Below are 56,105 nucleotides of genomic sequence, written 5' to 3'. Positions count from 1 at the left end.
TTCCAGATTGGGCGACACGATCAGCCGCCCGCCGGCGGCGGCCACCTCGCGCACCTGCTGTGCGCTGAGCACGGTGCCGGCGCCTACCAGCATGCGTTCGCCAAAGTGGCGGGCCAGCAGCGCGATGCTGTCCAGTGGGGTAGGCGAGTTCAGCGGTACTTCCACCATGCGCCAGCCGGCGTCGTACAGTACCGCGGCGATGGAGAGCACTTCGTCTGGGCGGACCCCGCGCAGGATGGCGACCAGCGGCAGCTGCGCCATGGCGCGGTCCAGTTCTAGCGGCGGGGTGAGGGTTTGCTGCTGCATGTCAGGGCTCCAGGAGAAGGTTGGCCGCCAGCGGCCGGCACAGGCCGGCCTGACTGGCGATGTGCCACAGGCCGGCGCTGGCGGCGCGCTCGCCGTCCAGGCAGACGGCGACGACGCCCAGGTGGCGCAGGGCGGTGGCGTAGCGGCGGGTCAGCGCCGGGCTGCCGATCAGCCCGCAGCGCGCCACGCTGCCGCCGGCGGCCAGCGTGCCGTGGATTTCGTAGCCGATCAGCAGGCCGGACAGCCAGTCGTTGAGCGCGGCGGGCGGCAGTTGCTGCTGCACGCCGCGGGCGCGCACGCCGAACAGCTGGTGCAGCCAGTCGCCCTTGTCGCGGGCGGCATTCACACCGGCGAGGAAGCTGTCGCTATCGAACGCCCCATCCGCCAGCAACGGCGCCAGCAGGCTGTGTTCGCGTAGCAGCGCGTACAGCTCGCCGGTCATGCAGGTGGACAGCGACAGCAGCTGCCCAGCCTGCAGCCGCAGCCATTTGTTGTGGGTGCCGGGGGTGAGGATAAGCTCCGGCGCCACCAGCTCCGGGTAGGCGGCAGCCAGGCCGGCGAGCTGGGTTTCTTCGCCGCGCATCACGTCGCGGAAGCCGTCGCCGGCGCTGTCATGGCAGACGCCGGGCACCAGGTAGACTGCGCGGCCCCAGGCATCCAGCCGGGTAAGGTGTTGCCCCAGCGCCGTTAGCGGCAGCGGGGTGGGCAGGTAGGGCACTGCCTGCCAGCCGTGCTGGCTGCCGACCATGCCGCAGGCCAGCAGTGGTATGCCGGGATAGGCCTGCAGCCATGCGGCCAACCAGGCTGCCACCGCGGCCACGCCGGCGGCGCCGGGGTGGTGGCTGACGCCCAGCGGCGCCTGCATGCTGTGCAGCAGCTCGCCATCCTGGCCGAACAGGAAGGCGCGCACCTGGGTGGAGCCCCAGTCCAGGCCGATCAGGGCCGGGGCGGTTACGGGTAGGGGGTGGGACATGATGGCTGCCTCGCGCAGTGGCGGGGTTGGCCGCACCGGGGCGCGGCCGCCCGGCGCCTTATTTGTTCTTGTAGTAAACGTCCACCCATACCGCGGCCAGCAGCACCAGGCCCTTGATCACCTGCTGGTAATCGATGCCGATGCCGAGGATGGACATGCCGTTGTTCATCACCCCCATGATGAAGGCACCGATCACCGCCCCCATCACCTTGCCGACACCGCCGGAGGCGGAGGCCCCGCCGATGAAGCAGGCGGCGATCACGTCCAGCTCGAAGCCGAGGCCGGCTTTCGGCGTGGCGGTGTTCAGCCGCGCGGCAAACACCAGGCCGGCCAAGGCCGCCAGCACCCCCATGTTGACGAAGGTGTAGAAGGTCAGCCGCTGGGTGTTGATGCCGGACAGGCGGGTGGCCTTCTCGTTGCCGCCCAGGGCGTAGATGCGGCGGCCGACGGTGGTGCGGTTGGTGACGAACTGGTACAGCGCCACCAGCAGGCACATGATGATCAGCACATTGGGCAGGCCCTTGTAGGCGGCCAGCTTGTAGCTGAAGAACACGATGATGGCGGCAATCAACAGCTGCTTGGCCCAGAAGAAGTGGGTGGGCTCTTCTTCCATGCCGTGGCGGGTATGGGCGGCGCGCTGTTTCACCGCCAGCAGCAGCAGCGCCACCGCGGCGGCGCAGCCCAGCAGCAGCGAGCTGACATGCAGGCCGTCGCTTTCCAGCGCCTCCGGGATGAAGCCGGAGCTGAGTTTCTGGAAGATTTCCGGGAACGGGCCGATGGACTGGCCGTCCAGCAGGGTCAGCGCCAGGCCCTTGAACACCAGCATGCCGGCCAGGGTGACGATGAAGGACGGGATGCGGTGGTAGGCCACGAAATAGCCCTGTGCCGCGCCGATGATGGCGCCGGCCAGCAGGCAGACGGCGGTGGCGACAAACACCGGCACCTCGTGCTGCACCATCAGCACCGCCGCCAGCGCGCCGATGAAGCCTGCCACCGAGCCCACCGACAGGTCGATGTGCCCGGCCACGATCACCAGCAGCATGGCCAGCGCCATGATCACGATGTAGCTGTTCTGCAGCACCAGGTTGGTTAGATTGAGCGGCATCAGCAGCGTGCCGTCGGTCTGGATCTGGAAGAACAGCATGATCACGAACAGCGACAGGAACATCGCGTATTCGCGGAAGTTGCGGCGCAGGAAGCCGCTGTATTTCTTGTCTGCCGCCGCTGGCGGTAGGGTCACGGTGTGGTCGTTCATTTCTCGCTCCCGGCGCGTACGATCGCGCTCATGATCTTTTCCTGTGAGGCTTCGGCGGCGGGGAACTCCGCCACCATGCTGCCTTCGTTCATCACGTAGATGCGGTCGCACATGCCCAGCAGCTCCGGCATTTCCGACGAGATCATCAGCACGCACTTACCCTCGGCGGCCAGCTGGCTGATGATGGTGTAGATCTCGTACTTGGCGCCCACGTCCACGCCGCGGGTGGGTTCGTCCAGGATCAGCACCTCGGGCTGCGAGAACAGCCACTTGCTCAGCACCACCTTCTGCTGGTTGCCGCCGGACAGGTTCACCACCTGCTGCGTCACGCCGGAACAGCGGATGCGCAGTTTCTCGCGGAACTCACGCGCTACGGTCACCTCGCGCGCCTGGTCTATCACCCCGCCGCGTGCCACCCGCGACAGGTTGGGCAGGCTGATGTTGCGGGCGATGTCGTCGTGCAGCACCAGCCCCAGCCCCTTGCGGTCCTCGGTGACATAGGCGATGCCGTGGCGTATCGCCTTGCGGATGGTGCTGACATCCACTGCCTGGCCGTGCAGGTAGACATCGCCCTGGATGCGCTGGCCGTAGCTGCGGCCGAAGATGCTCATCGCCAGCTCGGTGCGGCCGGCGCCCATCAGGCCGGCAATGCCGACGATCTCGCCCTTGCGCACATGCAGGTTGATGTCCTTCAGCAGTTGCCGCTCCGGGTGCTGCGGGTGGCTGGCGCGCCAGTTACGCACCTCGAACACCGTGCCGCCGATCTGCGGCTGGCGGCGCGGGTAACGGTCCGACATCTCGCGGCCAACCATGCGCTGGATCACGCGGTTTTCCGGGATCGGCGCATCGGCGCAGTCCATGGTCTCGATGGCCATGCCATCGCGGATCACCGTGATGCGGTCGGCCACCTTGGCAATCTCGTTGAGCTTGTGCGAGATCAGGATCGAGGTGATGCCCTCGCGCTGCAGCTCCAGCAGCAGCTCCAGCAGCGCGTCGCTGTCGGTTTCGTTCAGGCTGGCGGTAGGCTCGTCCAGGATCAGCAGCCGCACGTTCTTCGACAGCGCCTTGGCGATCTCCACCAGTTGCTGCTTGCCCACCCCCAGCTCGCTGATGCGGGTGGTGGGTGCCTCTTTCAGCCCCACTTTCTGCAGCAGCGCGCTGGTGCGGGCATACACCTGGTGCCAGTCGATGACGCCGTGGCGGCCCGGCTCGTTGCCGAGGAAGATGTTTTCCGCAATCGACAGCTGCGGCACCAGCGCCAGCTCCTGGTGGATGATGATGATGCCCAGTCGCTCCGAATCGCGGATGTCGCGGAAGGCCTGCACCTGGCCGGCAAAGGCGATCTCGCCGCTGTAGCTGTGGTGCGGGTAGACACCGCTCAGCACCTTCATCAGCGTGGACTTGCCGGCGCCGTTCTCGCCGACAATGGCGTGGATTTCGCCCGCCCGCACCGAGAGATTGACTTGGTTCAGCGCCACCACCCCGGGGAATTCCTTGGTGATGCTGCGCATTTCCAGAATTGTTTCCACTGCTTCGTCCCGTCGTGTAGCCCCGGTCGCCGGCGTGCGGCGGGCAGGGCGGTACCGTCGAATCCGCACCGGCCGGCATGCGGCCAACCTTCAGCCCGCATGCCGCGCCGGCACCGGCGGGGGGCCCGCCAGCGTGGCCGGATCAGTTAGAACATGCCCTTGGAGTAGTAGCCGGTATCCACCAGCACCTGCTTCCAGTTGCCGATGTCGACGCTGAGCGGCTTGAGTAGGTAGGACGGCACGATCTTCACGCCGTTGTTGTAGGTCTTGGTGTCGTTCACCGGTACCGGCTTGCCCGCCAGCATGGCGTCGATCATGTCGCTGGTGACCTTGGCCAGCTCGCGGGTGTCCTTGAACACGGTCTGCGACTGCTCGCGCGCCAGGATGGATTTCACCGACGGCAGTTCGGCATCCTGGCCGGTGACCACCGGCATCGGCAGCTTGGGCGTGCCGTAGCCCACGCCCTTGAGCGAGGAGATGATGCCGATGCTCAGGCCGTCATACGGCGACAGCACCGCATCCACCTTGGCGCTGCTGTAGTTCGCGCTGAGCAGGTTGTCCATGCGCGCCTGGGCCACCGCACCGTCCCAGCGCAGGGTGGACACCTTGTCCATACCCAGCTGCTTGCTGCGCACCACCAGCTTGCCCTTGTCGATGTAAGGCTTCAGCACCGACATGGCGCCGTTGTAGAAGAAGAAGGCGTTGTTGTCGTCCGGCGAACCGCCGAACAGTTCGATGTTGTACGGGCCCTTGCCTTCCTTCAGGTGCAGCGCCTTCTCGATGTAGCCGCCCTGGATCACCCCCACCTGGAAGTTGTCGAAGGTGGCGTAGTAGTCCACGTTCTTGGAGCCCTTGATCAGACGGTCATAGGCAATCACCTTGATGCCCTTGCTGGCGGCCTTGGACAGCGCATCGGATAGCGTGGTGCCGTCGATGGCGGCGATCACCAGCACCTTCGGCCCCTTGGTGATCATGTTCTCGATCTGTGCCAGCTGGTTGGGGATGTCATCCTCGGCGTACTGCAGGTCGGTCTTATAGCCCTTGGACTGCAGGTACTTGACCATATTGCTGCCATCGGCGATCCAGCGTGCCGACGACTTGGTCGGCATCGAAATGGCAACCATCCCCTTGTCGGCGGCGTGGGCGGCCAGTGGTGCCAGGCCGGCCAGGCCAAGCAGAATCGCCAGTGTGTGTTGTTTCATGACCATCTCCTCTTTGTCTCTCTGTATATGACCGGTCACTGCCTGGCTCGAACGACCAGTGGTGGGTGACACGATGGGCTCTGCGGCATTATCCGGCAGCAGATCGGAATCCAAACAATTGTTTACGCTCAGGGCGCCGTATAGGCGGTCTTGACCGTGGTGTAGAACTCGATGGCGTGACGACCCTGTTCGCGCGAGCCATAGCTGGAGGCGCGGCGGCCGCCAAACGGCACGTGGTAGTCCACGCCGGCGGTGGGCAGGTTCACCATCACCATGCCACTTCGGCTGCGGCGCTTGAATTCGCTGGCGTGGCGCAACGAGCGGGTGCAGATGCCGGCGCACAGGCCGAACTCGGTGTCGTTGGCCAGCTGCAGTGCGTGCTCGAACGACTCCGCCGGCATGGCCACCGCCACCGGGCCGAACACCTCCTCGCGGGCGATGCGCATCTGCGGCGTGCCGGCCAGCAGTGCCGGCTGCAGGTAGTGGCCGCGGCTGGCGCGGCTTACCAGCTCGCCGCCGAACAGCCGTCGCGCGCCTTCGGCCTCGGCAATGCGCAGGTAGTCCAGGTCGGTGGCCAGCTGTTTTTCGTCCACCACCGGGCCGATGTCGCAGCCCTGGGCGGTGGCGTTGTCCACGCGCAGGCCGGCCAGCCGCTGCTGCAGGCGCGCCAGGAACGGCTCATACACGCCCTGTTCGATGATCAGCCGGCTGGACGCGGTGCAGCGCTGGCCGGTGGAAAAGTAGGCGCCGTTGACGGCGGCCTGCACCGCCACGTCCAGGTCGGCGTCGTTCAGCACCACAAGCGGGTTCTTGCCGCCCATCTCCAGCTGCACCTTGGCGCCGCGCTTGCTGGCGGTATCCAGGATCTGCTGGCCGACACCGGCCGAACCGGTAAAGCTGATGGCGGTGACTTCCGGGTGCTGCACCAGGGTCTGTCCCACCAGGCGGCCGCTGCCCATCACCATGTTGAACACCCCGGCCGGGATACCGGCGCGATGCAGGATGTCGGCCAGCACCCAGGCGCAGCCCGGCACCAGCTCGGCCGGCTTGAACACCACGGTATTGCCATAGGCCAGAGCCGGCGCGATCTTCCACGCCGGAATGGCGATGGGGAAGTTCCACGGCGTGATGATGCCCACCACGCCTACCGGCTCGCGGCTCACTTCCACGCTGACGCCGGGGCGTACCGATGCCAGCTGCTCGCCGCTGATGCGCAGTGCCTCGCCGGCGTAAAAGCGGAAGATCTGGCCGGCGCGGCCAACCTCGGCCACCGCTTCGGGCAGGGTCTTGCCTTCCTCGCGTGCCAGTAGCAGGCCGATTTCGTCCTGGCGGGCCAGCAGCTCGTTGCCTACCGTCTGCAGGATGTCGGCGCGGCGCTGGATGCTGCTCAGCGACCAGTCGGCAAAGGCGGCGCTGGCGGCCTCGATGGCCTCGCTGGTGTCGGCGGCGCTGCCGCGCACGTATTCGCCCACCGGGTTGTCCAGATCGGACGGGTTTTCGTTGAGCCCGGTGGTGGAACCGTTCACCCAGCGGCCGTTGATGTAGTTGCGGAATACCGGCAGTTTCATAGTGCGCGCACTCCCTCGATGGCAAAGCCCGCCGCGGTGGCGGCCACCGGGTTGCGCAGCGCCGGGCCGAATTCCGGGATGTGGATCACGAACGCGTCGCCCTGCTGTACCGCGATACCATCGGCAAAGCTCAGGGTGGCAGTACCGAAGAAGTGCAGGTGCACATCGCCCGGGCGCAGGAACTGGCGGTACTTGAAGTGGTGGTATTCCAGGTTGGCCAGGCTGTGGCACATATTGGCCTCGCCGGTCAGGAACGGCTTTTGCCACACGATGGCGCCGTCACGCTCGATACGGCTTTCGCCGGTAAGCGCCGCCGGCAGCGCGCCGATGCGCAGCGCCGGCCCCAGTGCGCAGGGGCGCAGCTTGGAATGCGCCAGGTAGAGATAATTCTGCCGCTCGGTGACGTGGTCGGAGAACTCGTTGCCCACCGCAAAGCCCAGCCGGCAAGGTTGGCCGTGCGGGTCGATGACATACAGCCCCACCAGTTCCGGCTCCTCGCCGTAATCCAGCGCAAAATCCGGTGCCGGCAGCGGCTGCCCCGGGGCGGCCACGATGCTGCCATCGCCCTTGTAGAACCATTCCGGCTGTACGCCAGGCTGGCCGTTCTGGTGACGGCCGCCTTCCAGCCCCAGGCGGAAGATCTTCATGCTGTCGGTCAGCTCGGCGCTGTCGTGCTGGTGCAGCTTCTGGTGCATCTGGTCGCGGGTGGCGGCACTGCCCATGTGGGTGAGGCCGGTGCCGGTAACGTAGCAGTGGGCCGGGTCGGGGTGGGTCAGCGGCGGCAGCAGCGCACCGCGTTCTACCAGTCCGGCGTAGGGGGCCGGCTCGCCCTGCGGGTAGTCCTGCAGGCTGGTGGCCAGGTCGCGGCCGCTGGCAATGGCGGCCTGCGCCAGTGCATAGGTGGAGGTCAGGCCGCGCAGTGGGCGGTACTGCTCGCCATCGTCGGAAAGCACGCCGACGGCAGGCTGGCCATCGGTGTCGAGATACTGGATCAACAACATGAAGCGGACTCCTGGCTGGGTGTTGAATCCATACTATCGCCAGAAGTGATGCACAACTAATGAAAAAAATGCCAGTATTGATACTGTTTTCCATATCAATTTGGTGGCAGGCATGGCAGGCAATTACGGCAACTGGTTCATCCGCTCACGCTTGAAGACCCGGCAGCTGCTGCTGCTGGTGGCGCTGGACGAGGAGCGCAACATCCACCGCACCGCCGAGGCGCTGATGATGACGCAGCCGGCGGTGTCCAAGCTGCTGAAGGAGCTGGAGGACATGCTGGAGGTGCCGCTGTTCGAGCGGCTGCCGCGCGGCATGCGGCCAACCTGGTACGGCGAGATCATGATCCGCCACGCGCGCATGGTGCTGTCCAGTCTCAACCAGGCGCACGAGGAGATTCATGCGCTGAAGGCCGGGCAGATGGGCCAGGTGCGCATCGGCGCGATTACCGACCCGGGCACCCGGCTGGTGCCGCTGGCCATCGCCCGCATCAAGCAGCAGTACCCGCTGCTGGACATCAACGTCACCATCGACACCAGTGACATGCTGCAGCCGCGTCTGATGGCGGGCAAGCTGGACATCATGATCGGCCGCATCCTGCAGCAGCAGGACAAGAGCAGCCTGGTATACGAGGCGATAGCCGAGGAGCCGATCAGCATCGTCTGCCGCCCCGGCCACCCGCTGCTGAACGTGGCGGGGTTGGGGCTGCGCGATGTGTTTTCCGCCGGCTGGATTCTTACGCCCGCCGGCAGCGTGCTGCGCCACCGTATCGACATGGGCTTTCGCCAGCAGAACATCGACCCGCCCAGCAATGTGGTGGAAACCGTGTCGCAGCTGGTAACCACCACGCTGCTGGAATCCACCGACATGCTGACCGCCATCGCCACCCGGGTGGCGGAGCACTACAGCCGCTACGGCATGCTGCGCATTCTGCCGATCAACTTCCCGTGCAAGATGGATGAATTCGGCTTCATCACCCTGCGCGACCAGCAGCTGTCGCCGGGGGCGGTGCTGATGATGCGCACGCTGCGCGAGGTGGCCAACGAGCTGTACGGCACCAGCTTCCAGCTGTGATTGATAATTTTTTTGGTATCAATTTTGCTATTTTTTTCATTGGTTTGGCATCGTTATGTGTTGCTAGGATGTTTCCATCACGCACGTCACAGTGCAGTAGCCACGGGAACACATCATGAGCAATGCCAACAAGACACTACGCAGTCAGGGCTGGTTCGGTAAGCAGGACCGGGACGGATTCATGCATCGCAGCTGGGTGAAGAACCAGGGCTACCCGGATGACCTGTTCGATGGCCGGCCGGTGATCGGCATCTGCAACACCTGGTCCGAACTGACGCCGTGCAACGGTCACTTTCGCGAACTGGCCGAGTTCGTCAAACGCGGGGTATACGAAGCCGGTGGTTTTCCGCTGGAGTTTCCGGTGATGTCGCTGGGGGAAACCCAGCTGCGGCCAACCGCCATGCTGTTCCGCAACCTGGCCAGCATGGATGTGGAAGAGTCCATCCGCGGTAATCCCATCGATGGTGTGGTGCTGCTGATGGGCTGCGACAAGACCACCCCCTCGCTGCTGATGGGCGCCGCCAGCTGTAACCTGCCCACCATCGGCCTGTCCGGCGGGCCGATGCTCAACGGCAAGTTCCGTGGCAAGGACGTGGGCTCCGGCACCGGGGTGTGGATGATGTCGGAGATGGTGCGTGGCGGGAAGATGAGCATGGAAGAGTTCGTGGCCTCCGAATCCTGCATGCATCGCTCCAAGGGCAGCTGCATGACCATGGGCACCGCCTCTACCATGGCCAGCATGGTGGAAGCGCTGGGCATGTCGCTGCCGGAAAACGCCGCCATCCCGGCGGTGGATTCGCGCCGCAACCGCCTGGCGCAGCTGACCGGGCGCCGCATCGTGGACATGGTGAAGGAAGATCTCACCATGTCCAAGATCCTCACCCGCGAGGCGTTCGAGAACGCCATTCGCGTCAACGCGGCGATCGGCGGCAGCACCAACGCGGTGATCCACCTGCTGGCGCTGGCCGGCCGCATCGGCGTGCCGCTGACGCTGGACGACTGGGACCGCCTGGGCCGCGAGATGGACTGTCTGGTCAACCTGCAGCCGTCCGGCCAGTACCTGATGGAAGACTTCTACTACGCCGGCGGCCTGCCGGCGGTGATCCGCGAAATCTCCGGCGTGCTGCACGCCAACACCGTCAGCGCCAACGGCAAGAGCATCGTGGAAAACTCGGCAAATGCGCCATGCTACAACCGCGAGGTGATTCGCCCGCATGCCGAGCCGTTCAAGCCGGATGCCGGCATCGCGGTGCTGAAGGGCAACCTGGCGCCGGACGGCGCGGTGATCAAGCCGTCCGCCGCCACGCCGGCACTGATGACCCACACCGGCCGCGCCGTGGTGTTCGAGGACATCGACGACTACCACGCGCGCATCGACGACCCGGAACTGGACGTGGACGAACACTGCGTGCTGGTGCTGAAAAACTGCGGCCCGCGCGGCTACCCCGGCATGGCCGAGGTGGGCAATATGCAGCTGCCGCCCAAGGTGCTGCAGAAGGGCATTACCGACATGGTGCGCATCTCCGATGCGCGCATGAGCGGCACCGCCTACGGCACCGTGGTGCTGCACACCTCGCCGGAGGCGGCCATCGGCGGTCCGCTGGCGCTGGTGCGAAACGGTGACATGATCGAGCTGGACGTGCCGGGCCGCCGCCTGCACCTGCACGTCAGCGATGCCGAGCTGGCCCGCCGTCGCGAGCAGTGGGTGGCGCCGGAACAGCCGTCGCGCGGCTGGTACCATCTGTACGTCAAGCACGTGCAGCAGGCACACCTGGGTGCCGACCTGGATTTCCTGGTGGGCAGCAGCGGCGCTGCAGTGCCGCGCGAATCGCACTAGCGGGGCCTAAGGTTGGCCGCAAGCACAACAGACCGCGAACAACAGCGGTCGGACACTACCTACAAAGAGAGAGACATGAGCCAGTACGCACACTATCCCAGCCTGGCCGGCAAGGTGGTCTTCATCACCGGCGGCAGCTCCGGCATCGGCGCCGACATGGTTACCGCCTTCGCGGCACAGGGCGCACGCGTCGCCTTTACCGGCCGCAACCGCGAGGCAGCGCAGCAGGTGCTGCAGGCTGCCGCCGCACTGGGGCCGCAGCCCTTGTTCCTGCCCTGCGACATGGGCCGGGTGGAGGACATCGCCAGCGCCTTTGCCGCCACCCGCGAAGCGCTGGGCCGGGTGCAGGTGCTGATCAACAACGCGGCCAACGATGATCGCCACCAGCTGGCCACGGTCAGCCCGGAATACTTCGACCAGATGGTGGCCATCAACTTGCGCGCCGGCTTCTTTGCCGCGCAGCAGGCTGCGGCCGACATGGTGGCCGCCGGCAGTGGCGCCATCGTCAACCTCAGCTCCATCAGTTGGAAGATCAAGGGTGCCGGCTACCCGGTGTATGAAACCTGCAAGGCCGCCACCATCGGCATGACCCGCGCGCTGGCGCGCGACCTGGGCAAGCAGGGCGTGCGGGTGAACACGCTCACCCCCGGCTGGGTGATGACCGAGAAACAGCTGCGGCTGTGGGTGGATGCCGCCGGCGAACAGCTGATCGATGCCAACCAGTGCCTGGACGGGCGCCTGCACGGCGACGACATCGCGCGCATGGCACTGTTCCTGGCCGCGGACGACAGCCGCATGATCACCGCGCAGGAATTCGTGGTGGATGCCGGGTGGACCTGATGGCCACGGGGGAGTTGATGACCGGGGTGCGCCTGCTGCATGAAGCCCGCGCGGTGCTGGGCGAGGGGCTGTACTGGCTGGCGGCGGAGGCGCGGCTGTACTTTGTCGACATCCGCCAGCGCACGGTGCAGGCATTGCAGCCGGATGGTGGCGACTGCCGGCAGTGGCAGCTGCCCGACCTGGTGGGCTGGGTGATTCCCCGCCGCCAGGGCGGCTGGGTGGCCGGCATGCGCGATGGTTTCGCCCTGCTGCAGCTGGGGGACGAGGCCAGCCTGCAGCCCATCGCCAACCCGCATCCGGGGCAGCCCGGCATGCGGCTGAACGATGCCTGCGCCTGGCGCGACGGCAGCATCTTCGCCGGCTCGATGAGCGACAGAGACCCCGCCGGCGCCCACGGCCGGCTGTACCGGCTGCAGCCGGATTTGCGCTGGCAGGTGGTGGATAGCGGCTACCACATCTGCAACGGCCCCTGCTTTTCGCCGGACGGGCAGCTGATGTACCACACCGATTCCTTCCTGCGCACCATCTACCGCTACCGGCTGGCGGCAGACGGCACGCCGGCCGGGCGCGAGGTGTGGAAGGTGTTCACCCCGCAGGAAGGTTACCCCGACGGCATGACGGTGGATGCCGAAGGCTGCCTGTGGGTGGCGCACTGGGAAGGTGGCTGCGTATCGCGCTTTGCTCCGGATGGCAGCCTGCTGCGCCGCATCCGTCTGCCGGTATCGCTGGTGACCAATGTGACCTTCTTTGGCGCGCAGCTGGAGCGGCTGGCGGTGACCACCGCACGCGACGGTCTGGATGCCGCAACGCTGGCCGCACAGCCACTGGCCGGGGCGCTGTTCGAGATCGACACCCTCGGTGTGCGCGGCCTGCCGCCGGCGCAGTTTGGCGGCTGACATGGCGCTGCTGTCACTGCGGCATGGGCCGCTGCATGTGGAACTGCTGCCGCAGGCGGGTGGCAGCATTGCCCGCTGCTACCTGCAGCACGACGCCCGGCGGCAGCATGTGCTGCGGCCAGCTTCCGACGCCGCCATCGCGCAGCACGCGGTGGAAGGCATGGCCTGCTTCCCGATGCTGCCGCTGTGCGGCCGACTGCGTGATGGCAGCTTCCCCCTGCCGGATGGTAGCCGGGTCAGCCTGCCGCCAGCCTGGCGGGATAACCATTTTCTGCACGGCGTCGGCTGGCGTCTTCCCTGGCAGGTGCTGGCGCAGGGGCCGGATCACGCCAGCCTGCAACTGCGGGTGGAGCAGGGCGCCGGGCCGTACCGCTTTACCGCCACCCAGCACATCGCGCTGCATGATGGCGGGCTGCAGCACACGCTGACGCTGCGCAACGAGGCGGCGCAGGCATTGCCCTATGGCATCGGCCTGCATCCCTATTTTCCCCGCTATGCCGATACCACACTGCAGACGCGCATCGCCGGCCTGTGGCAGGCCGATGCCGCCATCCTGCCGCTGTTGCCGCAAGCGGCGGCAGCGCTGGCCAGCGCGCTGGCAGCCGGTCTGCATCCGGACGACTGGCCGCTGGACAACACCGCTTACGGCTGGGCAGGGGCGTTGCACATCCGTCACGCCGGTCTGCAGCTGCAACTGAGCGCCGGCCCCCCGGCCGGGCTGCTTACCGTGTACACCCCGCCGGGGCAGGACTTCTTCTGTCTGGAGCCCTGCACCCAGGTGCCGGACTTCCCCAATCTGACCGCCCACCCTGCCACGCAGACCGGCGGCCACTGGCTGGCGCCCGGCCAGCGCCTGGCCATCAGCATGCAGCTGGCGCTGTTGCCGGCATAGCGCGGTACGGGCGGTGGGTGTGTGAGCGCGCCTGTCGTGTCCGGCTTGATCCCGGGGGGCGGCGATAAGATAATTCCCGGTTTGTTTTCAATTGCTTACTGAATGTTGCCGAGCCGGCTGCATTTTCATCGCATCACCGTTGCGCGACATGCTGTTGGCCAGGCGCACACGGGCAAATACTCGCTTAGATGAACCGTTAAGAAACTCCCCCTGTTGTCGCCGCAGACTAAGCCGCCCTGGGCGATTCAATCGTAGGGCAGGAATACCGACTGAAGCAGGGGCATTCCAGCGCAGCATTTGCCATAAAAAAAGCCAGCAGAAAGCTGGCTAAAGTCTTGCTCAGAGGAAATGTGAATCAGGGGGTAGCGGCCGCCTGCTCGCCACCGATGGTGGAAACGACTTCCCACTTCCCGCTTTTGACTTGATAAACGGTCACCGCGCCATTTCGGATGTCACCTTTGTCATCAAAGGCAATCTTGCCAGTGACACCGGTGTAGTGCGTCTTGCCGACTTCGGGCAGGTATTTCTTCGGGTCGGCCGAGTCCGCACGCTTCATGGCATCAACCAAAACACGGACGGCATCGTATTCATACGGTGCATAGACCTGGACCTCGGCGTTGAATTTTGCCTTGAACTTCTTATCGAACGCGGCAAAGCCTGGCATCTTGTCGCGCGATACGCCGCAGCTGGATGCGTACTGCCCTTCTGCGGCATCACCAGCCAGCTTGATGAATTCCGGTGACTGCCAGCCATCACCCCCCATCAGCTTTGCCTTAATGCCAAGGCGCTTCATCTGCTTGGCTAGCGGACCTGCCTGAGCATCCATGCCGCCATAGAACACCACGTCAGGTTGCGTAGCCTTGATGGAGGTGAGAATGGCATTGAAATCTGTGGCCGTATTGGTAGTGAATTCGCGCTTAACCACACTGGCGCCTTTACCTTTAACCGCTTTCTCAAATTCATCGGCCAGACCCTGGCCGTAAGCAGTACGGTCGTCAATGATGGCGACTTTCTTCGCTTTCAGCCACTCCACCGCAAACTGTCCAAGGGCGGTGCCTTGCTGCACATCATTGGCGATCACACGGAACGTGGTCTTGAAGCCCTGCTTGGTGTAGTCGGCGTTAGTCGCCGATGGGGAAATCTGCGGCAGGCTGGCATCGGCGTAAATCTTGGATGCCGGAATTGTGGTTCCAGAATTCAAGTGACCAACAACACCAACAACACCTGCATCCACCAGGCGCTGTGCAACTTGCGTACCGATTTTCGGGTCGCCCTGGTCGTCTTCCGAAACCAGCTCGAAAGTCACCTTCTTGCCTCCGATTTCGACACCTTCCGCGTTCAGGTCTTCAATCGCCAGTTTGGCGCCATATTCGTTGTCCTTGCCCAAATGGGCGATCGGCCCCGTCATCGGCGAGACCTGGCCGATTTTGATTACGGTTTCTTGTGCAGTGGCAGTGGCAGCGGAAGCGGACTCGCCAGCCGCTGGTTCTCCCCCTGTCGGCGGTTTGGGACCACAGGCAGCCAATGCCAATGCCACAGCAGTGCAGGCACCTAGTTTTACAAAGTTTTCCATGAACTTACTCCTATGTAGCGTGGCTATGTTTTTGTGCTGTTACGGATGACTTGCGGCAAAACGTACCCCGCTGCTTGCCGATCGGATCAAGCAGTTACAGGGACAAGAAGTGGGATTCAGGCGGGGCGGTGCCCGCCCGCTGATCAGGAGGAGAGCTGTTCCGGCAGGCTGTCGGTAGCTGCTCGTTGCATGTTCTGCCACAGCATGGCCACGTGCTCTTGTTCGGTTGGCAGCGCACCGATCGAGATTCGTACCATCCAGCGGCCATCCAGTGTGGCGGGGGTTACATATGCCTGGCCGGATTGATTGAGGGCATCTGCCCAAGCCAGGGTATGGCGGTCCAGTTCCTCGCCAGACAAGCCTGCCGGCGCATGGCGCAAACACACCGTCTGCAAGTTGACCGGGGCCAGTACCTGCCAGTCCGGTGCATTGCGCACCTGCTCTTCCAGCCATTTGGCATTGGCCAGATCGCGACGCAGGCGTTGCTGCAAGCCTTCAACGCCTTCGGCGCGAATCAGACACCACAGTTTGAGCGCACGGAAACGGCGCCCAAGCGGGATACCCCAGTCGCGCAGGTTTTTGACCTCGCTGTCGACTTTGGACTGCAGATAACTTGGGTTGGTGCTCATTACCCGGATCAGGTGCTCCTGATCGCGCACATAGTAAAGCGAGCAATCGAATGCAACGCCAAGCCATTTGTGTGCATTCAGTACCAGTGAGTCAGCCTTCTCAATGCCATCCCACATCCAGCGGCATTCCGGCAAAATCATTGCCGACCCGGCCATGGCAGAATCGACATGGAACCAGAGATCATACTTTTGAGCGATATCGCCGACTGCAGCCAGAGGATCGGTGGCTGTCGTGGTTGTGGTGCCGGTGGTGGCGACAATGGCGCATGGCTGCAAGCCATTTGCCAGGTCGGCCTGGATCGCATGCTCAAGCGCCGATGGGATCAGCGCGAAATCGGCATCGGTATCGACGTAGCGGATATTGTCCTTGCCGAAGCCCGCCAGTAGTGCCGCTTTATCCACCGAGCTGTGCGCATGGCGCGACACATAGATGATCAGCGGTTTATCCAGTGCCTGCATGCCGCCTTTTACCAGCGCATAGTCGGAGGCACGTTCGCGTGCGCAGATCAGCGCCAGCAAGGTGGAGGTGGAAGCGGTGTCCTGTATTACGCCGCTCCATTGGTCTGACAGACCGACCATCTGGCGAACCCAATCGGTGGTGGTTTCTTCCAGTTCGGTCAATGCCGGGCTGGACTGCCACGACAGACCAAGCACCCCCAGGCCGGTGCTCAGGTAATCCCCCAGCACCGAGGAGAGCGTGCCGTTGGAAGGGAAGTAGCCGAAGAAGTTCGGATGCTGCCAGTGCGACAGCCCCGGCATGATCAGCTGGTCGACATCCTCGAACAGCGATTCGAACGGCTCTGCCTGTTGTGGGGGCGCCTTGGGCAAGGCGGCCTTGATTTGGCCAGGTTCAACCTGTGCCATTACCGGCAGCCTGGCCACGTTGCTGCGATAGTCGGCAATGCGGTCTATCAGTTGATGGCCGTGGCGACGAAACTCGTCTGGGGTCATTGCATGCACTCCTTGAATTGACACATCCGTCTAGATGCTGCGGCTAGTCTAGGGGGCATGTGCGCAAGTCAAGAACACCAGGCTCGGCATAGTAGGCATGCAATAACTGGATAGTTAGTTGCTGCCCCGGTAGTTGCTGACGCCAAAGCGCGAGTGTTGCCACAGCTCGTGCACCTGATTGCGGAACCATTGGTGAGCCGGGTCGTGATGGGTGCGGGTATGCCAAAGCACCCAGTAGCGGTGGGTATGGGTAATGAAACCCAGTGGCCGCCAGGTGATGGGGTAAACCTGTGCCAGGCTCGCGGCGATATGCTCCGGCAGGGTGACCAGCAGCCTGCTGTCGCTTACCACGCGCAAGGCCGCGGTATAAAACGGCACTTCCAGCTGCAGGGTACGCCGCAGGCGCTGCTGGCTGAGGTAATGGTCGATGAAACTGTCCTTGTCGCCGCCGCCAGAAATCCGCACATGTGGCCATGCCAGATAATCGCTTTCACTCAGCTGGTGACAGCTACTCAGTGGATGCTGCGTTTGCATCACGCACACCGGGTGGTCCTCGCCAAGCAACTTGCCATGCAGTTCGTCCGGCACGTCGTCCAGCATGGTGGTGATCAGGTCGAGGCCACCACTGGCCAGCAGATCAAACTGCTTGGCCTGCCAGGTGTGGTAGCGGATGGAGGCGTGCGGTGCATTGCTTGCCAGCCGCTGCATCAGCAGGGGCAGCATGTGGTCGGCAATGTAATCGGATGCGGCCAACTCGAAGCGACGCTCGCACCGCGCAGGAGAAAACGAAGCCGGACTAAGCAGTGCCTCCATTTCCGCCAGTAGATGCTTGAGCGGCCCGATCAGTGCTTCTGCCCGCGGCGTAAGCACATATTCACGGCCATGCCGCACCAACAGCGGGTCGTCAAAGTCCTGCCGTAGCTGTGCCAGCTGCCGGCTCAGCACTGGCTGGCTGCTGTTAAGTCGTAGAGCTGCGTGGCTAAGATTGCGGGTTTCCAGCAGCACATCAAGGGTGTGCAACAGGGCAAAGCTGAGGTTTGAAAGCTGCATGGTTTGCTCGGGTTGTGCTTTCAAGACCGCTGAAACTTAACATGTAAATTTATTGCTGCCTATCCTGCCAACCTGTGCGGCTGCGGCAAGGCACTGCTGCAGGGCAGTACAGTTCTGGCGGCTGACCAGCCGTACGACTGCATGACGGCTCAGACCATAAACCAAGCCGGCCCTTGTTTGCTCATGCAGCAAAGGCCGGCTTGTGTTTCATGCGCCGAGCGCTAAGCCGGCAGGAAGGTGCAATGCTTAGCGCAGCGCGATAATGCCACGCAGAACTTTCTTGAAGGCGTCGATCTCCTGCTCGCTGTAGCCTTCCAGCACCTGCTGCTGCTGGCGTGCGGCGATGTCCCACAGTGTTTCCGCCTGGGCCACGCCGGCCTCGGTCAGGCGATAGCCGTGGTCGCCGTTGCTCACCAGCCCCTTGCGGCGCAGGATTTCCTCGGCTTGTTCGATCTCGCGCACCGGCATCGCCACCTCGCGCAGCAGGCCGGCCATGTCCATGTCGGCATCGCTTTCCAGCACCATCAGCATGCGCGCCTCGCTGGTGCGCAGGCCGGTGGACAGCTGCCGCGGCTGGTAGTTGGCCTGGTAGCTGCGCACCGCCTGGGTCAGCAGATAGTAGATGTTGTTGCTCAGCCGCCCCTGAAAGGTGCTGGACGGCGCGGCGCCTTCCTCGCGTTTCTGCATGCGGGCATGCGGCAGCACCATGGAGTAGGTGCCCTGGTGGTAGACCAGCGGCGAGCGGCCCAGGTCGTCGAAGGCGACTACCTTGCCGATCATGATCCAGTGGTCGCCGCCGTCCACCTGCTGGTACTTCTCGCACTGGAAGCGCGCGGCGCAGTCGGCAAACAGCGGTGCGCCGCCGGCGCCACTGTCGTAGGCGATGCCGGCGAACTTGTCATCCTTGGGGCGGGCGAACTGGTTGGACAGCTCGATCTGGTCGGCGGCCAGGATGTTGATGGCGAAGTGCGTCGCCTCCTCGAACACCGCGTAGCTGCCGGAGCGCTTGTCGATGCTCCACAGCACCAGCGGCGGGTCCAGCGATACCGAGTTGAAGCTGTTGGCGGTCACGCCGACCTTGGCGCCGGACGGGGTGGCGGCGGTGACGATGGTGACGCCGGTGGCGAAATTGCCCAGCGCGCGGCGGAACACGCGTGGGTCGAAATCCTGGGTGGTGGGGGTGGTCATGGGTGTGCTCCTGATGTGTACGCCTGTTAGCCGGTAGCCGCTGGCAGAAGAAATCGTCGCGGGCGGCCCAAGGTCGATTCGAGAGGCACAGCCGTACACCGGGTACGGCGAGCATCACAGGATCGGCATTGGGGCGCGCCGCAGATTTATTTGCCAGCGTTCAAACCATGCTCGGATCCGGCTCCAAGCCCATCAGCTCGCGGCCGAGGATCTGCGCGCAGACATCGTAGTCGGTGTAGGCATGTGCGCCGGTCATGTGCGAATCGCGGAACAGGCGCTGCAGCTCGTTGCCTTCCATCCAGCTGGTGGCGCCGGAGGCGCTGAACAGGCGATCCACCGCTTCGATGCACATTTTCACCGCGTAGGCCTGGTTGGTGCGCCAGTAGGCCAGCGTTTCGCGGCTGGGGTACTGGTGACGGCGACCGTGCTCGGCGTGGTCCTGCCAGGTTTTTTCCAGGAAGGCGCGTGCCGCAGCCACCTGGTGGGTGGATTCCGCCAGCCGCATCAGCGCCGGGGTGGCGGTGCCCGCGCTGGCGCCGGTGTAGGCGCGCACGCGGTTCTGGGTTTTTTCCTTGAATGCCTGCAGCATGCGCTCGGCCACGCCCAGGCTGATCGCCGCGAAGCCGCTGGCAAAGTAGGGGCGGTACGGGGTGTAGAAGATGTCGCTGTACGGGTACAGGTCAAAGCCGCTGGAGCGGCCTTCCATCATGTCCTTGGCCGCTTCGATGCGGTGGTTGGGGATGAAGGCATTGTTGATCACCAGGGTCTTGGAGCCGCTGCCCTTCATGCCCATGGCGTACCAGTTGTCGCGAATCTCATAGTCGCAGCGCGGCAGCACGCCAAAGCTGTACACCAGTTCGCCGTCCTTGTTCTTGCGGCGCATGCCGACAATCGCCCACTCGGCGTGGTCGCAGCCGCTGCTCCAGCCCATTTCGCCGCTCAGGTACACGCCGCCCTCGGTTTCTTCGATCTGGCTGAACGGCGCGATGCTGCTGCTAGCGGTGGCATCCGGGTTATCGGCCCAGATTTCGTCCTGCAACTTGGGCGAGAACATTGCCAGCTGATGGCTGTGGGTGCACAGCAGGCTGAATGCCCAAGCAGTGCCGCCACAGGCGCCGGCCAGCGCGGCCACGCAGTCGGCAAACTCCGGCAGCGAAATCTCCAGGCCGCCATATTTCTTCGGCTGCAAGGCACGGTGCATGCCGATACCCTTGAGCAGGGCGATGTTTTCGTCTGGTACTTTCCGTTCTTCCTCGGCACGCTGGGCGTTGGCCGCAATGGCCGGCAGGACGGTACGCAGCTTTTCCAGCAGGGCGTTGTGGGTGCTCATTGTTTGGTGTCTCCGTGATGTGAGGGCATCTCGAAAAACTCCAGCTTTCGTTGCGATACTACGTTGCTCACAAAAAATTCCTCCTCACATATCAGACATATGCTGCGTCGGAATTTTTCATTCGCGCCTTGTCTCGCTTGGAAATCCGGGTTTTTCGAGGCACCCGTGACATGGTCATGTCGGCGGCCTGTCGTTGCAGGGCTTTGCCGGTGTGGCGACGGCTGCCTTGGCAGCTGGCTGTCACTGCATTATGCGGAGCACAAGTAGTAGTTGAAATGTAACTTTCAGGCAGAAGATTGTACTTTTCATGGCGATTTTGCCGATTTTGTAGCCTGGTGCGCAAAAGGCAAAAACCCCCGCTTCGCACTGGGCGTAGCGGGGGTCTGACAGAGTAGGGCGGAAGCCCCATAGGGGGGCATTCCGCCGTATGGCAGCGATCAAGGGGGGGTGGCGGCATGCCCGGTTTCACCGGGCTTTCGCCCTACGATTGCTGTGGCCTTAACGGTAGGCTCACTGTTGCGCCGGCTTGCCCGCCGGTATCGCCAGCATCACCAGTGCACCGATCACCAGCACTGCCACCGCGAACAGCATGCCGCTGGTAAAGCTGTGGCTGATGTCCTTCAGCCAGCCCACCACCACCGAGCTGAGTGCCGAGCCGACGTTGCCGGTGGCGTTGATCAGCGCAATGCCGATGGCCTTGGCGCGGGTGGACAGCACCGCATCCGGCGTGGTCCAGAAGATGGTCATGGCGGTGAAGGCGCCGGCGGAGGCGACCACGATGCCGGCCAGGCGCAGTGCGGCGCCATCGGCATAGGCGCACAGCAGCCAGCCGGCGGCGGCGGCCAGCATCGGCAGCACGGTGTGCCAGCGGCGCTCCTGCTTGCGGTCGGAGCGTGCGCCCCACCACAGCATGGCAATGATGGTAGCCAGCTGCGGAATGGCGGCCAGCATGCCGATGGTGGCGTTGCTGCTGCCGCTGTTGAAGCTCTTCACGATCTGCGGCACCCAGATGTTGACCATGCTGAGGGTGTTCACCAGGCAGAAGTAGGCCAGCGCGAACTTGAGCACGCTGGGCGACAGCAGCTCGCGCCAGATGCCGGCTTCGCGGCCAACGTTGGCCGCAGCCTGCGGTGCGGCTTGCTGCTCCAGCTGCTCTTGCAGCAGCAGTTGCTGCAGACGCTGTTTCTCTGTGCTGCTCAGCCAGCCGGCTTGCGCCGGACTGTCGTCCAGGTAGTACCACACCGCGATGCCCAGCAGCGCCGCCGGCAGGCCTTCCACCATGAACAGCCACTGCCAGCCGGCCAGGCCCCACAGGCCGTTCAGCTCCAGCAGGTAGCCGGATGCTACCGAGCCGGCGGCGGCGGTAACCGGCATGGCGATCATGAACAGTGCGTTGGCGCGGGCGCGGTAGGCGCGCGGGAACCAGAAGGTAAGGTACAGCAGCATGCCGGGCAGGAAGCCGGCCTCGGTCACCCCCACCAGCGCGCGCAGCAGGTACAGGCTGTTGGCGTCATGCGCGAACATGGTGGCGGTGGATGCCAGGCCCCAGGCCACCATGATGATGGCGATCCAGCGCCGCGCGCCGATACGGCTGAGCATCATGTTGCTGGGGATGCCGCAGGCGACATAGGCAATGTAGAAGATGGTGGTGGCCAGGCCGAACATGGTGGCGCTGAGTTGCAGATCGTGCGCCATGGTCAGGCCGGCAAAGCCGATATTGATGCGGTCCAGAAAGGAAAACACGAACAGGATGAACAGGAACCAGATCAGGCGGCCGGATACCTTGCCGATCAGCTGCTGGTCCTGCTCTGCCGTCGGGGCGAGTGCGGTGGGGGCGGCCGCGGTTTTTTCCATTTGCATGCTTATCTCCTGCATGGGCGCGGGGGTGGCCGGCGCATGCGTTCTCTCTATGTTGACGGTGACGCTCTGTGGCATCTGTTTTGTGTTTGCTACCGGGGAGTGCTGGCATCCTCCAGTTTGCCGCTAAATGAACATATTAAGTATTCGTGGCATGTCGGCGCAGGAGTGCTGACGGCGCGGGGTGGCGCCGAAAAAACGGTACCGGCACCAGGGCCGGTACCCAGCTGGGAAAACACCTGCGTACTACTGCTTCATACTGCCGCCACGGGTAGCGGCAGACCTCAGGGCATGCTCACGATCTGCTGCGCTTGGCGATACGGCGTTTCATTCGATCCAGGGATGTGCATTTACTACTTGTAAACTCCGCGTCCCTCACGTTTTCGCCTTGTCTCGCTCCAGCTCGCGAGATCGTGAACACGCTCTCTCGCCTGCCGGTTGGCAGGCGTGCGGATTCAGTACACGCCACCGCCAGTGGCGACCGGCGCGGCGGCATCGCGATAACGTGCGGCCAACGCTTCGGCGCTGCGCGCCAGCAGGGTGGTGTCCACCCCCACCGCCACGAACTGCGCGCCCAGCGCGATGTAATGCCGCGCCAGTTTCTCGTCCGCCATCAGGATGCCCGGTGCCTTGCCGTGGGCGCGGATGCGGCGGATGGCGTCCTCGATGGCCGCCTGCACCTCGGGGTGCGCCGGCTGGCCGATATAGCCCATGTCGGCGGACAGGTCGGCCGGGCCGATGAACACGCCATCCACGCCTGGCGTGGCGGCGATGGCGTCCAGATTGGCGAGGCCGGCGCGGGTTTCGATCTGCACCAGCACGCAGATTTCCTGCTCGCAGGCGTGCAGGTACTCCGGGATGCGGTTCCAGCGCGAGGCGCGGGCCAGCGCGCTGCCCACGCCGCGGATGCCGTGCGGCGGGTAGCGGGTGGCTGCCACCGCCTGTGCCGCTTCCTCGGCGCTCTGCACCATCGGCAGCAACAGGGTCTGCGCGCCGATGTCCAGAATCTGCTTGATGCGTACTGGGTCGTTCCACACCGGCCGCACGATGGGGTGCGACGGGTAGGGGGCAATGGCCTGCAGTTGCGCCAGCATGCCCTGCAGCTCGTTGGGTGCGTGCTCGCCGTCGATCAGCAGCCAGTCGAAGCCGGCGCCGGCCAGCAGTTCGGCGCAGTAGGCATCGGCCAGGCCCAGCCACAGGCCGATCTGCACCTGGCCGGCCTTGAGCGCGGCCTTGAAGGGGTTGTGAGGCAGTTGCATGACGGTCTCCTTACACAAAACGGCAGCTGATGGCGCCCAGCGGGCCGTAATCGACATGGAAGGTATCGCCGGGGCGCGCCGCCACCGGGCGGGTGAAGGAGCCGCCCAGGATTACCTGGCCCGGCAGCAGGCTCACGTCGAACGGCGCCAGCTTGTTGGCCAGCCAGGCTACGCCGTTGGCCGGGTGATTCAGCACCGCGGCGGCCACGCCGGATTCCTCGATCACGCCGTTGCGGTACATCAGCGCCGATACCCAGCGCAGGTCCAGCTCCGACGGCTTCACCGGGCGGCCGCCCATCACCACGCCGGCGTTGGCCGCATTGTCGGAAATGGTGTCGAACACCTTGCGCGGGCGGCCGCTTGCCGGGTCGATGGACTGGCTGCGCGCGTCGATGATCTCCAGCGCCGGAATCACGTATTCGGTGGCGTTGTACACGTCGAACAGGGTGATGTTCGGGCCTTTCAGCGGTTTGCCGAGGATGAAGGCCAGCTCCACTTCCACCCGCGGCACGATGAAGCGGCTGGTGGGAATGTCGGAGCCGTCGGCAAAGAACATGTCATCCAGCAGCGTGCCATAGTCCGGCTCGTCGATCTGCGACGACATCTGCATGGCGCGCGAGGTGAGCCCGATCTTGTGGCCCTTGATGACGCGGCCTTCGGCCACTTTCATCTCCACCCAGCGGCGCTGGATGGCGTAGGCGTCCTCAATGGTGATTTCCGGGTAGTCCAGCGAAATCTGGCGGATCTGCTGGCGCTCCTGCTCGGCCTGATGCAGGCGGCGGGCGGTCTGTTCGATGATGTCGTAGCTGAGCATGCTGTCGCTCCTCAAATTGTTTAATCAGTAAGAAATGCTGCCGAGGCCCGTTTCCTCAGTTATTGAGGCCGCCAAAGCACAGGTATTTCACTTCCATGAAGTCTTCCAGGCCGTACTTGGAGCCTTCGCGGCCAAGGCCGGATTGCTTGATGCCGCCAAACGGCGCCACCTCGGTGGAGATCAGCCCCTCGTTGATGCCCACCATGCCGGCCTCGATGGCCTCGGCCACGCGCCAGATGCGGCCAACGTCGCGGCTGTAGAAATAGGCGGCCAGGCCGAACTCGGTGGCATTGGCCAGGCGAATCGCCTCGGCCTCATCGCTAAAGCGGAACAGCGGCGCCAGCGGGCCGAAGGTTTCCTCGTGCGCCACCAGCATGTGCTCGGTGACTTCGGTCAGCACCGTGGGCTGGTAGAAGTTGCCGCCCAGCGGGTGCGGCTCGCCGCCGGTCAGCACCTTGGCGCCCTGGCTTACCGCGTCGGCCACGTGCTCGGCCACCTTGGCCACCGCTTTGGCATTGATCAGCGGGCCTTGCTGCACCTCGCCGCTGTGCGCGGCACCTACCTGCATCTTGCGTACCGCTGCCGCCAGTTTTTCGGCAAAGGCGTCGTACACGCCGTCCTGCACCAGCAGGCGGTTGGCGCAGACGCAGGTCTGGCCGGTGTTGCGGAACTTGCTGGCCAGCGCGCCCTGCACCGCGGCGTCCAGGTCGGCATCGTCGAACACGATGAACGGCGCATTGCCGCCCAGCTCCAGCCCCAGCTTCTTCACCGTGCCGGCGCACTGTTCCATCAGCAGCTTGCCGATGCGGGTGGAGCCGGTGAACGACAGCTTGCGCACCGCCGGGTGGCCGGTGAGCTCGCCGCCGATCTCGCTGGCGCGCTCGCCGGTAACGATGTTGAGCACGCCGCGCGGCACGCCGGCACGCTCGGCCAGCACGGCCAGCGCCAGTGCCGACAGCGGCGTTTCGGCAGCCGGCTTCACCACCACGGTGCAGCCTGCTGCCAATGCCGGGCCTACCTTGCGGGTGATCATGGCATTGGGGAAGTTCCACGGCGTGATGGCGGCCACCACCCCGATGGGCTGCTTGATGGTCACCAGCCGGCGGTCGCCGAACGGGCTGGGAATCACGTCGCCGTAGGCGCGCTTGGCCTCCTCGGCAAACCATTCGATGAAGCTGGCGCCGTAGGCAATCTCGCCACGGCTTTCCGGCAGCGGCTTGCCCTGTTCCAGGCTCAGGATCTGCGCCAGGTCTTCCTGGTGCTGCAGCAGCAGTTCGAACCAGCGGCGCAGAATCTGTGCGCGACACTTGGCCGGCAGCGCGCGCCAGGCCGGTAGCGCCGCCTCGGCCGCTTCGATGGCGCGGCGGGTGTCGGCGGCGCTGCAGGATGCCACTTGCGCGATGCTGTCGCCGCTGGCCGGGTTGCTCACCGCAAAGTTGGCCGCAGCCTCGCCATCCACCCACTCGCCATTGATATAGGCGCGGGTTTGCAGCAGGCCGGGGTCGTTCAGCAGGGTAGTCAGAGTCATGGTGGGGTGCTCACAAGGGGGAAGACGTGGCCTGCTGCCGCGCGGCGGGCAGGCGGGTAAGTTGCAGGCCCAGCCAGGCACCGGCGCCGAACAGCGCGATTACCAGGCACATGGCGCGCGGGCTGCCGTCGTGCAGCCAGGCCACCAGCGCGCTGGCCAGCATGCCCAGCGCGAACTGGCCGCTGGCAGCCAGCGCCATGGCGGCGCCGGCACGCTCGGCATGGCGCTGCAGCAGTCGCGCCATGCAGTTGGGGCCGATGGAGCCGGTAAGCCCGACGCTGACCAGCAACGGCAGCACCACCAGCAGTAGCGAGCCGGCGCCGGCCAGCCACAGCGCGATGCCGGCCAGTGCCACCGCGGCGGTCTGCCACTGCAACAGGGTGTCCGGGCTGTGGCGCTGCGCCAGGCGCTTGTTCAACAGCGTCAGCATGATGACGGCGGCGATATTGAGGCCGAACAGCCAGCCATAGTGCTGCGGCGCCACGCCGAAATAGTCGATGTAGACGAAGGGCGAGCCGGTGATGTAGGCGAACATGGCGCCAAAGGTCAGGCCCAGCGCCAGCAGGTAGCCCAGCGACGGCACATCGCCCAGCACCCGGCCATAGCCGCGAAATGCCGCGCCCAGGCTGACGCCGCTACGGCGCTCCGGTGGGTGGGTTTCCGGCAGCCGCCATGCCACCAGTGCCAGGATGACGGCGCCAAACAGCGCCAGCGCCAGAAACAGCGCACGCCAGCCGGCGGCCAGCAGCAGCCAGCCGCCCAGCAGCGGCGCCAGCAGCGGTGCAATCATGGTGACCAGGTGCAGCAGCGACAGCACCTGTGCCGCGCGGTCCAGCGCGAACAGGTCGCGCACCATCGCCCGGCCCAGCACGCTGCCGGCGCCGCCGCCCACCGCCTGCAGCACGCGCAGCGCGATCAGCTGTTCGGCAGACTGCGCCAGCGTACAGGCCAGGCTGGCCAGCAGGTACAGCACGATGCCGGCCAGCAGCACCGGGCGGCGGCCATAGCGGTCGGACAGCGGGCCGTACAGCAGCATGCCCAGGCAGAAACCGGCCAGGAAACCACCGATGGTGAACTGCACCAGCCCCACCGGCGCGGCCAGGCTGGCGGCGATGGCGGGCAACGCCGGCAGGTACATGTCGATGGACAGCGGGCCGAAGGCGACCAGTGCGCCCAGCAGCCAGATCAGGCGGCCATGGGGCAGGGCTGTGCGGGAGGGATTCATGGCAGTTGTATCCGGGTCATGAACCTGCTCATTTAAAACGCTGATGCACGTTGTTGTGCTTGTAGCTCAGCTGCTGCGGCATCTCGCTCAGCTCGAAGGTCAGTGCCAGATAGCGGGCGTCGAACAGCGGCTGGAAGTGCGCCTTGATGATGTCGAACAGCCCTTCCGCTGTCCGCTCGCGTTCCTCGAAGCTGCGGCCGTGGCCGATCTTCAGCGACATGTGCACGAAGGCGTAATCGGCGGCGCCGTCGGCCATGCGCCAGGTGTCCAGCCAGTGCACCCGGCTGCGGATGCCGGCCACCGGGTACAGACCGGTGCCGATCAGGAAGGCGTGCGCTTTTTCGAACAGCGCCGGCAGGTCGGCCTGCTCGCGGATGTTGTCGGTACATTCCAGGATGAAGTGCGGCATGGCGGGCTCCATAAGTTGGCCGCAGGTGGGGTGCGGCCAGGCAGTCAGCGTTTAAACAGGGAGGATGACGTTGATCTGGCCGGTCCCCGAGCTGCCGAAGTACGGCGTCACCACCTCGGCCTTGCCGGCGTATTCATCCCAGCCCAGCGCGCCCAGCAGCATGGCGGTGTCGTGCATGAAGCCTTCGCCATGACACTTGTCGGCGTACTCCGGCAGCATGGCGCAGAAGGTCTTCCAGTCGCCGCGCTGCCACATGTCCACCACCTCGTGGTCGATGGTTTCCAGGAACGGGCTCCACACCTTGTGCAGGTACTGCTCGGCCACGCCGTTCTGCGCGAAGCGGTGCGACAGCGAGCCGCTGGCGAAGATGGCCACGGTGCCGTCGTACTGCTCCTCGATGGCGCGGCGGAAGGCGGCGCCCAGCGTGGCGCTGTCCTGCAGGTTGTGCACGGTGCACAGCGCCGATACCGACACCACCTTGAAATGCTGGTCGGCGTTCATATAGCGCATCGGCACCAGCGTGCCGTACTCCAGCGCCAGGGTGGTGGCGTCGTGGGCGCGGGTGTGCACGCCGGCGGCGGTGGCGGCCTCGGCCAGCAGGCGGCCAAGCTGCGGGTTGCCGTGGTACTCATACGGCATGTTCTTGATGAAGTGCGGCAGCTCGTTGCTGGTGTAGACACCTTCGAAGTGCGGCGCGGAATTGATGTGGTAGCCGGAATTCACCAGCCAGTGGGTATCGAACACCACGATGGTGTCCACGCCCAGCTCGCGGCAGCGGCGGCCGATCTCCTTGTGACCGTCGATGGCCGCCTGGCGGCAGCCCTTGTGCGGCCCGTCCAGCTCGGACAGGTACATGGACGGCACGTGGGTGATCTTGGCGGCAAGCGCAAGTTTGCCCATGGTTGTCTCCTCGATTCTTTGTAACGGTGGCGGTGGGGTGGTTGTGTTTGCGGCCAACCTTGCGGGGTTGGCCGCAACGATTTAGATGCCCCAGCGCGGGATGTGGTGGCTGCCCATCGAGACGCACACGTTCTTGATCTCGGTGAACACCTCGAAGCTGTAGGCGCCGCCTTCGCGGCCGGTGCCGGAGGCCTTCACCCCGCCGAACGGCTGGCGCAGGTCGCGCACGTTCTGGCTGTTGATGAATACCATGCCGGCCTCGATGCCGCGGGCCAGGCGATGCGCCTTGCCGATGTCCTGGGTCCAGATATAGGACGCCAGGCCGTATTCCACATCATTGGCCAGGCGCAGCGCCTCGGCCTCGTCCTTGAATTTCAGCAGGCACACCACCGGGCCGAAGATTTCTTCCTGCGCGATGCGCATGCGGTTGTCCACGTCGGCGAATACCGTCGGCTGGATGAAGTTGCCGTTCTGCAGGTGCGCCGGCAGGTTCGCCGGGCGTTCCAGGCCGCCGGCCAGCAGGTTGGCGCCTTCTTCCAGGCCGATGCGGATGTAGCCGGTAACCTTGTCGTAGTGCGCCTTGGTGATCATGGAGCCGACCTGGGTTTTCGGGTCTTGCGGGTCGCCGACGATCAGGTTCTTCGCGCGGCGGGCGAACTCGGCCACGAACTGGTCGTAGACGCCTTCCTGGATGAAGATGCGGCTGCCGGCGGTGCAGCGTTCGCCGTTGAGCGAGAAGATGGTGAACAGCGCGGCATCCAGCGCGCGGTCGAGATCGGCATCGTTGAAGATCAGCACCGGGCTCTTGCCGCCCAGCTCCATCGAGTATTTCTTGATGCCGGCGCTCTGCATGATGCGGCGGCCGGTGGCGGTGCCGCCGGTAAAGGACACCGCGCGCACGTCCGGGTGGCGCACCAGCGCGTCGCCGGCGGTGGCGCCGTAGCCCTGCACCACGTTGAACACGCCTTCCGGAATGCCGGCTTCCATCGCCAGGCGGCCCAGCTCGTTGGCGGTGAGCGGCGACAGCTCGGACATCTTCAGCACCGCGGTGTTGCCCAGCGCCAGGCAAGGCGCAGTCTTCCAGGTGGCGGTCATGAACGGCACGTTCCACGGCGACACCAGGCCGCACACGCCTACCGGCTGGTACAGCGTGTAGTTGAGCATGCTGTCGTCCACCGGGTAGGTGTGGCCGTCCATGCGGGTGCACACTTCGGCGAAGAAGTCGAAGTTGTGCGAGGCGCGCGGAATCAGCACGTTCCTGGTCTGGTGAATGGGCAGGCCGGTGTCCTGGGTTTCCAGCTCGGCCAGCTGCGGCACGTTCTTGTCGATCAGCTCGCCCAGCTTGCGCATCAGGCGCGCGCGTTCCTTGGCCGGGGTGTTGGCCCATTTCGGAAACGCGGCCTTGGCGGCGGCCACCGCTGCGTTGATCTCGTCGGCACCGCCGCTGGCCACTTCGCCGATGGCTTCGCCGGTGGCCGGGTTGTAGTTGGTGAAGCTGTCGCGGCTTTCGACTTCGCGGCCGTTAATCCAGTGCTTGATCATGGTGTGTTTCCTTTGCTGTGCGGCGCTGCCGCAGCGATGAATCTGTGTTTTGTGCCAAGGTTGGGGATCGCTGGAAAAACGTTTTCTGCTAGGCGCGCCGCCGCAGACAGTACAAGTAGTACGGCAAGGCGGCGCAACAACGCAGAAAGCGTTTTAACTGCGGTTCCCGCTGGCTTCATATTCGGCTTCGCTGACGATGCGATTGACCAGGCGGCCAACGCCTTCCACCTCCACCACCACCTCGTCGCCCGGCACCACGTCGGCCAGACCTTCCGGCGTGCCGGTGGCAATCATGTCGCCCGGCGACAGCGTCATGAAGCTGCTCAGGTACTCAATGAGGAAGGGGATGTCGAACACCATGTCGCTGGTGTTGCCTTCCTGCGTGAGCTTGCCGTTCACCCAGGTGCGCAGCGTCAGGTTGGCCGGGTCGGCCACGTCGGCCTTGTCCACCCACCACGGGCCGATGGGGGTCAGCGTGTCGCGGTTCTTCACCCGCAGGTTGGGGCGGTAGTAGTTCTCCAGGAAGTCGCGCACCGCGTAGTCGTTGCACACGCTGTAGCCGGCCACGTAGTCCATGGCCTGTGCGCGACTGACGTTGCGCGCGGTCTTGCCGATGATCACCACCAGCTCGCACTCGTAGTGCATGTAGGTGACGTTGTCCGGGCGTACCGACACGGCGTTGTGGCCGGTGAGGGTGGATGGCGACTTGAGGAACACCAGCGGCTCGGTGGGCGCCTTGAACGCCAGCTCGGCGGCGTGGTCGGCATAGTTCAGCCCCAGCGCGAACACGGTGCCCTGCGCCGGCGGCAGCCATTCCACCGCGTCTGCGGCCAACCTTTGGCCGGCTACGGTCACGCTGTGGTCGTCGTTCACCAGCACGTGGTGCACCTGGCCCTGGTAGCGGATGCGGGCGTGTTTCATCGGGCGGCCTCCTCGGCAAGCACGGGGTTTTCCAGGCGGCCGATGCCGGCAATGGCTACGGTCACCACATCGGCTGGCTGCAGGTTCACGCTGCGCAGCGGGGTGCCGGCGATCAGCAGGTCGCCCGGTTGCAGGGTCATGAAGGCAGACACGTCGGCAATCAGCTGCGGCACGCTGCGAAGCAGGTCGGCACAGCGGTTGGTCTCGCGCAGTACGCCGTTGACGTAGGTTTCCACTTCCAGCGTCTCTGGGGCGATGCCGTCGGCCGGCACCAGCCATGGGCCGATGGGGCAGAAGCCGTCGCGACACTTGGCCTTCACCGCCGGGCGGTAGAAGCTGTCTTCCGGCAGGCTCACCTCGTTCACCACGGTGTAGCCCTCGACGTACTGCAGCGCCTCGGCGGCGGATACCTTGCGCGCCTGCTTGCCTATCACCACGCCCAGCGCGCCACCGGCCTGGATGCGCGCCACGCCGGCGGGAAAGGGAATCGCCGCGCCGTGGCCGATCTGGGTGTTGCTGGTCTTGATGAACAGCACCGGCGCGCGGGGGGCGGCCTTGTACGGTGCGTCCTCGAAGGCAGCGGCCAGCGATTCGGTCAGCGAGCGGTGATTGAGTGCCGCGCCGTATACCGTGCCGCTTACCGGCGCCAGCCATTGCGGCTCGTCCAGCAGCGGGTTGCCGTTGTCCAGCAGCAGCGAACCATCCGCCTGCAGCGTCACGCCGCGCGCCTGCCGGTTCAGCAGAATGCGTCCTCGCGCCATGCTTGCTCCTCTACTTGGTGATGCGCAGCCTTGCGGCCAACCTTGGCCTGCTGCGAATTTAGTTAACATGTTAAATTTATACGGCGCGGCGGACGGCATTGTCAACACCCTGGCTGCCGCGCGCAGGTGTCCGGTAGTCACTATGCCGTGAAGCCGTGTGTACTTTCCCAGGGTAAAACGGTACTTTTCGCAGCGGGCACTAGTGGTCTATAGCCAGATCAAGGCCCCGCAGCCCGCCAGCGCTGGCACTTTTCCCGGCCAGACGTGGCCAGAACAATTATGGAGACAAACATGCAGCATCTCGCCCACTACTGTCAGTCCATCACCAGCGTTGCCGCCATGCGTGCGGCAGAGGCTGCCGTGGCGCACGGCCGCCAGCTTGGCGTGATGGTGAACGCCGCGGTGGTGGATCACAGCGGCGTGCTGATGGCCTTTCTGCGCTGCGAAGGCGCGCCGCTGCACTCGGTGGACATCGCCATCGACAAGGCCTACACCGCGGTGAGTTTCGGCCTGCCCACCGCCGCCTGGGATGCGCGGCTGGCGGAGCGCAGCGAGGCGGTGCGCGCCGGGCTGTACGGCCGGCCGCGCTTTGCCGGCTTTGGCGGCGGCCTGCCCATCATGCTGGATGGCCAGCGCATCGGGGCGATTGGCATTTCCGGCGCCAGCGAGGCACAGGACATCGCCTGCGCCGAGGCCGGCTTGGCCGCCATCCTGCCGCAGGGCTAGTCATGGCTCGCGAGCGCACGCCGATTCCCAATATCGACATCGGCAAGGAGTATGACAGCCGCTATGCCGCCGCCGAGGTGTCCTACGAGCGCTTTGGCAAGCTGGCGGAATTCTTCGGCCGCAACATGCCGGTGCACCGTCACGACCGCTTCTTCCAGGTGCACTACCTGGCCAGCGGCCAGATCCGCCTGTACCTGGAAGAGCAGCAGTACATCGCCGATGCGCCGCTGTTTTTCCTCACCCCGCCCACCGTGCCGCACGCCTTCATCACCGAGGAAGACGCCGATGGCCATGTGCTGACCGTGCGCCAGGAGCTGGTGTGGCAGCTGCTGGCCAGCCTGCCGCGCCACGAAACCGAAGCGCGGCTGATGACGCCATTCTGCGTGGAGCTGGGCAAGGTGCCGGTGGATTTGGCGCGCGAGGCCGAGCGCCTGCCGCAGCTGTTTGCGCTGCTGGGCGAGGAATACCTGGCGGAAGGCCAGGACCGTGACGCGGCGCTGCATGGCATTACCCAGCTGCTGCTGGTGAGCCTGCTGCGGCTGTCCAGCCAGGCCGGGCGCAACCAGCACTTCCGCCGCGAAGACCTGCACATCTACCACCGCTTCAATGCGCTGATCGAGCAGCACTACCGCGAGCATTGGGCGCTGTGGCGCTACGCCGAACACATCGGCGTCACCGAGGCGCGGCTCAACGACATCTGCCGCCGGCTGGCCGACCTGCCATCCAAGCGCCTGGTGCACGACCGCCTGCTGCAGGAGGCCAAGCGCCTGCTGATCTTCTCCGCCTCGTCCATCAACGAGATCGCCTACCACCTGGGCTTCAAGGACCCGGCCTACTTTTCGCGCTTCTTCCTGCGCGATACCGGCCGCAGCCCCAGCGACTATCGCGCGGCCAACCGGCAGGGGGAGTAGTCGGGCACGTAGGGTGGGCAAAGCGCAGCGTGCCCACCAGTCAAGTGCTGCCGGTGGGCACGGCCTACGGCCTTTGCCCACCCTACGGTTGGCGGCCAACGTTGGCCGCAAGCCACGCCACTTCCGTTCTCGATTTGCCAAATCCGGATACCCCTCTGCCGGCCATGCCGCCGATACTGCCCGCGCCATGCCACCGTGAGGAGAATGCCGTGTTGTCCGTATTCCGCCGCCAGTTTCATCGTCAGCGCCGCCAGCCTGACCCTGCCAGCCTGCTGCCGCTGGCACCGCTGCATGCCCCCGCGCATCACGCCGCCAATACGGCGGAGCCGGTGGGCGACACCCTGCTGGCGCGTCTGTTGCATACCGTGGCCTTCATGCAGCACAGCGTGGCGCGTGGCTTGTCCACCCAGGCGCAGGTGGTGGCGGAAATCGAGGAGCGCAGCGGGCGCATGCATCGTGCGCTGCTGCAGTCCGCCGGCCAGGTGCAGCAGAGTGCCGACATTGCCGACACCCTGCGCCAGGCACTGGCCGCCGAGGTGGCGCGGGTAGCTGGCGACATCCGCCGCGAGCTGGCCGCGGCGGTGGCGCTGATCGATGCCAAGGCCGGACAGGCACTGGGGGTGATCGCCGAAACCGGCGACATCGCCAAGATGGTGAACCTGCTGGCGCTGAATGCCGCCATCGAGGCGGCGCGCGCCGGCGAGCAGGGCCGTGGTTTTGCCGTGGTGGCGGACGAAGTGCGGCGCCTGGCGCAGCGCACGCTGGAAAGCTCGGCGCTGGCGATGCAGCACATGGACCTGGGCGAGGTGCAGCAGCAGGTGGCGCATATCGTCAGCCAGAGCGACGCCAAGCTGGCGGCCCTTACTGACGAGCTCGGCACGCAGCTGGGCGAGCTGGGGCGGCTGTTCGATGCGCTGTCCGGCAACATCCTCCGCCTGGACGACACCAACAAGCTGATTGCCGAGGCGGCGCCGCAGGTGGCGACGCGCGCCGAGCTGCTGCGCGGCCAGGCCGAACGTGCGGCCAATATTGCCGAGGCACTGGGGGCAGCACTGCCGCAAGCGCCGCAGCAGCGAGCCGATGCCGCCCGCAGCCTGCTGCGCGCCAACCAGCTGCCGCTGGAGGCCGGCTTCGACCGGCTGGCGGCGATACGCCAGCGCGGCAGCCTGCGCATTGCGGTGGAGCCGGCCTTTGTCGGTCTGTCGTTCCGCCCGCGCGGCGGGCTGGGCCTGCAGGGGCTGGATATCGATTACGCCACGGCGTTTGCCGGCTGGCTGGGGGTAAAGCCGCAGTTCGTCGAGCACAGCTGGGACCAGTGCCCGGACCTGCTGTACTTTGGTCGCCAGCCGGGTGAGGCGCCGGCCGACCTGATGTGGAGCGCACTGCCTGCCGGCATCGGCCTGCCGGGGTTGTGGCTGTCGCAGCCTTACAGCAGCACGCCGTTCGTGCTGGTGCGTCGCGCCGGAGACACCCGTATTCGCGGGCTGGACGACCTTGCCGGCAAGGTGCTGGGAGTGGGCAACGACCCCAGCGCACTGGCGGCGCTACAGGCTGCCGGTGTGCGCTGGCAGGCCAACCGCGAGCTGCCGGGCGGCAGGGTGCAGCTGGCCAATCTGCTGCTGTACTCCGATCAGAGCCGCATCCACGCCGCGGTGGCGGAAGGCACGGTGGATGCCTTTGCGGTGGAGCGCACCATCTTTCACTGGGCAGCCAGCGATGCGGCCAGCCCGTGGCGTGGCCGGCTGGACATCCTGCCAGGCGGTCTGGGAGCGGCACCTTGGCAATACTGCGCGGCGGTGGCGGCGCAGCCGGAAAACGCCAGCCTGCTGGCGGCCATCAACCAGTTCCTGAGCGAATTCCTGCCCACCCCGCCGCGCAGCGCCATCGAACGGCGCTGGCAGGGTGCTGCCGCGGACTGAACGGTTTCTCCATGCCGCTACGGGGGGACTGTGGCGGCTATCTCTCCTTGGGTGCCTTCGGGCGCCCGTTTTTTTTTGCAAGGCATGCGTAGGGCGGAAGCCCGCAAAGCGGGCGTTCCGCCACCGGGTGGCATGTGGGGCTGGCTGGCGGGGGATTGGTGATTGGCAGGGGCTGGTGGCGGAACGCCCCGATTTACCGGGACTTTCGCCCTACAGTTGTTACGCCAGCGCGCGGCTGCGGGTTTCGGAGGGCAGTTCGTCGAACAGGCGGCGGTAGTCGCGCGAGAAATGGCCCAGGTGGTAGAAGCCCCAGTGCCCGGCGGCCTCGCGCACGCTGTTACGGTCCGGTGCGGCCTGCAGCATGCGGCGCACGCCGTTGAGGCGGATGGAGCGCAGGTAGTCCACCGGCGTGGTGCCGGTGATCAGCTGGAAGCTGTTCTGCAGCGTGCGGCGGCTGACGCGCAGCTGCTGGCACAGGTCGAGCACGGTCACCGGCTCATCCGGGCTGCGCTGCACGATGCCCTGGCTGCGGCGCACGATGTCGCTGTGGGTGGCGTGGGTGAGGCTGGGGCGCTCGTCCGGTGCCACGTCGTTCAGCAAATCCAGCAGCAGGCTGATGAACTGGTGCTGGATCAGCTTCTGGCTGCCGGCAAAGTTCAGCAGGTCGGCGTTCTGCAGCGCCTGTTCGAAGGCGGTGAGCAGCAGCTCGCGCGTGGCCTGCAGTTGCTGCGGGCTCACCTGCAGCACCGGCATGCGCTGGCGGCTCTGGCTCAGCCGCTGCCACAGCTGCGGCGCCAGTGCTTCCAGGTCGCTGTTGCGGATCGAGATCTGCAGCGAATCCACCTGCGGTGGCACGTGGAATACGAATTCCTCGTTGCTGCGCAGCGCCATCACCGCGTTGTCGCCCACCTGGCAGCCCTGCAGCGACAGCGGTACTGGCCGGTTCTGGGGCAGTGTCAGCGGCACGGCGAAGTGCACCATGTCGGCCGGCGCCTGGCCATGCTGCACCACGCGCTGGTTGATGGTCTCGCGAAAGATGTCCAGCTGGTCGGTGTTCAGCCGCTGCAGCGAGCTGTGAAAGCGGCCGGCGGTGATCTGGTCGTAAACCTGGTTCCAGTGCGCCAGGGAGGCGGCGTGCTGCTGGGCATCGGTGAATTGCTGCTGCTGGGCCTGCATGGGGGGCTCCGTGATGCGTGTCTCTTCCGGCGGCCGGGGCCGCCGTTTTCCTTGTTTGCCGCCCCCTGTGCCGGGGGCTGGTGCGGTGTGTCTGTCGCGCTGTCGGCGCGCCGTGGCGGCCTGCTGCCCACGCAGTATCCCGCAGCGACGGGGTGGCGTCACCGCTGTGGGATGGGTATATCGAAAAAAATAATTAACATGTTATCTATTTGCTTGTCGGACAGTGTACAAGCCAGTTGCAGCAAGGCTTCATGCCGATGTCAGCACTGTTACCACCACGCGACAGATTGCTGGCCGTAGGCGGCTGGCAGCCTTGCCGGTAGCGGCTTTGCCGGCTGCAGGCAGGGTTTGCCGATTTGGGATAAGCCCGGCGAAACGCACCGAGTACATTGATATGCATCAAGGCCGCTCTGGGAACCGGCCGCTGGCGCCAGGCGCGCCGGGCGGCTGATGCGGCCAACCCGCCAGTGCGGACTGGCGTCAATACAGATGAGGAGAACGAGGATGGATCAGAACCTGGTGCCGGTGCTGGACGAGGTGAATGCCTTCCTGCACAAGGAGCATGGCCTGTTGATCGATGGCGCGGCAGTAGCGGCGCGCGCCGGTGGCCGTATCGAAGTGCGCAACCCGGCCAGCGGCCAGGTGATTGCCAGCGTGGCCGATGCCGACGAGGCCGACGTGGATGCCGTGGTGGCCAGTGCGCATCGCGCCTTCACTTCCGGTGCCTGGTCCGGCCTGCGCCCGGCGGATCGCGAGCGCATCCTGCTGAAGCTGGCCGACGTGCTGGAAGCGCATGCCGAGGAGCTGGCGCAGCTGGAAACCCTGAACCAGGGCAAGTCCATCCATATCTCGCGCGCCATCGAAGTGGGCGCCGCCATCGAATACGTGCGCTACATGGCTGGCTGGGCCACCAAGATCACCGGCGAAACCATGGACGTGTCGATTCCGGTGCCGCCGGGTACCCGTTACACCGCCTACACCCGCCGCGAGCCGGTGGGCGTGGTGGCCGGCATCGTACCGTGGAATTTCCCGCTGATGATTGCCATCTGGAAGCTGATTCCGGCACTGGCCGCCGGCTGCACCATTGTGCTGAAGCCGTCCACCGAAACGCCGCTTACCGCGCTGCGTCTGGGCGAGCTGGCGCTGGAAGCCGGCATTCCGCCGGGGGTGGTGAACGTGCTCACCGGCCGCGGCAGCCGCGCCGGCCAGGCACTGGCCAGCCACCCGCTGGTGAGCAAGGTCACCTTCACCGGCTCCACCGAAGTGGGCAAGACCGTGGGCCACGCCGCGCTGGACAACATGACCCGCTTCTCGCTGGAGCTGGGGGGCAAGAACCCGATGCTGGTGTTCGGCGATGTGGACGTGGACAAGGCGATCCAGGGCGCCATGCTGGGCGGCTTCTTCAACCAGGGCCAGGTCTGCGCCGCCGCCTCGCGCATCTACATCCACCGCAGCAAGTTCGACCAGGTGGTGGAAGGCCTGGCTGCCGCGGCGGGCAGCATGAGCATCGGCGCCGGCATGGACATGAACGCGCAGATCAACCCGCTGGTATCGGCGCGGCAGCAGCAGTCGGTATGCCGCTACATCGACATCGCTCGTGCCGAAGGCGCGCGCGTGGTGGCCGGTGGTTCCGCCGCCGACCTGCCGGGCTATTTCGTGCAGCCCACCGTGCTGACCAATGTCGATCACGGCCACACCGTGGTGCGCGAGGAAATCTTCGGCCCGGTGCTGGTGGCCATGCCGTTCGACACGGTGGAAGAGGCGGTGCGCCTGGCCAACGACACACCGTACGGCCTGGCGGCCAGCGTGTGGAGCAACGACCTGTCGCTGGTGATGAACGTGGTGCCGCAGGTGCAGGCCGGCACCGTGTGGGTGAACAGCCATATTCCGCTGGACCCGAACATGCCGTTCGGCGGCCACAAGCAATCCGGGGTTGGCCGCGAGTTCGGCCGTGCCGCGGTGGAAAACTTTACCGAGCTCAAATCGGTGTGCATCGCTCATTAAGCCGGCAATAAAGCCCTTCCGGCGTTGTTGCCCTGCCTTGCCGTACTACTTGTACTGTCTGCGGCAGGGCGCCTGGCCGGAACCGCTGCGCTGAGCTTTCTTGCCGGCTTAACCGGCCCAGTCATTTGAAGGAGTTTTGCCATGTCTTACGATAACGCCCGTTTCTGGCACCCCATGCTGCACCCGAACGAGATGCAGCGCCGCGAGCCGATCCGCATCGTGCGCGGTGACGGCTGCCATGTATATGACGACAAGGGCCACCAGCTGGTGGATGGCGTGGCCGGCCTGTGGAACGTCAACGTTGGCCACAACCGCACCGAGATCAAGCAGGCGATCATGAACCAGCTGGACGAGCTGGAATACTTCCAGCTGTTCGACGGCATCAGCCACCCGCGTGCCGAGGAGCTGTCCGCCACCATCATCGACATGCTGAAGCCGGAAGGCATGGCCCGCGTGGCGTTCAGCAGCGGCGGTTCCGACGCGGTGGAAACCGCGCTGAAGCTGGCTCGCCAGTACTGGCGCGTGAAAGGCCAGCCGGATCGCACCAAGTTCATCTCGCTGAAGCAGGGCTACCACGGTACCCACTTCGGTGGTGCCTCGGTCAACGGCAACACCGTGTTCCGTCGCAACTACGAGCCGCTGCTGCCGGGCTGCTTCCACGTGGAAACCCCGTGGACCTACCGCAACCCGTTCACCGAGGACCCGGAAGAGCTGGCCAAGATCTGCGCGCAGATGCTGGAGCGCGAGATCCAGTTCCAGAGCCCGGACACCGTGGCCGCCTTCATCGCCGAGCCGATCCAGGGCGCCGGTGGTGTGATCGTGCCGCCGGCCAGCTACTGGCCGCTGATCCGCGAGGTGTGCGACAAGTACGGCGTGCTGCTGATCGCCGACGAAATCGTCACTGGCTTCGGTCGCTCCGGCTCCATGTTCGGCAGCCGGCTGTGGGGCGTGGCACCGGACATCATGTGTCTGGCCAAGGGCATCTCCTCCGGCTACGTGCCGCTGGGCGCCACGGTGGTGAACCAGCGCGTGGCGGACGCCTTTGCGGCCAACGCCGACTTCGGCGGCGCCATCATGCACGGCTACACCTACTCCGGGCACCCGGTAGCCTGCGCCGCCGCCATCGCCAACCTCAAGATCGTGCGCGAGGAAAACCTGCCGGCCAATGCCGCCGCGCAGGGCGAGTACCTGCTTTCCAAACTCAAGCCGTTCGCCGACAAGTACGCGGCGGTGGGCGAGGTGCGTGGCAAGGGCCTGATGGTGGCGCTGGACCTGGTGGTGGACAAGACCACCCGCGAGCCGGTGGACCCGATGGGCGGCTACGCCAACCGCGTGGCGGAGATCGCCCGCGAACACGGCGTGCTGGTGCGCCCGGTGGGCACCAAGATCATCCTGTCGCCGCCGCTGGTGATCCAGCAGCCGCAGATCGACACCATCGTCGCCGCGCTGGAAGCCGGCTTCGCCGGCGCCTGATCGCACCTGAAGCAACGCTGCCGGGAGTGCCGCCATGACGACATCCGCCTCCGCCGCCGTGGCGCACTACGCGCAGCGCTGCATCGCCAGTGTCACCGGCCTGGTGCCGGTGACCTCCTGCGCCTTCTACCAGGTGGATGCCCAGCTGCGTCCGCGCCATTACCTGCTGCACCGCATGCCGGGGCAGGTGCATCAGCACTATCTGTCCCACTACCAGCAGTGCGACCCGCTGCATCCGGCCCGCTTCGGCCACGGCACCAGCGTGATGCCGATGGGCGAGGCGGTGGCGCAGGGTGCGTTGCTGCAGTCGCGCTATGGCCGCTTCATGGCACGCCATGGCATGGCCGACGTGGTGGAGCTGTTCGTGCGCCGCGGCGGCCGCGTGGTGGCCGGTTTCTCGCTGATTCGCGGCGAGGAGCTGGGGGCGTTCGGCGCGGCCGAGCTGGCCACGCTGCAACAGCTGCACGGCCTGCTGGAACTGGCCGCCAGTGGCAACCTGCCGCTGCAGTTGGCCGCAGAGACGCCGGATGCCGGCGTGCTGCTGACCCCGCGCGAACGCGAGGTGGCGCTGCTGCTGCGCGATGGCGCCTGCAACAAGACCATTGCCCGCTTGCTGGAGCTGGGGCTGCCGACGGTGAAAACCCATCTGCAGCACCTGTACCGCAAGTTCGGCGTGAATAACCGTACCGAGCTTGCCAGCCGGCTGTTTCTGGACCTGGCGCACGGCACGGAATACGGCCCTGTCAGCTAGACTTGGCCAAAGACTACCGGCCCCGCCATAACAGCCAATACAGGGTGCCGGCGACAAAGCGAGAAATACTTAGGAGTCACGAACAATGACCATTCAGCAGAAACTTGCCCGCTACCTCGACCAGGGGGTGGTGGGCTTTCCGGTGGCCCTCGCCAGTTCGGTAGGTGTGGTGATGGCCAGCCCGGTGATCCTCACCGTCACCAGCGGTTTCGGCATGGCCGGCAGCACCTTCGCGCTGGCGATGGTGATTGCCTGGATCATGATGCAGGCGCAGGCCACCACCTTCTCCGAGGCGGCATCGATGCTGCCTACCTCCGGCGCGGTGTATGACTACATCTCCTGTGGCATGGGGCGCTTTTTCGCCATTACCGGCACCATCTCGGCCTACCTGCTGGTGCATGTGTTCGCCGGCACCGCCGAGACCATCCTCTCCGGCATCATGGCGCTGGTGAACTTCGAGCACCTCAACACCATGATGGAGAGCAGCGGCAGCTCCTGGCTGGTGGGGGTGGGGCTGGTGGTGCTGTTCGGCGTGCTCAATGCGCTGGGCATCACCATCTTCGGCAAGGCCGAGATCATCCTTACCTTCGTGATGTGGGCGACGCTGACCATTTTCGGCGTGATCGGCCTGATCAAGGCGCCGGCAGTGAAGCTGGATGGCTGGTTCGGCAGCCCGCTGGACCTGTCCGATCCCAGCGGCGTGCTGAGCCTGATCGGCATGGCGATGTTCATGTTCGTCGGCTTCGAACTGGTGACCCCACTGGCGCCGGAGCTGAAACAGGCTGGCCGCAACATCCCGCTGGCCGCCAAGCTGGGCCTGACCGGCGTGGCCTCCACCATGTTCATCTATGGCGCCGCCATGGTGCACCAGGTGGCGAACGTGCCGATGGACCCGAAAAACCTCGCCGGCCCGCACCTCCTGGATACCCCGATGGCGATTCCGGCTTTCGCCGGCCAGGTAATGGGCCCGTTCGGCAAGATCTGGCTGGGTGTCGGCCTGCTGTTTGCCGGCGCCGCCACCATCAACACCCTGATCGCCGCGCTGCCGCGCATCCTGTACGGCATGGCGCTGGATGGCGCGCTGCCCAGGGTGTTCACCTACCTGCACCCGCGTTTCAAGACACCGCTGTTCGGCATCCTGGTGGCGGTGGTGGTGCCGTGCGCCCATGCCTGGTACATCCACGGTGACCTGGACCGCATCATGCCGCTGGTGCTGGCCGCCGTCTGTGCCTGGGGCGTGGCCTACCTGCTGGTGAACATCTCGGTGGCGCTGCTGCGCCTGCGCCGCCCGGAGTTCCCGCGTGCCTACCGCTCTCCGTGGTTCCCGCTGCCGCAGATCATCTCCAGCGTCGGCATCATCATCGCCATCTGGTACATCACCCCGCCGGGCATGAACAGCCGCGACATCTACGTGCCGTTCGGCGTGATGCTGGGCCTGACCGCGGTGTACGCGCTGGTGTGGACGGTGTTCGTGCAGAAGGTGCACCCGTTCCGCCCGGTGGCGATCGAGGCGATTCTGGAAGAAGAATTCGGCAAGGCCGCCGGGCATGAGTCGCTGATCGACGAGGAACTGAAGCGTGCTGCATCGCTTGGTTGACTGGCTGCGGCGCGAGCGTGCGCCGCGTGGCTACCGCCCGGGCGCCACGCTGGCGCGGCTGCGACAGGAGCTGGGCCAGGACCGCGTGGGCGCCGAGTGCGAGCCGGCCGGTAGCACCGCGCTGGCCTGCCGTAGTGCCGACGGGTTGCAGTTCACGGTGCGCGAGCGCATCGACGCCGTGTTCCTGGCGCATACCGTCAGCTGCGAGTTCCGCCTGCCACTGGCGCTGGATATCGCTGCGGCTGCGGCCAACCCTGGCAGTGATCCGGCCCGCATCGTGATCCGCCACACCGGCGCGGTGCGCCGCCAGGGCATTGCCTGCCAGGTAGCCGGGCCGGACGACGGCAGCCTGGCGGCCATCGCCCGCCGGCTGCAGGACGATGCCGCGCTACAGGCAGCGCTGCTGCCGCTGGATTTCCGCCGCTGCGAGCTGCGGCTGGAGGACGGCAGCTGGCAACTGTGCATCGAGCACTTCGGCGCCAGCGAGGTGGTGACCAACATCCCGCCAATGCGGCGCTACATCCGGCTGATCGCCCCGCAGCGCCAGGCGCTGCTGCACAGCCTGCGGGCGTGTCAGGCGGTGCTGGCGGTCTGAGTTTTTGTTGTGGCATTGCAAACAGCAAGGGCGCCTGCGGCGCCCTTGCTGTTTTAGCGGCCAGCCGGCTCAGTCGGCGGCGGCTTCTTCCTCCGCTGCGGCCGGCTGTGCAGCCGGCGCCGGCAGTTGTTCCAGCTCGGTGAGCAGCTGCAGCAGCTGCTCCAGCTTGTCCTCGCCGAAGTGCTGCTCGATCTGCTCGTAGCAGGCGGCAGACTGCGGCGATATCTGTTGTGTCAGCGTGCGGCCTTCTGCCGACAGCGACACGATCAGCCGGCGGCTGTCGCTCTTGTCCTTGCGGCGGTGGATCAGGCCGGCCTTTTCCATGCGTACCAGGATGCCGGTAAGGCTGGGCGGCAGGATGCAGGCGAGGTCGGCCACCATGCCGGCCTCCATTTCACCGCGGTCATCCAGCAGGCGCATGATGCGCCACTGCTGTTCGGTAAGGCCGTAGCCGTTGAGTAGCGGGCGGAAATAGGCCATCACGGCCTCCCGGGCGCGCAGCAGGTGCTGCGGCAGACGGTGCTGATGCGGGCGTTGCATGTCCATGGCGCGGGCCTGTAATCACAATGCTGAACATCTTAACATTTCGTGCGGCCAAGGGCAGCAGCTCATCCCTCCGGTTGATGCCGCGCCACTGGCATGTCCGCCAGACTCAAGCCTTATCCACCACAAGGAGAGTGGCATGTCGCTGCATAACAAGACCATCGTGATTACCGGTGCCGGCACCGGCATCGGCGAAGCCTGCGCCCGACTCTTTGCCGCCGAAGGCGCGCGGCTGGTGCTGATCGGCCGCCGCGCGGCGCCGCTGCAGCGTGTGGCGCAGGCTACCGGCGGGCTGGTGCTGGTGGGCGATGCGGCCAGCAGTGCCGACTGGCAGGAATTCAGCACCCGCATCCAGCAGCAGTATGGCGCCATCGATGCGCTGGTGGCCTGCGCCGGCGGCATGGGGCAGGGTAGTGCCACCGACACCGACGATGCCGGCTGGCAGCAGGCGATGGCGGCCAACCTTGGCACCGCCTTCAGCAGCGCGCGCGCCTGCCTGCCGGCGCTGCAGCACAGCCGTGGCAGCATCGTGCTGCTGGCGTCGATCGCCTCGCTGGCGGCCGGGCCGGGTGTGTGCGGTTACACCACCGCCAAGCATGCCTTGCTGGGGCTTACCCGCTCGCTGGCGCGCGATTACGGCCCACACGGTGTGCGGGTGAATGCGGTGTGTCCGGGGTGGGTGCGTACGCCGATGGCGGACGAGGAGATGCAGCCCTTGATGGCGCACTACGGGGAAGATCTGGATGCCGCCTACCGCCGCGTTACCGCCGAGGTGCCTCTGCGCCGCCCGGCCGAGGCGCACGAGATCGCCGCCTTGTGCCGTTTCCTGGTGTCGGACGAGGCCGGCATCATTACCGGCGCCAGCATTGTGGCCGATGGCGGTGCCAGCATCGTGGATGTGCCGACGCTGGCGTTCGAGCGGCTGTAAACACCGGTCGCACCAACAGGCGCGGCCGGTTTGTGTGTGTTGACAAAGCCCTTGCGTATCGCGCAAGGGCTTTGTTGTAAAAAAACAGGAAGGCTGCCGATCAATGACCTCGCCGGAGCAGCCCGGCTTTGCCGGGTCCGGCAGAACATTCGCCTTGGACTTTGTCAACAGCCCCAAACAGCCCGCGCCTGCTGGCACGGGCTGTTATCGCGATGGGGCAGCAGGGTCAGCGCGCTGCCCAGGCGTTGAAGCGCTGCTCCAGGTCTTCGCCATGCTCCACCCAGAAGTTCACATCCAGCGCCACCGCGTTCTTCAGGTTGGCCGGCCAGGTCGGCAGGTTGGCCGCAGATTTGACATCCACCTTCTGCACCGCTTTCAGGTTGGTGGGGCCGTAGGCGATCTTGTTGGAATACACCGCCTGGTTTTCCGGCTTGCCGGCATTCCTGATGAAGGCCATGGCTTCCTTGACGTTGGGCGAACCCTTGGGCACCGCCCAAAAGTCCACGTCGTAGATGCTGCCGCTCCACACCACCTTCAGGTTCTTGCCTTCCTTCTGCACCGTGTCGATGCGGCCGTTATAGGCCGAGCTCATCACCACGTCGCCGGATGCCAGGAACTGCGGCGGCTGGGCGCCGGCCTCCCACCATTGAATGCTGGGCTTCAGCTGGTCCAGCTTTTTGAAGGCGCGATCCACGCCGGCCTTGGTGCCCAGCACCTTGTAGACATCGGCCGGCTTCACGCCATCGGCCAGCAGCGCGAATTCCAGCGTGTACTTGGCGCCCTTGCGCAGGCCGCGCTTGCCGGGGAATTTCTTCACGTTCCAGAAATCCGCCCAGTTCTGCGGTGCGGTTTTCAGGATGTCGGCGTTGTAGGCCATGGCGGTGGACCATACGAAGATGCCGGCGCCGCATTCGGCTACCGCCGGCTTCAGGTAGTCGGCCTTGTTGCCCACCTGTTTCCAGTCGAGCTTTTCGAACAGGCCGTCCTCGCAGCCACGCATCAGCTCCGGGCCTTCCACTTCCACCACGTCCCAGTTCACCTGGCGGGCATCGACCATGGCCTTGATCTTGGCCATTTCACCGTTGTAGTCGCCGGCGGTTACCTTGTTGCCGCTGGCTTTCTCGAAGGTCTGGTAGTAGGCGGCAGTCTGCGCGTCCTTGTTGGCGCCGCCAAACGACACCACGGTGATGTCTTTGGCGAGTGCCGGCGGACAGGCCGCAATGATGCCCAGTGCAGCAAGGTGGGGGATGAATTTAGCCATGCAAAGTACTCCTCTAGGTGGGTGTGCAAGGACTATTCCCGGCAGTGGGTGCCGGGCTGTCCAGCCTGGTGCGGGGAGTCCGCCCGTGTGTGGCCATGCTCCGGGCGGTTACGTCCGGGCTGGCATCTGGCAGGCGCGCCCTGTCGGGCGGCGCTGTTGTTATGTGGCGGCGGGGGCTGGCGGTTATCGGGCGCTACTGCCCGGCTGGCAAGCCGCTTGCCGTTCGCTGCGTTGACCAGGGCAGTCTACGTAGCGTTACTGCATGGCTAAAATATTTAAAAATTTTCCATAGGATAATTTTTATTTATGCAGCGGTGCGTGGCCTCACGCGCTGCCGGCACGCTCGATCACCAGGATGCGCGCCGCGCCCTGCGGGTGGGCCAGGTGTTCGCAGCCGGCGCTGGCATAAAAGATGTCGCCGGCTTCCAGCTGCTGGATATGTTCCCGACGCTCGGCATCGCGGTAGTGCATGGCCACGCGGCCATCCAGCACCACGAACAGCTCGTCGCCATCGTTGATGTGCCAGCGGTAGGGCTGGTCGGTCCAGTGCAGACGCGCGCTGACGCCGTCGAAGCTGGCGATGTCGCGGGCGCCCCAGGCGCGGCTGGCGGTAAAGTCTCGGGCACGGGTGAACTGCATCATGGCGGGTGTCTCCGGTTGGGCGGCCGTCGTTGTTGGCCGCATGACAAGGGCAGCCGTCATTGTGACGGCTGCCCTTGCCGTTTGCCGGGGGCACCCCCGCCGATATGCGGACCGATCCCGCCGTGCCGCTGCCGCGTGGCCAGGCAGCTAGGGCAGGGCTGCGGCCGATTCCGGCAGCGTGGCGCCGCCATCCACCACGATGGTCTGCCCGGTGATGTAGCCGGCGGCGTCGGACGCCAGGAACAGCATGGCGGCGGCGATGTCGGCCGGTTCACCCAGCCGGCCCAGCGGCACGCCGGTGGCAATGCCGGCATTCAGCGCGGTATCGCCCAGGTTGGCCATCGCCGGGGTACGGATCATGCCCGGCTCCACGCCGTTGACGGTGATGCCGTCGGCCGCCAGCTCCAGCGCGGCGGCGCGGATGAAACCGTTCACCCCGGCCTTGGAGGCGGCATAGTGCGCCAGGCCTGGGTAGGCCACGCGCGGGCCGGTCACCGAGGAGGTGGCCAGGATGCGCCCGCCGCGCACGCGCAGCAGCGGCAGCGCCGCTTGGGTGAGCCAGAACAGCGCCGACAGGTTCACGTCCAGCGTGCGCTGCAGCAACGCAGGGCGGATGTCTGCCAGTGGCGTCAGCGGAAAATAGGCGGCGTTGTGCAGCAGCACGTCCAGCCGGCCATGCGCGTGGCCAACGTCCTGCAGCAGCGTGCCGATGGCGTCGTGGCTGGCGAGGTCGATGCCGCAGGCGTGCACGTCGCCGCCAGCGGCGTTCAGTTCGGCCGCGGTGGCGGTGGCCTTGTCGGCCTGCAGGTCGGCGATGATCACGCGCGCACCATGGGCGGCAAAGGCCTGGCAGATGCCGCGGCCTATGCCCTGGGCGCCGCCGGTGACCAGCACCACGCGGCCGTGGAAATCGGGGGTGTAACAGGGGCTGAGCATGTGTTTCTCCGGCATGGTGCACGGCCCGGCTGGGGCCGGGCCGCGGGTGGGACGCAGAGCGTAAACAGGCGCTTAGTCGAGGTTATGCCGGGTGGTATTCAGCACCTGGGCCGTGGCCCCCACCGCGAAGTTGGACAGGCTGCCGAAGTCCCCGCCCTGGTAGCCGACAATCTTGCCGTCGGTCTTGCCGCGCGCCAGGTCGATCAGCACCACGCCCAGGGTGGGGATGATCTTTTCGCGCCACACGAACAGGTACAGCTGATCGGCCAGCTTGATGTAGTGGCAGCGGTCCACGTCGGCCAGCCCCTGTTCCACGCCCTGCAGGCATTGCCATGCGTAGAAGCTGTCGTTGAGGTAGATGTGCTCGTAGCACTCGGTGCGGCTGTAGCGGTACTGGTTGCGCATGCCTACCAGCTCGTGAGTGGGGTGGTGCAGTTCCTCGCCGGGGTTGGCCGCATGGTCCACGGTGCCATGGCTGATGGTGGCCGTTACCGCGGTCAGCTCCAGCCCTTGTGCCACGCGCCGGAACGGGTCCAGCCTTGTTGCCGCCTCGTCCGGCAGCTGGCCATCGACGCGGGTGTACAGACCGCGCGCCAGGTCCAATACCAGGCTCAGCGAAGCGCCGGCCGGCTGGGCCGGCAGACAGTCAACAAAGTACAGGCTGTCGCGCAGCGAGCTGACGCGGCAGGGGGCGTGGATGTCGCGCCCGGCGTCGTGCAGCGTCAGGCTGCCGTCGTTGCCGAAGCTCAGCGTGTACGCGTTGCCGGCAGTGTCCAGCAGCTGGAAGCTGCGCCCGGCCAGCTCGGTGCAGCTGGGCAGGGTGTTGTTGTCGGGGGCGAAACCGTCGGCCAGTGCGCCGACCTGGATGAAAACCGGTTGCTGTTGCATGGCGTGCTCCATTGCAGGTGTATGCCCCGGGCGGGGCGATGGCGGCAATGTAGCGTCAGGTCCTGTGCTCACCCATCAACCGGAGGGATGAGGTGTTTCTTGGTCAGGTTGAGGCGTGCCAGTATTGTTGTGTCAGCAGGCGCTTGGTTGGGGGGCGTCTCTGAGTTTGCTGGTGGGGTGGTGATCCATTGCAGATAAATTCATTTCCTACCAACCAGTCCCACCCCGGATTGGCAGAAATACATTCCGGCTCAGGCGTACTGCGCAAGACAGGGGGGGCAAATCGCAGTAACGGCCTACTCAGATTCGATGCCATTCGCTGATTAGGCTCGCGCAATGGCGCAAGGGCTCCCCAGCGCTTGACCCTTGCAGGGGGCAGACAGGATAATTGCAGGATTTTCAATCGCTTAGTCAGTTAACCGTGTTGCGCAATGAAGATAATTCGTTGTCTCGCACCGGCAAGGCACCAATGGTCAAGAATCGGCCTGAATGAACAGAAACGAAACCGCTGCTAACGGAGCGAATTGCTCCACCCCTCTCATGAATCAAGCTGCACGCCCCGCCAGGCGGCTTTCGGTTGCGCCGATGCTGGACTGGACCGACCGCCACTATCGCTACTTTGCGCGCCTGATCACCCGCCATACCTGGCTGTACACCGAGATGGTGACTACCGGCGCGCTGCTGCATGGCGATGTTGGCCGCCACCTGCGCTACCACGAGGCGGAGCACCCGATTGCGCTGCAGCTGGGCGGCAGCGAGCCGGCCGAGCTGGCGCAGTGCGCGCGTCTGGCGCAGCAGTGGGGTTATGACGAGGTGAACCTGAACGTGGGCTGCCCGTCGGAGCGGGTGCAGAAGGGCGCGTTTGGCGCCTGCCTGATGGCCGAGCCGCGGCTGGTGGCCGACTGCGTGCAGGCGATGCGCGACGTGGTGGACATCGACGTGACGGTGAAGCATCGCATCGGCATCGACCACATCGACAGCTACGACTACATGCGCGAGTTTGTGGATACCGTGGCGGAAGCCGGCTGCCGCACCTTCATCGTGCATGCGCGCAACGCCATCCTGAAGGGCCTGAGCCCGAAGGAAAACCGCGAGATTCCGCCGCTGAAGTACGACTATGTCTACCGGCTGAAGCAGGAGCGCCCGGAGCTGGAGATCATCATCAACGGCGGCATCAAGACCAATGCCGAGATTGCCGGCCACCTGCAGCATGTGGATGGCGTGATGGTTGGCCGCGAGGCATATCACAACCCCTATCTGATGGCGGGCTGGGATGCCGATTTCTATGGCGATGCCAGCCCGGTGTATTCGCGCGGCAAGGTGGTGGAAGCGCTGCTGCCCTACGTGGCCGAGCGCCTGCAGGACGGCAGCAGCGTGCGCCACATCGCGCGCCACGTGCTGGGGCTGTTCCACGGCGAGCCGGGTGGCCGCCAGTGGCGGCGCCTGCTGTCCGACGCCAAGGAGCTGAAGGACGCCGACGAGAGCCTGTTCATCCGCGCGCTGCTGGCCACTCAGGGCCAGATGGCTTGACCAGCTGGCTTGATTAAGACGCGTTACCCGCCCGGCTCGCCGGGCCTTTTTCGCTGCCGGGCGCAGGGCGCCGGCAGTCACGGAGTAAAGCATGATCGAAAAACTGGTGCTGGCCAGCAATAACGCCGGCAAGTTGAAGGAGTTCTCGGCGCTGCTGGCGCCGCTGGGTGTGGAAGTGATCCCGCAGGGGCTGCTGAGCGTACCGGAGTGCCCGGAGCCGCATGGCACCTTCCTGGAAAACGCGCTGGAAAAGGCGCGTCATGCCTGCCGCGTGACCGGCCTGCCGGCGCTGGCCGACGATTCCGGCATCTGCGTGGAAGCGCTGGGCGGCAAGCCCGGCGTGCTGTCGGCACGCTATGCCGGCGAGCCGAAATCGGATGCGCGCAACAATGCGCAGCTGATCGCCGACCTGCAGGGCCAGGGCAACCGCCGCGCCTACTACTACTGCGTGCTGGTGCTGCTGCGCCATGCCGATGACCCGCAGCCGCTGGTGGTGGATGGTGCCTGGTATGGCGAGGTGGTGGACAGCCCGTCCGGCAACGGCGGTTTCGGCTACGACCCGCACTTCTGGCTGCCGGCGCACGGCTGCACCGTGGCTGATCTGCCGGCCGGGGTGAAGAACGGCATCAGCCACCGTGGCCAGGCAATGCAGGCGCTGCTGGCCAAACTGCAGGCGCAGCTGGCATGAGCGTGATCGATCTGTCGGCGCTGAAGGGCGGCTTACGCGAGCTTCCTCCCTTGTCGCTGTACATTCATTTTCCGTGGTGCGTGAAGAAGTGCCCGTACTGCGACTTCAACTCGCATGAATTCCGTGCCGGCAGCATCCCCATCGCCAACGCGGCCAACGTTGGCCGCAGCCGGGTGGGCGAGGGCTTCGACGAGATGGCGTATGTCGAGGCGCTGCTGCGCGACTTCGAATACAGCCTGCCGTCGATCTGGGGCCGGCCGATCAGCACCATCTTCATGGGCGGCGGCACGCCCAGCCTGTTCAGCCCGGAGGCGATGGACGCGCTGCTGGCCGGCATCCGCGCCCGCGTGCGGCTGCTGCCGGATGCCGAGATCACCATGGAGGCCAACCCGGGCACTTTCGAGAGCGAGCGCTTTCACGGCTACCGCGATGCCGGCATCAACCGGCTGTCGATCGGCATCCAGAGCTTCAACCCGCGCCACCTGCAGGCGCTGGGCCGTATTCACGACGATGCCGAGGCGCGCCGCGCGGTGGAGATCGCGCTGACGCACTTCGACAACGTCAACCTCGACCTGATGTACGCGCTGCCGCAGCAGACGCTGGCCGAGGCGCTGGCGGATATCGACACCGCGCTGTCGTTTGGTGTCAGCCACATTTCCGCCTACCACCTCACCATCGAGCCGAACACGCTGTTCGCGGTGCAGCTGCCGCAGAACCTGCCGGATGACGAGCTGTCCGCCGACATGCAGGAGGCGATCGAGGCGCGGCTGGAAGGCGCCGGCTTCGTGCATTACGAGACTTCCGCCTTTGCCCGGCCGGGGCGCTTTGCCCGCCACAACGTCAACTACTGGCAGTTTGGCGACTACGTCGGCATTGGCGCCGGTGCGCACGGCAAGATCAGCTCGCACGAGGGCATCGTGCGCGAGATGCGCTACAAGCAGCCGGCCGCCTATCTGCAGGCGGTGGCGGCGGGCAAGCCGGTGCAGAGCAGCCACAAGGTTGGCCGCAAGGATCTGCCGTTCGAATTCATGATGAACCTGCTGCGCCTGACCGGCGGTTTCGAGTTGCGACTGTTCAGCGAGCGCACCGGTTTGCCGGTATCCTGTATCCAATCACAATTGCAGCAAGCGCGGGCAGAAGGGCTGATCGAACATGATGTCAGCCTGCTGCGGCCAACCCTGAAGGGCCAGCGCTTCCTGAATGACCTGTTAACCCTGTTCCTGCACGAAGAAGGAGAAAACTGAATGGCTAAAGAGACCATCCATACCGACAAGGCCCCGGCCGCGATTGGCGCTTACTCCCAGGCGGTAAAAGCCGGCGATACCGTGTACCTGTCCGGCCAGATCCCGCTCGACCCGGCCACCATGACCGTGGTGGAAGGCGGCTTTGCCGCCGAAGCGCATCAGGTGTTCAAGAACCTGAAAGCCGTGTGCGAAGCCGCCGGCGGCAGCCTGGATCAGATCGTGAAGCTGAATGCCTTCCTGACCGATCTGTCCAACTTCGCCACTTTCAACGAAGTGATGAGCCAGTACATGAGCCAGCCGTACCCGGCGCGCGCCGCCATCGGCGTGGCCAGCCTGCCCAAGGGCGTGCAGGTGGAAGCCGACGCGGTAATGGTGCTGGGTTCCTGATCGCGCGATCAGCCCGGTAGTGAAAAGCGGCCTGCGGGCCGCTTTTTCTTTGTGGCGATGGCGGCGGCGGGCGACTGGGCTTTTCGTGCCGCTGGTGGCGCGCGCGGCCAACGTTGTGCAAGTGCGCGGCTTGGCAAAACAGACTGTTTCCGCTGCCGGCTCGGCCTGCTGCCAGCATGCAGTTACACTGGCCTGCATTGCCAAGGAGCCTGCCATGATTGCCGAATCCACGCTGCTGTTGTTCCTGATGACCGTGCTGATGCTGTTCCTGTCGCCGGGGCCGAATATGGCGTTTCTGCTGTCGCACAGTGCCAGCATGGGGCCGGGCGGCGGCTACGCGGTGGCGCTGGGTATCGCGCTGGCCGATGTGGTACTGACGCTGCTGACCGCCAGCGGCATCACCGCCATGTTGGCCGCCTGGCCGCCGATGTTCGACCTGCTGCGCCTCGCCGGCGCGCTGTACCTGGGCTGGCTGGCGTGGCAGGCGTGGCGCAGCGGCGGCATGGCGGCATTGAGCCGGCCACCGCAGCGCAGCTACCGCCAGGTGGTGCGCATGGCGATGCTCAACAGCCTGCTCAACCCCAAGGCGCTGCTGTTTTTCATGGTGTTCCTGCCGCAGTTTGTCGATGCCGCCCGCGGCGCGGTGGCACAGCAGGTGGTGTTGCTGGGGGTGATCCTGTCGCTGGTGGGGCTGTTGTTCAATATCGTCCTGGCGCACGGCAGCGGGGTGATCGGGCGGCGGCTGGCCGCGGCGCCGCGCTTTGCCGTCTGGCAGGGGCGCACGCTGGCGCTGGTGCTGGCGGCGCTGGCGTTGCGCTTGCTGCTGTTGCAGCGGCCCACGGCGCAGTAAGCGCGCCGCAACTAAAAAAGGCACCCCGCGGGGTGCCTTTTTTGCTGGCCGGGGTGGCCGGGCTGAATCAGATTTCGTTGCTGGCCAGACGCGGTTCGGCATCGACCACATCGCCGGCGGCAATGCAGGCAGCGGCGGTGAACAGCACGTCGGTGGAACTGTTGAGCGCGGTTTCGGCGGAGTCCTGCACCACGCCGATGATGAAGCCGACGGCCACCACCTGCATCGCCACGTCGTTGCTGATGCCGAACAGGCTGCACGCCATCGGGATCAGCAGCAGCGAGCCGCCGGCCACGCCGGAGGCGCCGCAGGCGGCGATGGTGGACACCACCGACAGCAGCAGCGCGGTGGGCAGATCCACGGTGATGCCCAGGGTATGCACTGCGGCCAGGCTCAGCACCGAGATGGTGATGGCGGCACCGGCCATATTGATGGTGGCGCCCAGCGGGATGGAGACCGAGTAGGTGTCTTCATTCAGCCCCAGCTTCTTGCACAGGTTCATGTTCACCGGGATGTTGGCCGCCGAGCTGCGGGTGAAGAAGGCGGTGATGCCGCTTTCGCGCAGGCAGGTGAATACCAGCGGGAACGGATTGCGGCGGATGGTCAGGCCGACGATCAGCGGGTTGACCACCAGCGCGATGAACAGCATGGCGCCCACCAGCACCAGCAGCAGCTGGCTGTAGCCCAGCAGCGCGGACAGGCCGGTGGTGGCCACCGATTCGGCCACCAGGCCGAACACGCCTACCGGAGCAAAACGGATGATGACGCCGACGATGCGCGATACGCCGTCGGCCAGCTCGTTCAGCAGGGTCTTGGTGCTGTCGCTGGCGTGGTGCAGGGCCATGCCCAGTGCCACGGCCCAGGTCAGGATGCCGATGTAGTTGCCGGTGGCAATGGCGTTGACCGGGTTATCCACAATCTGGAACACCAGGTTGTTCAGCACCTGGCCGATGCCGCTGGGCGGCGTGGTGCTGCCGGCGGCGGCAACCAGTTTCAGGGTGATCGGGAAGGCAAAGCTGGCCAGTACGCCGGTGACGGCGGCCAGGAACGTGCCCAGCAGGTACAGCGTCAGTACCGGGCGCATATTGGTCTGTACGCCTTGCTTCTTGCTGGCAATGGCGCTGGCCACCAGCACGAACACCAGTACCGGCGCCACGGCTTTCAGGCCTTTGACGAACAGGCTGCCGAGGAAGGTCAGCGATTGCGCGGTGTCGGGGGAGAAACTGGCCACGGCGATACCGGCCAGCATGCCGATCAGGATCTGCAGCACGATGCTGCCGTTCATGATCTTGTTGAGAAGAGTCGGGTTCTGCTGCATTTCGGTTCCACGTTGCTATCGTTATTGGTTTGCTGTCCGCATGACGCGTGACAGGCCGGTGTGCGGCCAACTGCAAGACGATTCGGAAACGGCAGAACAATCAGACGGGATGGCCGCGCAAACACGAGCACACAAATTGTAACAAAATAATATTGGGTACCGTATCCAATATTCAGTAGTGGCAACTGTCGCCATTGCCGTCATCGGAAAAACAATCTGTTTGCCGCGGGGGCCTTTTTTGGCGTGCCAATGGCATGGCCTAATGCCGGTTTATCCGTCGCAGACCAGGACAAGGAGTGTGGCATGACCAGCAGGTACGCTTACCAGATCGTCAATGTGTTTGCCGAAAGCCGTTTCGGCGGCAACCCGCTGGCGGTGTTCACCGCCGCCGAAGGGCTGTCGGACGACGACATGCAGCTGATCGCGCGGCAGTTCAATCTATCGGAAACGGTGTTCCTGCTGCCGGGCGATGCCGAGGCCGCCGCCAGTCTGCGCATCTTTACCCCCAGTTATGAACTGCCGTTCGCCGGCCACCCCACCATCGGCAGCGCCGCGGTGCTGCAGGCGCTGCACGGGCTGGGCGACAGCTTCACGCTGCGCACCCGCGCCGGGCTGATCCCGATCCGCCGGCAGGATGGCGTGTTCCGCCTCACCGCGGTGGCGGCCAGCCAGCGTGCGGCCAACCTTGCCACCACCGATGCCGCCGCCATGCTGGGCCTCGGCGCGGCTGACATTGCCGCCGAGCCGATGTGGGTGAATGCCGGCAGCGAACAGCTGCTGATCCGCCTTGCCAGCCGCGAGGCGGTGCTGGCGGCGCAGCCGCGGCCCGAGCTGTTCGTGCATCATGCCACGCTGTACCCGGGGCGCAGCATCGCCTACCTGTGGCATGTGGCAGACAACATCGCCACCGTGCGGCTGTTTTTCGAGCAGCAGGGCGCCATCATCGAGGATCCGGGCACCGGCAGCGCCTGCGCCAACCTGGGCGGCTGGTGCGCGCTGAACGGGCTGGCGCCACTGTCGTGGCGCATCGAGCAGGGCGCAGTGATCCAGCGTCCCAATGTGCTGTACCTGGAGGTGGCGGCCGATGGCACGGTGCAGGTGGGTGGCAAGGTGCAGCTGCTGGGCGACGGTACATTCCACTTGCCCTGAGCGGCGGAGCTTTCCACAATCAAGCGGCCTTTGGCCGCTTTTTCATTGAGGGAATAGCCATGCTGCCAGACCGTTTTGCAGTGCTGTCCGACATCCACGGCAACCTGCCGGCGCTGCAGGCGGTGCTGGCCGACATGCACGGCCGCGGTGTCAGCCATGCGGTGAACCTGGGCGACATCCTGTCCGGGCCGTTGTGGCCGGCGGAAACTGCCGACCTGCTGATGGGGCTGAACCTGCCCACCATCGCTGGCAACCACGAGCGTCAGCTGCTGGCTTGCCAGAGCAAGCCCGGCGGGCCGTCGGACCAGTACGCCTATGCGCAGACCTCGCCGCTGCAGCGTGCCTGGCTGGCCGCGCTGCCCACGGCATTGCGGCTGGGCGACGTGCAGTTGACCCACGGCACGCCGCAGACGGATTTGCAGTATCTGCTGGACGACATCGTGGCGGCCAACCTGGTGCCGGCCAGCCAGCAAACCGTGGCGCAGCGGCTGGGCCAGACCACTGCCACGCTGGTGTTGTGCGGCCACAGCCACCTGCCGCGCCTGCTGCAGCTGCCGGGCGGACCGCTGCTGCTCAATCCGGGCAGCGTCGGGCTGCCGGCTTACGACGACAGCGATGGCGGCTATCACCGGGTGCAGACCGGTGCCCCGCATGCCAGTTATGCGATAGCCGAGCGGGTGGCCGGCGGCTGGCAGCTGCAGCTGTTGCGCATCGCCTACGACTGGCATGCGGCCGCCGCCCAGGCGGCGCGCAATGGCCGCCCGGATTGGGCTGCCTGGCTGCAAAGCGGCATGGTGACGGCGACAACCGTTGACGCTGCCGCAAGTGGCTGATAATTTTGCGCATTACGGCTAGAGCCGTAGCACCAAACTGGCGTTTGAAAAAGGCATGAGGGGTGCCCACGCCAGACACAATACGAGGGAGATACACATGAAAGCACTGGCAAAACTGGCTGCTGTTTCCGCGCTGACCCTGGCGGCCCAGGCTGCACTGGCAGTGGGCGCCGGCGGTACCTGGAAAACCATTGACGACGAAACCCATCAGCCCAAGTCGCTGGTGGAAATCAGCGAAGCGGCCAACGGCGAGCTGAGCGGCAAGGTGATCAAGCTGTTCAACAATCCGGATGCGGTGTGCGACAAGTGCGACGGCGCGCTGAAGGGCAAGCCCATCGTCGGTCTGACCATCATGACCGGCCTGAAAAAAGACGGCGACGCCTGGGAAAACGGCAAGATTCTCGATCCCAAATCCGGCAAGGTGTACAGCGCCAAGGCCAAGCTGGTG

The 56,105-nt window shown here is 65.5% G+C and carries 51 protein-coding genes (2 of these 51 running past the window's edge); 22 read left to right on the top strand and 29 right to left on the bottom strand.

Features of this window, described 5'->3' with window-relative positions; translation table 11 throughout:
• The 7 genes from ABNW52_RS13300 to araD1 form a co-directional block, all read right to left on the bottom strand.
• A protein-coding gene (locus ABNW52_RS13300; protein WP_349588657.1) for a 2-dehydro-3-deoxy-6-phosphogalactonate aldolase crosses the window boundary here: on the bottom strand, positions 1 to 306 show its 5' portion. The gene continues 387 nt to the left of window position 1, outside the view; only the first 306 of its 693 coding nucleotides appear in the window; it begins with the start codon at positions 304 to 306; its stop codon lies off the left edge, out of view.
• Position 307: 1 nt separating this feature from the next.
• Positions 308 to 1,279 carry a 2-dehydro-3-deoxygalactonokinase gene (locus ABNW52_RS13295; RefSeq protein WP_349588654.1) on the bottom strand — a complete coding sequence of 324 codons (972 nt, stop codon included), beginning with the start codon at positions 1,277 to 1,279 and terminating at the stop codon, positions 308 to 310.
• Between the two features lie 58 nt (positions 1,280 to 1,337).
• The gene (gene mmsB / locus ABNW52_RS13290) at positions 1,338 to 2,534 is read right to left on the bottom strand and encodes a multiple monosaccharide ABC transporter permease (RefSeq protein WP_349588651.1); all 1,197 of its coding nucleotides are present in this window, start codon (positions 2,532 to 2,534) and stop codon (positions 1,338 to 1,340) included.
• Positions 2,531 to 4,063 (bottom strand): multiple monosaccharide ABC transporter ATP-binding protein, encoded by a 1,533-nt coding sequence (gene mmsA, locus ABNW52_RS13285; RefSeq protein WP_349588649.1) that lies wholly within the window; start codon positions 4,061 to 4,063, stop codon positions 2,531 to 2,533. Before mmsA ends, mmsB begins: the two co-directional genes overlap by 4 nt.
• A 146-nt stretch (positions 4,064 to 4,209) precedes the next feature.
• Positions 4,210 to 5,265 (bottom strand): multiple monosaccharide ABC transporter substrate-binding protein, encoded by a 1,056-nt coding sequence (chvE, locus tag ABNW52_RS13280; protein ID WP_349588647.1) that lies wholly within the window; start codon positions 5,263 to 5,265, stop codon positions 4,210 to 4,212.
• Between the two features lie 128 nt (positions 5,266 to 5,393).
• On the bottom strand, positions 5,394 to 6,833 hold the full coding sequence (locus tag ABNW52_RS13275; RefSeq protein WP_349588644.1) for an aldehyde dehydrogenase family protein: 1,440 nt from the start codon (positions 6,831 to 6,833) through the stop codon (positions 5,394 to 5,396).
• Entirely contained in the window at positions 6,830 to 7,834 is a 1,005-nt protein-coding gene (gene araD1, locus ABNW52_RS13270) for an AraD1 family protein (protein ID WP_349588641.1), read from the bottom strand. Before araD1 ends, ABNW52_RS13275 begins: the two co-directional genes overlap by 4 nt.
• Before the next feature lie 112 nt (positions 7,835 to 7,946).
• Here araD1 and ABNW52_RS13265 point away from each other — a divergent pair, with 112 nt between their 5' ends.
• The 5 genes from ABNW52_RS13265 (at position 7,947) to ABNW52_RS13245 (ending at position 13,371) form a co-directional block, all read left to right on the top strand.
• Positions 7,947 to 8,906 (top strand): LysR family transcriptional regulator, encoded by a 960-nt coding sequence (locus tag ABNW52_RS13265; protein WP_349588638.1) that lies wholly within the window; start codon positions 7,947 to 7,949, stop codon positions 8,904 to 8,906.
• Positions 8,907 to 9,021: 115 nt separating this feature from the next.
• On the top strand, positions 9,022 to 10,743 hold the full coding sequence (locus ABNW52_RS13260; protein WP_349588635.1) for an IlvD/Edd family dehydratase: 1,722 nt from the start codon (positions 9,022 to 9,024) through the stop codon (positions 10,741 to 10,743).
• Between the two features lie 75 nt (positions 10,744 to 10,818).
• Entirely contained in the window at positions 10,819 to 11,583 is a 765-nt protein-coding gene (locus ABNW52_RS13255; RefSeq protein ID WP_349588632.1) for an SDR family NAD(P)-dependent oxidoreductase, read from the top strand.
• On the top strand, positions 11,583 to 12,479 hold the full coding sequence (locus ABNW52_RS13250) for an SMP-30/gluconolactonase/LRE family protein (protein ID WP_349588629.1): 897 nt from the start codon (positions 11,583 to 11,585) through the stop codon (positions 12,477 to 12,479). Before ABNW52_RS13255 ends, ABNW52_RS13250 begins: the two co-directional genes overlap by 1 nt.
• A 1-nt stretch (position 12,480) precedes the next feature.
• Positions 12,481 to 13,371, top strand: a complete 891-nt coding sequence (locus tag ABNW52_RS13245) for an aldose 1-epimerase (protein ID WP_349588627.1) — start codon at positions 12,481 to 12,483, stop codon at positions 13,369 to 13,371.
• Positions 13,372 to 13,726: 355 nt separating this feature from the next.
• Here ABNW52_RS13245 and ABNW52_RS13240 read toward each other — a convergent pair whose 3' ends face one another.
• From ABNW52_RS13240 to ABNW52_RS13170, 15 genes are all read right to left on the bottom strand, one after another.
• Positions 13,727 to 14,944 carry a branched-chain amino acid ABC transporter substrate-binding protein gene (locus ABNW52_RS13240; protein WP_349588624.1) on the bottom strand — a complete coding sequence of 406 codons (1,218 nt, stop codon included), beginning with the start codon at positions 14,942 to 14,944 and terminating at the stop codon, positions 13,727 to 13,729.
• Between the two features lie 143 nt (positions 14,945 to 15,087).
• On the bottom strand, positions 15,088 to 16,524 hold the full coding sequence (locus ABNW52_RS13235) for a pyridoxal phosphate-dependent decarboxylase family protein (protein WP_349588621.1): 1,437 nt from the start codon (positions 16,522 to 16,524) through the stop codon (positions 15,088 to 15,090).
• 114 nt (positions 16,525 to 16,638) lie between these two features.
• Positions 16,639 to 17,574 carry a LysR family transcriptional regulator gene (locus ABNW52_RS13230; protein WP_349588618.1) on the bottom strand — a complete coding sequence of 312 codons (936 nt, stop codon included), beginning with the start codon at positions 17,572 to 17,574 and terminating at the stop codon, positions 16,639 to 16,641.
• 246 nt (positions 17,575 to 17,820) lie between these two features.
• Entirely contained in the window at positions 17,821 to 18,762 is a 942-nt protein-coding gene (locus ABNW52_RS13225; RefSeq protein WP_349588616.1) for a p-hydroxyphenylacetate 3-hydroxylase reductase component, read from the bottom strand.
• A gap of 160 nt (positions 18,763 to 18,922) precedes the next feature.
• On the bottom strand, positions 18,923 to 20,092 hold the full coding sequence (locus tag ABNW52_RS13220) for a p-hydroxyphenylacetate 3-hydroxylase oxygenase component (RefSeq protein WP_349588614.1): 1,170 nt from the start codon (positions 20,090 to 20,092) through the stop codon (positions 18,923 to 18,925).
• Between the two features lie 510 nt (positions 20,093 to 20,602).
• Positions 20,603 to 21,952 (bottom strand): 4-hydroxyphenylacetate permease, encoded by a 1,350-nt coding sequence (gene hpaX, locus ABNW52_RS13215; protein ID WP_349588612.1) that lies wholly within the window; start codon positions 21,950 to 21,952, stop codon positions 20,603 to 20,605.
• A 452-nt stretch (positions 21,953 to 22,404) separates the two neighbouring features.
• Positions 22,405 to 23,208 (bottom strand): 4-hydroxy-2-oxoheptanedioate aldolase, encoded by an 804-nt coding sequence (hpaI, locus tag ABNW52_RS13210; RefSeq protein WP_349588610.1) that lies wholly within the window; start codon positions 23,206 to 23,208, stop codon positions 22,405 to 22,407.
• A 10-nt stretch (positions 23,209 to 23,218) separates the two neighbouring features.
• Positions 23,219 to 24,022, bottom strand: a complete 804-nt coding sequence (gene hpaH, locus ABNW52_RS13205; RefSeq protein ID WP_349588608.1) for a 2-oxo-hept-4-ene-1,7-dioate hydratase — start codon at positions 24,020 to 24,022, stop codon at positions 23,219 to 23,221.
• A 55-nt stretch (positions 24,023 to 24,077) separates the two neighbouring features.
• Positions 24,078 to 25,550, bottom strand: coding sequence for an NAD-dependent succinate-semialdehyde dehydrogenase (locus ABNW52_RS13200; protein ID WP_349588606.1), 1,473 nt, complete (start codon positions 25,548 to 25,550; stop codon positions 24,078 to 24,080).
• Between the two features lie 10 nt (positions 25,551 to 25,560).
• Entirely contained in the window at positions 25,561 to 26,775 is a 1,215-nt protein-coding gene (locus tag ABNW52_RS13195; protein WP_349588604.1) for a Bcr/CflA family multidrug efflux MFS transporter, read from the bottom strand.
• A gap of 28 nt (positions 26,776 to 26,803) precedes the next feature.
• A complete protein-coding gene (locus ABNW52_RS13190) occupies positions 26,804 to 27,184 on the bottom strand; it encodes a 5-carboxymethyl-2-hydroxymuconate Delta-isomerase (protein ID WP_349588602.1) in 381 nt (126 codons plus the stop codon).
• Positions 27,185 to 27,235: 51 nt separating this feature from the next.
• Positions 27,236 to 28,084 (bottom strand): 3,4-dihydroxyphenylacetate 2,3-dioxygenase, encoded by an 849-nt coding sequence (gene hpaD / locus ABNW52_RS13185; protein WP_349588599.1) that lies wholly within the window; start codon positions 28,082 to 28,084, stop codon positions 27,236 to 27,238.
• An 81-nt stretch (positions 28,085 to 28,165) separates the two neighbouring features.
• On the bottom strand, positions 28,166 to 29,626 hold the full coding sequence (gene hpaE, locus ABNW52_RS13180) for a 5-carboxymethyl-2-hydroxymuconate semialdehyde dehydrogenase (protein ID WP_349588597.1): 1,461 nt from the start codon (positions 29,624 to 29,626) through the stop codon (positions 28,166 to 28,168).
• 153 nt (positions 29,627 to 29,779) lie between these two features.
• Positions 29,780 to 30,547: a fumarylacetoacetate hydrolase family protein gene (locus tag ABNW52_RS13175; RefSeq protein WP_349588594.1), complete on the bottom strand. Its 768-nt coding sequence runs from the start codon at positions 30,545 to 30,547 to the stop codon at positions 29,780 to 29,782.
• Positions 30,544 to 31,308: a fumarylacetoacetate hydrolase family protein gene (locus ABNW52_RS13170; protein WP_349588591.1), complete on the bottom strand. Its 765-nt coding sequence runs from the start codon at positions 31,306 to 31,308 to the stop codon at positions 30,544 to 30,546. Before ABNW52_RS13170 ends, ABNW52_RS13175 begins: the two co-directional genes overlap by 4 nt.
• Before the next feature lie 291 nt (positions 31,309 to 31,599).
• Between ABNW52_RS13170 and ABNW52_RS13165 the strand changes: the two genes are divergently transcribed.
• The 3 genes from ABNW52_RS13165 (at position 31,600) to ABNW52_RS13155 (ending at position 34,864) form a co-directional block, all read left to right on the top strand.
• The gene (locus tag ABNW52_RS13165; RefSeq protein WP_349588589.1) at positions 31,600 to 32,034 is read left to right on the top strand and encodes a GlcG/HbpS family heme-binding protein; all 435 of its coding nucleotides are present in this window, start codon (positions 31,600 to 31,602) and stop codon (positions 32,032 to 32,034) included.
• Between the two features lie 2 nt (positions 32,035 to 32,036).
• Entirely contained in the window at positions 32,037 to 32,945 is a 909-nt protein-coding gene (gene hpaA, locus ABNW52_RS13160) for a 4-hydroxyphenylacetate catabolism regulatory protein HpaA (RefSeq protein ID WP_349588587.1), read from the top strand.
• A gap of 209 nt (positions 32,946 to 33,154) precedes the next feature.
• A complete protein-coding gene (locus ABNW52_RS13155; protein ID WP_349588585.1) occupies positions 33,155 to 34,864 on the top strand; it encodes a methyl-accepting chemotaxis protein in 1,710 nt (569 codons plus the stop codon).
• Between the two features lie 219 nt (positions 34,865 to 35,083).
• Here ABNW52_RS13155 and ABNW52_RS13150 read toward each other — a convergent pair whose 3' ends face one another.
• On the bottom strand, positions 35,084 to 36,040 hold the full coding sequence (locus ABNW52_RS13150; RefSeq protein ID WP_349588583.1) for a helix-turn-helix domain-containing protein: 957 nt from the start codon (positions 36,038 to 36,040) through the stop codon (positions 35,084 to 35,086).
• A gap of 504 nt (positions 36,041 to 36,544) precedes the next feature.
• Here ABNW52_RS13150 and ABNW52_RS13145 point away from each other — a divergent pair.
• The 5 genes from ABNW52_RS13145 to ABNW52_RS13125 all read left to right on the top strand — a co-directional run bounded on the left by ABNW52_RS13145 (position 36,545) and on the right by ABNW52_RS13125 (position 42,460).
• Positions 36,545 to 38,044, top strand: a complete 1,500-nt coding sequence (locus ABNW52_RS13145; protein WP_349588581.1) for an aldehyde dehydrogenase family protein — start codon at positions 36,545 to 36,547, stop codon at positions 38,042 to 38,044.
• Positions 38,045 to 38,185: 141 nt separating this feature from the next.
• Positions 38,186 to 39,517: an aspartate aminotransferase family protein gene (locus ABNW52_RS13140; RefSeq protein ID WP_349588578.1), complete on the top strand. Its 1,332-nt coding sequence runs from the start codon at positions 38,186 to 38,188 to the stop codon at positions 39,515 to 39,517.
• Between the two features lie 34 nt (positions 39,518 to 39,551).
• The gene (locus ABNW52_RS13135) at positions 39,552 to 40,268 is read left to right on the top strand and encodes a helix-turn-helix transcriptional regulator (protein ID WP_349588575.1); all 717 of its coding nucleotides are present in this window, start codon (positions 39,552 to 39,554) and stop codon (positions 40,266 to 40,268) included.
• 85 nt (positions 40,269 to 40,353) lie between these two features.
• Positions 40,354 to 41,865, top strand: coding sequence for an APC family permease (locus ABNW52_RS13130; RefSeq protein WP_349588572.1), 1,512 nt, complete (start codon positions 40,354 to 40,356; stop codon positions 41,863 to 41,865).
• The gene (locus ABNW52_RS13125) at positions 41,846 to 42,460 is read left to right on the top strand and encodes a DUF3156 family protein (protein WP_349588569.1); all 615 of its coding nucleotides are present in this window, start codon (positions 41,846 to 41,848) and stop codon (positions 42,458 to 42,460) included. The genes ABNW52_RS13130 and ABNW52_RS13125 overlap by 20 nt, the downstream gene beginning before the upstream one ends.
• Positions 42,461 to 42,529: 69 nt before the next feature.
• On the opposite strand, the gene hpaR is transcribed toward ABNW52_RS13125, so the two are convergent.
• Entirely contained in the window at positions 42,530 to 43,006 is a 477-nt protein-coding gene (gene hpaR / locus ABNW52_RS13120; protein WP_349588566.1) for a homoprotocatechuate degradation operon regulator HpaR, read from the bottom strand.
• Between the two features lie 136 nt (positions 43,007 to 43,142).
• On the opposite strand from hpaR, the gene ABNW52_RS13115 reads away from it, so the two are divergent.
• The gene (locus tag ABNW52_RS13115) at positions 43,143 to 43,931 is read left to right on the top strand and encodes an SDR family NAD(P)-dependent oxidoreductase (protein WP_349588564.1); all 789 of its coding nucleotides are present in this window, start codon (positions 43,143 to 43,145) and stop codon (positions 43,929 to 43,931) included.
• A gap of 226 nt (positions 43,932 to 44,157) precedes the next feature.
• On the opposite strand, the gene ABNW52_RS13110 is transcribed toward ABNW52_RS13115, so the two are convergent.
• The 4 genes from ABNW52_RS13110 to ABNW52_RS13095 all read right to left on the bottom strand — a co-directional run bounded on the left by ABNW52_RS13110 (position 44,158) and on the right by ABNW52_RS13095 (position 47,658).
• A complete protein-coding gene (locus ABNW52_RS13110; RefSeq protein ID WP_349588562.1) occupies positions 44,158 to 45,192 on the bottom strand; it encodes an ABC transporter substrate-binding protein in 1,035 nt (344 codons plus the stop codon).
• Positions 45,193 to 45,516: 324 nt separating this feature from the next.
• The gene (locus ABNW52_RS13105) at positions 45,517 to 45,831 is read right to left on the bottom strand and encodes a cupin domain-containing protein (RefSeq protein ID WP_349588734.1); all 315 of its coding nucleotides are present in this window, start codon (positions 45,829 to 45,831) and stop codon (positions 45,517 to 45,519) included.
• A gap of 150 nt (positions 45,832 to 45,981) precedes the next feature.
• Positions 45,982 to 46,770 carry an SDR family oxidoreductase gene (locus ABNW52_RS13100; protein WP_349588559.1) on the bottom strand — a complete coding sequence of 263 codons (789 nt, stop codon included), beginning with the start codon at positions 46,768 to 46,770 and terminating at the stop codon, positions 45,982 to 45,984.
• 72 nt (positions 46,771 to 46,842) lie between these two features.
• Positions 46,843 to 47,658 carry a MoaF C-terminal domain-containing protein gene (locus tag ABNW52_RS13095; protein ID WP_349588556.1) on the bottom strand — a complete coding sequence of 272 codons (816 nt, stop codon included), beginning with the start codon at positions 47,656 to 47,658 and terminating at the stop codon, positions 46,843 to 46,845.
• Between the two features lie 585 nt (positions 47,659 to 48,243).
• Here ABNW52_RS13095 and dusA point away from each other — a divergent pair.
• The 5 genes from dusA to ABNW52_RS13070 all read left to right on the top strand — a co-directional run bounded on the left by dusA (position 48,244) and on the right by ABNW52_RS13070 (position 52,357).
• Positions 48,244 to 49,188, top strand: a complete 945-nt coding sequence (gene dusA, locus ABNW52_RS13090) for a tRNA dihydrouridine(20/20a) synthase DusA (RefSeq protein ID WP_386107934.1) — start codon at positions 48,244 to 48,246, stop codon at positions 49,186 to 49,188.
• A gap of 91 nt (positions 49,189 to 49,279) precedes the next feature.
• Complete coding sequence (gene rdgB, locus ABNW52_RS13085) at positions 49,280 to 49,876, top strand: RdgB/HAM1 family non-canonical purine NTP pyrophosphatase (RefSeq protein WP_349588551.1); 597 nt, start codon at positions 49,280 to 49,282, stop codon at positions 49,874 to 49,876.
• The gene (hemW, locus tag ABNW52_RS13080) at positions 49,873 to 51,120 is read left to right on the top strand and encodes a radical SAM family heme chaperone HemW (protein ID WP_349588549.1); all 1,248 of its coding nucleotides are present in this window, start codon (positions 49,873 to 49,875) and stop codon (positions 51,118 to 51,120) included. The genes rdgB and hemW overlap by 4 nt, the downstream gene beginning before the upstream one ends.
• Entirely contained in the window at positions 51,121 to 51,507 is a 387-nt protein-coding gene (locus tag ABNW52_RS13075; protein WP_349588546.1) for a RidA family protein, read from the top strand. It abuts the gene before it with no gap.
• Positions 51,508 to 51,721: 214 nt separating this feature from the next.
• Positions 51,722 to 52,357, top strand: coding sequence for a LysE family translocator (locus tag ABNW52_RS13070; protein ID WP_349588544.1), 636 nt, complete (start codon positions 51,722 to 51,724; stop codon positions 52,355 to 52,357).
• 67 nt (positions 52,358 to 52,424) lie between these two features.
• Here the strand turns inward: ABNW52_RS13070 and sstT are convergent, their stop codons facing one another.
• Entirely contained in the window at positions 52,425 to 53,675 is a 1,251-nt protein-coding gene (gene sstT / locus ABNW52_RS13065) for a serine/threonine transporter SstT (protein WP_349588542.1), read from the bottom strand.
• 303 nt (positions 53,676 to 53,978) lie between these two features.
• Here sstT and ABNW52_RS13060 point away from each other — a divergent pair, with 303 nt between their 5' ends.
• From ABNW52_RS13060 to ABNW52_RS13050, 3 genes are all read left to right on the top strand, one after another.
• The gene (locus ABNW52_RS13060; protein ID WP_349588540.1) at positions 53,979 to 54,824 is read left to right on the top strand and encodes a PhzF family phenazine biosynthesis protein; all 846 of its coding nucleotides are present in this window, start codon (positions 53,979 to 53,981) and stop codon (positions 54,822 to 54,824) included.
• 59 nt (positions 54,825 to 54,883) lie between these two features.
• Positions 54,884 to 55,657: a metallophosphoesterase family protein gene (locus ABNW52_RS13055; RefSeq protein ID WP_349588537.1), complete on the top strand. Its 774-nt coding sequence runs from the start codon at positions 54,884 to 54,886 to the stop codon at positions 55,655 to 55,657.
• A 97-nt stretch (positions 55,658 to 55,754) separates the two neighbouring features.
• Positions 55,755 to 56,105 carry the 5' portion of a DUF2147 domain-containing protein gene (locus tag ABNW52_RS13050; protein ID WP_349588535.1) on the top strand. It continues 81 nt past the right edge of the window, so 351 of the gene's 432 nt are visible here — the first part of the coding sequence; it begins with the start codon at positions 55,755 to 55,757; its stop codon lies off the right edge, out of view.

The sequence above is a fragment of the Vogesella oryzagri genome (assembly GCF_040148885.1).
Lineage (GTDB): Bacteria > Pseudomonadota > Gammaproteobacteria > Burkholderiales > Chromobacteriaceae > Vogesella > Vogesella oryzagri.
Note: the sequence above shows the minus strand (reverse complement) of the source record. Positions and strands in the feature narration are given on the sequence as shown.

Excerpts from the sequence above, each read along its gene's own strand:
- ABNW52_RS13295 (WP_349588654.1), bottom strand. The coding sequence starts at position 1,279 with ATGTCCCACCCCCTACCCGTAACCGCCCCGGCCCTGATCGGCCTGGAC.
- mmsB (WP_349588651.1), bottom strand. The coding sequence starts at position 2,534 with ATGAACGACCACACCGTGACCCTACCGCCAGCGGCGGCAGACAAGAAA.
- chvE (WP_349588647.1), bottom strand. The coding sequence starts at position 5,265 with ATGAAACAACACACACTGGCGATTCTGCTTGGCCTGGCCGGCCTGGCA.
- ABNW52_RS13275 (WP_349588644.1), bottom strand. The coding sequence starts at position 6,833 with ATGAAACTGCCGGTATTCCGCAACTACATCAACGGCCGCTGGGTGAAC.
- araD1 (WP_349588641.1), bottom strand. The coding sequence starts at position 7,834 with ATGTTGTTGATCCAGTATCTCGACACCGATGGCCAGCCTGCCGTCGGC.
- ABNW52_RS13265 (WP_349588638.1), top strand. The coding sequence starts at position 7,947 with ATGGCAGGCAATTACGGCAACTGGTTCATCCGCTCACGCTTGAAGACC.
- ABNW52_RS13260 (WP_349588635.1), top strand. The coding sequence starts at position 9,022 with ATGAGCAATGCCAACAAGACACTACGCAGTCAGGGCTGGTTCGGTAAG.
- ABNW52_RS13255 (WP_349588632.1), top strand. The coding sequence starts at position 10,819 with ATGAGCCAGTACGCACACTATCCCAGCCTGGCCGGCAAGGTGGTCTTC.
- ABNW52_RS13250 (WP_349588629.1), top strand. The coding sequence starts at position 11,583 with ATGGCCACGGGGGAGTTGATGACCGGGGTGCGCCTGCTGCATGAAGCC.
- ABNW52_RS13245 (WP_349588627.1), top strand. The coding sequence starts at position 12,481 with ATGGCGCTGCTGTCACTGCGGCATGGGCCGCTGCATGTGGAACTGCTG.
- ABNW52_RS13240 (WP_349588624.1), bottom strand. The coding sequence starts at position 14,944 with ATGGAAAACTTTGTAAAACTAGGTGCCTGCACTGCTGTGGCATTGGCA.
- ABNW52_RS13235 (WP_349588621.1), bottom strand. The coding sequence starts at position 16,524 with ATGACCCCAGACGAGTTTCGTCGCCACGGCCATCAACTGATAGACCGC.
- ABNW52_RS13230 (WP_349588618.1), bottom strand. The coding sequence starts at position 17,574 with ATGCAGCTTTCAAACCTCAGCTTTGCCCTGTTGCACACCCTTGATGTG.
- ABNW52_RS13225 (WP_349588616.1), bottom strand. The coding sequence starts at position 18,762 with ATGACCACCCCCACCACCCAGGATTTCGACCCACGCGTGTTCCGCCGC.
- ABNW52_RS13220 (WP_349588614.1), bottom strand. The coding sequence starts at position 20,092 with ATGAGCACCCACAACGCCCTGCTGGAAAAGCTGCGTACCGTCCTGCCG.
- hpaX (WP_349588612.1), bottom strand. The coding sequence starts at position 21,952 with ATGCAAATGGAAAAAACCGCGGCCGCCCCCACCGCACTCGCCCCGACG.
- hpaI (WP_349588610.1), bottom strand. The coding sequence starts at position 23,208 with ATGCAACTGCCTCACAACCCCTTCAAGGCCGCGCTCAAGGCCGGCCAG.
- hpaH (WP_349588608.1), bottom strand. The coding sequence starts at position 24,022 with ATGCTCAGCTACGACATCATCGAACAGACCGCCCGCCGCCTGCATCAG.
- ABNW52_RS13200 (WP_349588606.1), bottom strand. The coding sequence starts at position 25,550 with ATGACTCTGACTACCCTGCTGAACGACCCCGGCCTGCTGCAAACCCGC.
- ABNW52_RS13195 (WP_349588604.1), bottom strand. The coding sequence starts at position 26,775 with ATGAATCCCTCCCGCACAGCCCTGCCCCATGGCCGCCTGATCTGGCTG.
- ABNW52_RS13190 (WP_349588602.1), bottom strand. The coding sequence starts at position 27,184 with ATGCCGCACTTCATCCTGGAATGTACCGACAACATCCGCGAGCAGGCC.
- hpaD (WP_349588599.1), bottom strand. The coding sequence starts at position 28,084 with ATGGGCAAACTTGCGCTTGCCGCCAAGATCACCCACGTGCCGTCCATG.
- hpaE (WP_349588597.1), bottom strand. The coding sequence starts at position 29,626 with ATGATCAAGCACTGGATTAACGGCCGCGAAGTCGAAAGCCGCGACAGC.
- ABNW52_RS13175 (WP_349588594.1), bottom strand. The coding sequence starts at position 30,547 with ATGAAACACGCCCGCATCCGCTACCAGGGCCAGGTGCACCACGTGCTG.
- ABNW52_RS13170 (WP_349588591.1), bottom strand. The coding sequence starts at position 31,308 with ATGGCGCGAGGACGCATTCTGCTGAACCGGCAGGCGCGCGGCGTGACG.
- ABNW52_RS13165 (WP_349588589.1), top strand. The coding sequence starts at position 31,600 with ATGCAGCATCTCGCCCACTACTGTCAGTCCATCACCAGCGTTGCCGCC.
- hpaA (WP_349588587.1), top strand. The coding sequence starts at position 32,037 with ATGGCTCGCGAGCGCACGCCGATTCCCAATATCGACATCGGCAAGGAG.
- ABNW52_RS13150 (WP_349588583.1), bottom strand. The coding sequence starts at position 36,040 with ATGCAGGCCCAGCAGCAGCAATTCACCGATGCCCAGCAGCACGCCGCC.
- ABNW52_RS13145 (WP_349588581.1), top strand. The coding sequence starts at position 36,545 with ATGGATCAGAACCTGGTGCCGGTGCTGGACGAGGTGAATGCCTTCCTG.
- ABNW52_RS13140 (WP_349588578.1), top strand. The coding sequence starts at position 38,186 with ATGTCTTACGATAACGCCCGTTTCTGGCACCCCATGCTGCACCCGAAC.
- ABNW52_RS13135 (WP_349588575.1), top strand. The coding sequence starts at position 39,552 with ATGACGACATCCGCCTCCGCCGCCGTGGCGCACTACGCGCAGCGCTGC.
- ABNW52_RS13130 (WP_349588572.1), top strand. The coding sequence starts at position 40,354 with ATGACCATTCAGCAGAAACTTGCCCGCTACCTCGACCAGGGGGTGGTG.
- hpaR (WP_349588566.1), bottom strand. The coding sequence starts at position 43,006 with ATGGACATGCAACGCCCGCATCAGCACCGTCTGCCGCAGCACCTGCTG.
- ABNW52_RS13115 (WP_349588564.1), top strand. The coding sequence starts at position 43,143 with ATGTCGCTGCATAACAAGACCATCGTGATTACCGGTGCCGGCACCGGC.
- ABNW52_RS13110 (WP_349588562.1), bottom strand. The coding sequence starts at position 45,192 with ATGGCTAAATTCATCCCCCACCTTGCTGCACTGGGCATCATTGCGGCC.
- ABNW52_RS13105 (WP_349588734.1), bottom strand. The coding sequence starts at position 45,831 with ATGCAGTTCACCCGTGCCCGAGACTTTACCGCCAGCCGCGCCTGGGGC.
- ABNW52_RS13100 (WP_349588559.1), bottom strand. The coding sequence starts at position 46,770 with ATGCTCAGCCCCTGTTACACCCCCGATTTCCACGGCCGCGTGGTGCTG.
- ABNW52_RS13095 (WP_349588556.1), bottom strand. The coding sequence starts at position 47,658 with ATGCAACAGCAACCGGTTTTCATCCAGGTCGGCGCACTGGCCGACGGT.
- dusA (WP_386107934.1), top strand. The coding sequence starts at position 48,244 with ATGCTGGACTGGACCGACCGCCACTATCGCTACTTTGCGCGCCTGATC.
- rdgB (WP_349588551.1), top strand. The coding sequence starts at position 49,280 with ATGATCGAAAAACTGGTGCTGGCCAGCAATAACGCCGGCAAGTTGAAG.
- hemW (WP_349588549.1), top strand. The coding sequence starts at position 49,873 with ATGAGCGTGATCGATCTGTCGGCGCTGAAGGGCGGCTTACGCGAGCTT.
- ABNW52_RS13075 (WP_349588546.1), top strand. The coding sequence starts at position 51,121 with ATGGCTAAAGAGACCATCCATACCGACAAGGCCCCGGCCGCGATTGGC.
- ABNW52_RS13070 (WP_349588544.1), top strand. The coding sequence starts at position 51,722 with ATGATTGCCGAATCCACGCTGCTGTTGTTCCTGATGACCGTGCTGATG.
- sstT (WP_349588542.1), bottom strand. The coding sequence starts at position 53,675 with ATGCAGCAGAACCCGACTCTTCTCAACAAGATCATGAACGGCAGCATC.
- ABNW52_RS13060 (WP_349588540.1), top strand. The coding sequence starts at position 53,979 with ATGACCAGCAGGTACGCTTACCAGATCGTCAATGTGTTTGCCGAAAGC.
- ABNW52_RS13055 (WP_349588537.1), top strand. The coding sequence starts at position 54,884 with ATGCTGCCAGACCGTTTTGCAGTGCTGTCCGACATCCACGGCAACCTG.